The following is a 57,671-nucleotide window of genomic DNA, read 5'->3' as shown; positions in this document are numbered from 1 at the left end:
GGTGCGCCGCCCGCGCTGTGCGCGACGAGCACGACGTTGCGGTGCCGTCGTACCGCCCGCAAGGTGGACAGGATCGTCTCGGCGCACTCGTTCAGGGACAGCCCGGCCAGCGCGGAGGGCTCGGTGTCGAGGCGGGGTTGGTCGCCATCGAGGTAGCCGGAGGGCAGCGGGGCGGCGAGGCCGTGGCCCGGCAGGTCGACAGCGACGCTGCTCGCGCCGAGCTCGGCGAGGGCACGTTGGGTGCGGGCCCACTGCGCGGAGGAGTGCCAGGCGCCGTGCACCAGCACGAACACCGTGTCCGTCGTGCTGATCGGGGAGGGAGTCGAAGTGCTCATGGCTTCAGAGCAGCAGGCGGACGACATGGCTCGCACTCGCGATATCCCACACATCGGGTTCTTATACCCCTCCGGCATGAAAATCGACGACGCGAGCGTTGCGATGGGTATGGAGAAACGTCACCTGCGTTACGCCCTCGCGCTGGCCGAGCACCGGCACTTCGGTCGTGCCGCGGCGGCCCTCGCCATCGCGCAGCCACCACTGTCCAAGCAGATCGCGGCGCTGGAACGGGAACTCGAGGTCCGGTTGTTCGACCGCACCGCGCACGGGGTGTGGCCGACGGCCGCGGGCGAGGTGTTTCTGACCAGGGCGCGTCGCGCGTTGTGCGAGATGTCGACCGCCGCCACCGAAGCGGGTCGAGCAGCCCGGGGCGAGACCGGCCAGTTGCGGATGGGGTTCATCGGCTCCGCGCTGCTGGAGCTGTTGCCCTCGGTGCTGGGTCGGTTCCGTCGAGATCGCCCGGACGTGCGGCTGGAACTGCACGAGATGTCCACGGCCAGCAGTGCCGCCGCGCTGATCGACGGGGAACTGGATGTGACGATCACTCGCGGCGTGCCCAGAGGGGTCGGTGCGGAGGGGCTGGTGTCGGTTGCGGTCGACCGCGATCACCTGGTCGCCGTGGTCGGTTCCGCGCATCCCTACGCCGGCCAGGCGAAAGTCAGCGTGGAGCAGCTCAAGCACCAGCAGCTGATCGTGGCGCCGGAGGCCGAGGAGCCGGCGACCATCGCGCGGTTGCGGGAGTTGCTGGGCGACGCGGCCCCGGGGGCGGGTGCGGTGACCGAAGCACGGGACCTCCACACCATCATCGGGCTGGCCGCTTGCGGAGTGGGCGTCGGTCTCGGCCCGGCCCGCATGCGTGCGGCCGCGCGAGCGGGCACCTGGATCTGCGACGTCGAACCGCGCGTGGAGCTGCCCGAGCTGGTGCTTTCGTTTCGCGCGGACGACAGGTCACCTGCTCTGGCTGCGTTCCTGGACACGACGCGGAAACTCTGCCCCGGAGTACGTCGTTCGCTCCACGAGCGCTCGCGCCAGTGATGGCTTGGCCGGTTTCGCACCGGTCTCGACCACGTGGGCCTCCACCTCGGCGAGCTCTCCGCAGCCACTGCGTCCACTGCGGAGCTTGCACGGCCAACGCGATGAGGCGAACTGGTGGACTCGGGTTGGTGCGCTCGCGGAACGGTTCCGGCGACCTCGGGGGAACCGTGGGCGGGGTCCGCGCCGAGGCAGGCAGGTGCGTGCGCTCCACCGCGCGCACCGGACCGTGCGCGAACACCTGCCCCACGGGGGCGTAGCGCCCTTCCTGGAGTTCGCCCGGCAAGCCCGGGCGCTCGGGAGGCCGTCCCGGTGCCGTCCGCGCCGACGGCTGAGCCGGTCCGCTCCTCCCGAGCGGTGCCCGCCCCCCGTGTCCGGCTCAGCCCCCCGAGCCGAAGGCGGAGTCGAAAGCCGTCGAGGGCGGGGTGAAGTTCAGCCTGCGCACGAACTCCAGCGCCTCCGGAGCCCCCTCCAGCCGGTCCATGCCCGCGTCCTCCCACTCGATGGAGATCGGGCCGTCGTAGCCGATCGCGTTGAGCGCGCGGAAGCAGTCCTCCCAGGGGACGTGTCCGTGTCCGGTGGAGACGAAGTCCCACCCGCGCCGCGGATCGCCCCACGGCAGGTGCGAGCCGAGCACTCCGCTGCGCCCGTCGCTCGTGCCCATGCGGGCCTCCTTGCAGTCCACGTGCAGGATGCGGTCGCGGAAGTCCCACAGGAAGGTGACCGGGTCGAAGCCCTGCCAGACGTAGTGCGAGGGGTCGAAGTTCAACCCCAGCGCGGAGCGGTGCCCCACCGCTTCCAAGGTGCGGACCGTCGTCCAGTAGTCGTAGGCGATCTCGCTGGGGTGCACTTCGAGCGCGAAGCGGACCCCGCACTCGTCGAAGACGTCGAGAATGGGGTTCCAGCGGTCGGCGAACTCGCGGTAGCCGCGCTGGATCATCTCGTCCGGGGTGGGCGGGAACATCGCTACCGTGTACCAGATGGGCGAACCGGTGAACCCGACCACCGTGTCCACCCCGAACTCGGCCGCGGCTCGTGCCGTGTCGCGCATCCGTTCGGCGGCCCGCTCGCGCACCCCCTCGGGATCCCCGTCTCCCCAGATCTCGGCGGGCAGGATGTTGCGGTGGCGTTCGTCGATCGGGTAGTCGCAGGTGGCCTGCCCCAGGAGGTGGTTGGACAGCGTCCAGGCCCTCAGGTTGTGCTTGTCGAGCACGTCCTGCTTGCGCCGCACGTAGCTGTCGTCCTCCAGGGCCCTGTCCACTTCGAAGTGGTCTCCCCAGCAGGCGATCTCCAGGCCGTCGTAGCCCCACTCCGAGGCCAGCCGAGCGACCTCCTCGAAGGGCAGATCGGCCCACTGACCGGTGAACAGCGTGATCGGTCGTGCCATGTTCCGTTCCTTCCTGGATCGAGTTGGTGGTCAGTTCGCCGCGACGGCCCGGTCGAGACCGGACAGCCGCAGCAACAGGTCCTTGACCTCCGTGGCGTGGTAGCGCTGCCGCGCCAACGCCGGGTCGGAGCACAACAGCACCGGACCGTCCCGGGGGCGGTCCGGCAGCCTGCCGTGGCTTCCCCGCACCGGTGTCGGGTCCAGCGGCACGACGTTCATCCGGTAGCGCAGGCCGATCTTCTTGCGGGCGACCGCCGCCGCGGCCCGCAGCCGGACCCAGCGGTCCCGCGGGTCCATGAACAGTTCGGCCGGGTCGTAGCCCGGTTTGCGGTGGATCTCCACGTGGGTGGCGAAGTCGGGCGCTCGCTCGTCGTCGAGCCAGTAGTAGTAGGTGAACCAGGCGTTCGGTTCCGCTATCGCGACGAGGTCGCCCGCGCGCTGGTGGGCGATCCCGTACCGCGCCTTGCCCTCGGAGTCGAGCACCTCGTCCACTCCGGGCAGGGCCGAGACGACTTCCCGCGTCCGCCGCAGATCACCGGGGTCGTTGACGTAGACGTGCGCGACCTGGTGGTCGGCCACGGCGAAGGCCCGCGAACTCCACGGATCCAGGTACTCCATCCCGGCCTGGGTGTGCACGTTCAACAGCCCCTCGCCGCGCAGGGCGCGGTTGACGTCGACGGGGCGGTCGACCGGGGTGATCCCGTACTCGGACAGGGCCACCACGGAAACCCCCTGCTCGCGGGCGTGTCGCAGCAGCGGCTCCAGGACACCGTCCACTTCCCGCGCGGCGCGCGCCGCCTGCGGACTGTCCGGGCCGTGGCGCTGCAGGTCGTAGTCCAGGTGCGGGACGTAGGCCATGGTCAGATCGGAGTTCCGGGTGCTCATCACGTGCCGGGTGGCGTCCGCGATCCAGCGGGACGAGGCCAGCGACGCGGTCGGACCCCAGTAGTTGAACAGCGGGAACGTCCCGAACTCGGCGGTGAGCTCGTCGCGCAGTTCGGCGGGTCGGGTGTAGCAGTCGGGGGACTTGCGCCCGTCCGCGTGGTAGATCGGGCGGGGAGTGACCGTCTCGTCGGTGTCCATGCCCATCGCGTACCACCAGCAGATGTTGCTGGTGCGGTGGTCCGGAGCCAGCTCCCGCGCCGCCTGCCAGACCTTCTCCCCCTGGACCAGCCCGTTGTGCTGGCGCCAGAAGAACACCTCGCCGATGTCCCGGAAGTACCACCCGTTTCCCACGATGCCGTGCTCACCGGGGTGGCGCCCGGTGAGCAGGCTGGACTGGACGGGGCAGGTGACGGCGGGGAACACGGTTCCCAGCTCGGCTCGGAACCCCTCGGTCGCGATCGCGCGCAGGTTGGGCATGTGCTCCAGCAGCGCCGGGGTCATGCCCACCACGTCGAGCAGCAGGACCGGTTTGCGCGGTCGTGCGGAATCCTTCATCGTTCGATCTCCGTGAGTCCGAGTTCGAGCAGTCGTGCGCGGGTCCAGGCGAGCTCAGCGGCCGTTCCCGGCACCACCCCTCCGGCCTGGCGGTCCCGCTCCGGCAGCACGTCCCAGGTGTAGGTCTCCACCTCGACGTGGTTGGTGCGGGCGTGCCCGCCCGCCAGCAGTTCGGCCAGGGCGTCGGTGAGCACCTCGCGGGTGCTCGTCAGCGGGTGCCGGGGAGCGGTGTGCAGCGGGGTGTGGAAGTGCACGCGCCACGGCCCTCCGTCCGCGAGCTCTCCGGCGAGCGCGCGGTCCAGGTCGTCCACACCGCGGAGGGCGCCGCCCGCTGCCGCGCGGGTCTGGTGCAGGAACCGCGGTTCGGTGAAGCCCTCCAGCGCCCTCCGCGTCGCGGGCGAGCACGGCTCCTGGGCGTGCAGGGCGCAGGAGGCCTGCGTCTTGACCACGGGAATCCCGGCCGCGCTCAGCTCGGCCAGCGCCCGGCTCGGCCGCTCGAACGCCACGGCCAGGTGGCAGGTGTCCAGGCACACCCCGATGCGGGCCGGGTCGATGCCGCGCAGGAGGCTCACCGCGTCGTCGGTCGTTTCCAGCACGCAGCCGGGTTCCGGTTCGAACCCGACCCGGACCGACCGCCCCGTTCGCCGCGCGAGCTCCGCCAGCCCCGCCGACAGCTCCGCCAGGTGCCCGGAAGCGGCCGAGCGCGCGTGCTCGGACCACGTCTCCCGCAGCCCCAGCGGCAGCGTGGAGACGCTGCCCTCGGTCACGTCCGCGGGCAGCAGCTCGACGAGGACGCGGGCGAGCTCGAGGGTGTATTCCAGCCTGGAGCGCTCGGACCAGTCCGGCCGGTACACCGCGTGCTTGACCACCGGGTCGTGGAACCCGCCGTACGGGAATCCGTTGAGCGTGACCACCTCCAGGTGCCGCCGCGTCAGCGCGCGGCGCAGCTCTTCCAGCGCAGCGGTGCTCTCGGTGAGCAGCCGCGCCACCTCGCGGGGCAGCCACAGACCGAGCCCGAGCCGGTCCGCGCCGAGCCGGTCCCGGATCGGAACGGCGTACCGGTCGAGCTGCGCGATGATTCCGCCGAGGTCCTCGGCGGGGTGGACGTTGGTGCAGTAGGCCAGGTGCACGACCGAGCCGTCACGGTGCAGGAATCGCATGGCGTCACCGGCTTCCGCGCTCGATGGTGTTTCCCGCGAAAGTCGCCCCCTGCCGGGAGGGGGCCTCGACGTCGAGCTCCAGCCGCCCGCTCCGCCCGTAGAAGCGCACCGGGTTGTCCCAGAAGACCGAGTCCACAGCGGACTGGTCGAACCCCGCCGCCAGCATCGCGCTGGCCGTCTTGATCGTCTTCAGCGGGTCGCTCCTGCCCCAGTCCGCGGCGGAGTTGATCAGCATCCCTTCGGTGCCGTATTCCCGGAGCAGCCGGACCATCCGGTCCTCGTCCATCTTGGTGTCCGGGTAGATCGAGAACCCCATCCAGCACCCGGAGTCGGCGACCAGGGACACCGTCACCTCGTTGAGGTGGTCGACGACGACGCGCTCGGGCGGGATGCCGGACTCGCGGACCACGTCGAGGCTGCGGCGCGTGCCCGCCACCTTGTCGCGGTGCGGCGTGTGCACCAGCACCGGCAGCTCCTCCTGCCGGGCCAGCGCGAGCTGGGCGGCGAAGACCTCGTCCTCCGCCTCGGTCATGGAGTCGTAGCCGAGTTCGCCGACGGCCACGACCCCGTCCTTGGCGAGGTACCGCGGCAGGACCTCCAGCACCTCCCGGCAGCGCGGATCGTTGGCCTCCTTCGGGTTGAGGCCGATGGCGCAGTGATGTGCGATCCCGTACTGCGCGGCGCGGAACGGCTCCCAGCCCACGAGCCCGTCGAAGTAGTCCACGAACGTCGCCGCCGAGGTGCGGGGCTGGCCGACCCAGAAAGCGGGTTCCACCAGGGCGCGGACCCCGGCCCGGTGCATCGCGTCGTAGTCGTCGGTGGTGCGGGACGTCATGTGGATGTGCGGATCGAAGACGCGCATCATGCCTCCCTGAGGGGATTCGACTCGTTCGGGTTCACGACCCGCCACACGTCGGGAGGGACCTCGCGGCCCGCGGCCGCGCGTTCCCGGGCGTGGTCGGTCAGCATGCGGGCGAGCTCGGCGTCGGCGCGTTCCTCCAGCCCGTGCACGGACCCCAGGGGGATCCCGAGGAAGACGCACTTGAGCACGCCGTGCCGGTAGGTGTGCGCATCGAGGTTGCGCGCTCCGAACCGCCCCATCGCGGCGGCGATGAGCCGGGTGTCGTTGCTGCGCAGCGCATCCCGAACCAGCGGAAGCGCCGCGCGGACCAGCTCCGGCTCCTCGGGCAGCGCGCTCAGCCCGCGCAGCACGCCGCGCTTCTCCGCCGCGTCGCCGTGCCGGTATAGCCCCGCGACCTCGTCGCCCAGCTCACGGCCGCGCAACGGCAGTCGCGCCAGCAGCAGCGCTCGAGCACCGTCGTCGACCGTCCAGTCGTCCAGACCGCCCTCCGGTGCGGCCGCGGTCCCGTGGACCAGCGCCCCGCGGCCGCAGTTGCGCCCCGCGGCGGGGAACAGGGCCCTGATGGCGTCCTGCCGAACAGCTGTGCGCTGGAGGGCCTCCTCCAGCCAGGCCGCTCCGTTCACGGAGAGCCTGCTTCGGAGAGCCCCGCGTATCTCGTCGGTGCCGGACAGCTCGGTCATGTGTTCACCTCCGCCGCCGCGCGCAGAGCAGCTGCGCGCAGGAAGTCGATCGAACGCAGGGAGACCCGGGGAGCGGCGTGGCCGTGTCGCGGGAGTTCCACCGAGACGAGCCCCCGGTAGTCGACCTCGTCCAGCGCGGCCAGCACCGGGGGGAAGTCGATCTCGCCGTCCCCGAACTCGAGGTGCTCGTGGGTTCCCCGGCACATGTCGTCGATCTGGACGTGGACCAGCCGGTCGCCCGCGCGGCGCACGCACTGCGGCACCGGGTCCGGTTCCAGGCAGCGGCAGTGCCCGATGTCGAGAGTGAGCCCGAACAGCTCCGGACGTCCGAGTTCGGCCCGCAACCACTCGAAACCGTCCAGATCGGAGATGAACATCCCGGGTTCCGGCTCGAACCCGAGCGGGACGCCGTGCTGCTCGGCGGTGTCCAGCACCGCCGAGCAGCCTTCCAGCAGCCGCAGCCCCGCGGTCTCGTCGTCCAGCTCGGCCGGTTTGGTGCCGCTCCAGAACGAGACCGCCTCGGCGGACAGCTGCGCGGCGATGCGCACCGCGCGTCGCAGCAGGTCCACGCGTGCGGACCGCCCCGGTTCGGACAGCAGCGTCGGGTGGTGCTTGTGCCGGGGGTCGAGCAGGTAGCGCGCACCGGTCTCCACCACGACCGCCAGGCCCAGCCGGCGCAGCTGCGCGCGCACCTGCTCGACCCGCTCGGAGAGCTCCGGGGCGAACGGGTCCAGGTGATCATGGTCGAGCGTCAGGGCCACCCCCGCGTAGCCCTGCTCGGCCAGGACCTCCAGCGCGTCGGCCAGGCGGTGGTTGGTGAATCCGTTCGTCCCGTACCCGAAGCGCGGTGACCGGATCCCACCGGGGCACTCACCCGGTGAGGGGACACCGTTCGCGGGCGTCGCCCCGGTCATGTCGGCGACACCCGCCCGGAGAGCGCCCGCGCCACCGGGAGGAGTCCGAGCAGCACGGCCGCGCGTCCGCCGCTGCCGCGGGCCGCGGTCAACGCCGACTGCAGCGGGATCATCCCGAGGATCCCCCCGCTGGTGGCCCGTTGCAGCTCCGCCGGACCGGGGGTGCGGACCGCCGCGAGCTGGCCGCGGCCGACCGTGGTGGTGTAGACGGCCAGCGCGCAGGCTCCCAGCACCTCGTCGGGACCGCCTCGCCCCCGGCTCGCGGCGCTTGTGACGAGCCACGCCGCCACCGCCGTGCCGAGGCCGAGCGTGGTGGCGAGGGCGCCTGCGGGGAGGCGCTTCGCGGAACCGGTCACCTCCGCCGCGGCCACGGTGCTGAGGGCGAGGGTGTGCGCTCCTACGGCCGTGGCGGCGGGGACGGCCCGGTGCAGCCGCCCCGGCTCAGCCCCGTGCAGCACGTCGAGCGCTCGTGCGGTGGCCATCGCTGCCGGGCCCGCGGCCGTGCCCTTCAGTCCCAGGTTGTACGACCACACCGTCGTGGCGAGCGGGAGCGCCACAGCCAGGGAGCGTCTACCACCGGAACCCGCGGAACCGGCGAGGCCCGCTGCGGTCAACACCACGGACAGTCCGAGCGCGAGCGGTGCGGGAACCCTGCCCGAGGGGACGGGCCGCCGCGGCCTCTCGGCCGCGTCGACATCGCGGTCGACGTAGTCGTTGAGCGCCATCCCGGCCCAGTACAGGCAGCAGGACCCGAACGTCCGCAGCGCGCGATCTCTCGCGGGGGAGCGGTCGGTGCCCGCACCCGCGAGCACGTCCCCCGGTACGGAGAGCGCGGCGGGAGCGCGCAACAGTTCCACCAGTGCTCGGACACGCATCATTCGTCCTTTCCGAGTTCCCGCGCGAAGGAGCGCAGCATCTCGAACTGGGCCGGCAGGCGGTGCTCGTCCAGCCCGACGGGGTCCTTGAAGAAGAAGCCGAGTTCGCGCAGCGCGCCCCTGTGGCCGCGTTCGTGGGCGCGGGACAGCAGCCGCGCCAGGTCCAGGACGAGCGGGGCCGCCAGTGCCGAGTCACGTCCCTGCCAGGTGAACTGCATGGTCATCCCGTTGCCGAGGAACCCGGCGAAGGAGATGTGGTCCCACGCGGTTTTGCTCTCGCCCAGGTCGGGGACGTAGTCGATGTGCACCCGCCCGTCGACGGGGTAGCCGAGGGACTCGTCCACGACGCGGTGCTTCGAGCTCGTCTTGCTGGTCACGTTGGTCGGATCGGAGAGGTTGCGGCCGTCCCCGCCGCCGAGCAGGTTGGTTCCCGACCAGGACCTGATGTGCAGCGCGCGGCTGGAGAACATCGGAAGCAGCGCGGACTTCACCAGCGTCTCCCCGGTTTTCCCGTCGCTTCCCGCGTACGGGACCCCGTTGCGTCGGGCCAGCTCGTCCAGCGCGGGCAGGCGTGCCCCCGTCGACGGAGTGAAGTCCGCATAGGAGCAGTTGGCTAGCAGCGCGGCGCAGGCGTACAGCGAGCTGGGCGCGAGCACCTCCTCCTGCCGCTGCTCGCGCAGCGCACGCCGCAGGGAACGCAGGTCGGAGTGCTCGGCGCGCTCGGGGTGCGGTGCTTCGGTGTCGGAGAGGTTGACCACGACCACCCGGTCCAGGCCGTGCGTCCGCCGGAACGAGCGCAGGTCCCGCACCAGCTCCGCGACGAGCTCCTGCCGGTCGTGGTGCTGTTCGGAGTCGGCGATTCCGGGCAGTATCCGGCTGTCCGCCGCCGACAGGTCGGCGCTGACCAGTTCGGGCAGCCCGCGTGGCAGCAGTCCCGCGTGCTCGAGCTGCTCGGCGCGCTTCCGCAGGGGCGTCTCGGCGACGTCGTGGCCGCCGAACACGAGCTGTGCGAACTCCGGTAGGCCGCTGTCGGGGAACTCCGGGGATTCGGTGACGCATCCCGCGGGGGCCACGATCCTGTCGCGCAGGGCCGCGGCACCGGTGATCGCCGTGGTGGCCACCGAGCCTCGTGCGCCGATGAGCCAGACGCCGACGAGTCCGCCGTTGTCGGGATCGGTCATGGACGAACCTCCTTCACGTCTCTGGCAGTCGGAGGTGCTCCGGCGGGGATGTGGAACGGCCACCGCGGTACCGGCGGTGGCGGGTCGGCCGTCCCGGGCTCGGCGCGCGGCCGAGCCCGGGACGGATCTCGTTACCTGCCGACGTCCGAGCGCCCGGCGGCGCTCATGATCCGACCCTTCTCACGGCCGGAGATGACACCGGCGGACAGCAGCTCGTTCGTCACCCGGTCCACGTGCCGGACGAAGGCTCCGTGGTCGGGATGACCGGCTTCCTCCTCGATCAGGTCGTTGATCGTGCAGCCGTTGCCCGAGTCACCGTTGGTCACGCCGGTCTCCTCGGAGCCGACGACCACCGTCTCGCGCAGGTCCGACCCCGGGCAGGCATCGGGCTTGATCTCGAAGGCGAACTCGCCGGTCTCCGAGACGTTGCCCGCGGCGTCGGTGGCCCGGAAGCGCACCGCGTGCGTGCCCGGGGCTTCCACGGTCACCGGTTCGGAGTAGGCCTTCCAGGCACCGCCGTCGAGGCGGTACTCCACGGTGTCCACCCCGGACCCCGAATCGGTGGCCTCGAGGGCGAGCCGCACCGGTGTGTTGTAGGTGCCCGCGTACTCGCCGCGCGGGTCTCCGTTGGGCTCGGCCGGGTCCGGCGCGGCGGAGACCCGCGGGGCGGTCACGTCGATGTTCTCGGCGACGCGGATGTCGCGGAAGGACACCGTGTCACCGTCCCCGTGGTTCTGCAGCCCGATGTGTCCGCTGGTCAGGTCCACCTCGGGGTCGTCGTCGACCCAGTGGGTGATCTCCGTGCCGTTGAGGTGGACGGTCAAGGAGTTCCCGGTGACCACGATCTCGTAGGTGTTCCACTCGCCGGCGGGATTCAGCGCGGCGTCCCGCTTCTGCTGGTCGGGTGCTTGCTCGTCGTAGATCGCCCCGGTCTGGTTCGCGGGGGCGTCGGTGGGATCGATCTGGATCTCCTCGCCCTTCTCCACCGCGGACCAGGGGTCGTCGCCCGGATCGGGGAAGCCGACGAACACCCCGGAGTTGTCCTGGTCGGTGAGCTTCCAGTCCAGCTTCAGCGAGTAGGGGGCGGTGAGCTCCCCGCTGCTCAGCCAGTACAGCCCCATGCCGCCCGCGGAGCGCAGGGTGCACTCGGCGGTGTGCTCGAACCGTCCCGGGCCTGCCTGCTCCCAGCCGTCGAGGCTGCTCGCCGTGCCGTCGAACAGGGAGGTGTAGCCCTGCTCGGGCTCGGTGGGCTCGCAGGTTCGCGACGGTCCGCGCTGCAGGTGCATCGAGTCCACGTCGAACAGACCACCCGTCCCGTTGCCGGTGAACACCAGGAACAGCTTCCCGCTTCCGCCGGGGTCGGTCAGCCGGACCGGCTCGGTTCGGGTGTAGTTGCCCCAACCGCCGGTGTTGCCGACCTCGACCTCACCCACGAGCGGCCCGTCCGGTGCGCCGGAACGCATCTCGATCGTGCCGCCGGGACCGCCGGAGGAGACGCGGAACGTGGCCGCACCCACCCCGGAGAGCTCGTACGGGTCGAAGGAGAGCCAGTCCCCGGAGTGGATGTCACCGACCCGGGCCCCCGCCTCGGCGCCCGCGCTGTCCTCCACGACCCGCACACCGCTGCTGTCGTCGAAGAACTCGGCCTGCTTGCCCGCGGGTTGCATGACGATCTCCGCTTCGCCGGTGAGCGAGGGAGCTCGTTCGGTGGGGGAGGTGTCGGTGTAGCTGGCGTTCAGCACCCCGTAGATGTCGGCACCCTGGTGCCCGTCGGTGTTGGACGTCTCGATGCTTCCCGAGCACCCCGTGGCCTCGCTGAGCGGATGACCGTGCGAGTCGTTGCCCGTGGAGTGCCCGAGTATGTACTCCACGTGCACCTTCGAGCAGTCCACCGGAGTGCCGTCCGGATCGGTGACCGAGACCTCGTAGTCGATGGTGTCGCCGAACTCGAACACCCGGCCCGCCGCGGGTTCGGTGAACGAGACTTCGGGTGCGGTGTTGCCGACCACCACCTGCTCGCTCGCGGTTCCGGTCTTTCCGGCCTCGTCGGTGACCGTCAGCGTGGCGGTGTGCTCGCCGGTGCTGGTGTAGGTGTGCGTGGGGTCGGCAGCGGTGCTGTCGGTCCGCCCGTCGCCGTCGAAGTCCCACGCGTAGGTGAGCGAGTCGCCCTGGTCCGGGTCCGAGGAGCCCTCCGCGGAGAAGTTCACCTCGAGCGGCGCCCGGCCGTCGGTGGGCTCCGCGGACACCTGCGCGGTCGGGGCTCGTCCGCCCTCCACGTAGTCGATCCGGTAGAGCGCCGAGTCCTCCGCCCCGCCGAAGTAGCCGCTTCCGTAGTCGAGGACGTAGAGCGAACCGTCGTCACCGAACTCGACGTCCATCGGTCGGGTGAGGGTCATCGAGGGGAAGAAGTCCTCGATCTGCCCGGGCTGGCCGTTCTCCCCGGGTGTGATCGTCTTGATCCAGCCGCGGCCCCACTCGTAGGCGAAGAACTTGCCGTCGTAGGAGGCGGGCAGCTTCGTCTCCGAGGGGTTGTTCGGGTCGTGGTGGTAGACCGGACCGCCCATGGGCGATTCGCTGCCCGAACCGAGTTCGGGGACGGAGCCGTCGTTGTAGGGCAGCCAGGCGGGCTCGGCCGCCGGGAGCTGTGTCAGACCGTCGTTGTTGGGCGAGTCGTTGACGGGGTTGGAGCAGTCGTACTCACCACTGGACTCGCCGCTGGCGAAGTCGTAGTCGTGATAGGCCTTGTTGTCGCCGACGCAGTACGGCCACCCGTGGAAGCCCGGTTCGGTGATCCGCTCGTACTCCACGATTCCCGCCGGGCCGCGCTGCGGATCCGCCGTTCCCGCGTCCGGGCCGTAGTTCCCGACGTAGACGTCACCGCTGCGCTGGTCCACCGAGATCCGGTACGGATTGCGGAAGCCCATCGCGTAGATCTCGCCGCGCGTGCGGTCGTCGCCGTCCCCGGCGAAGAGGTTGTCCTCCGGAACGGTGTAGGAGCCGTCCGCGGCGACGTCGATCCGCAGCACCTTGCCGCGCAGGTCATTGGTGTTGCCCGAGGTGCGCTGCGCGTCGAAGACGGGGTTGCGATTGGCCCGCTCGTCGATCGGGGTGTAGCCGCTCGACTGGAACGGGTTCGTGTCGTCGCCTGTGGACAGGTGCAGCAGGCCGTCCGGGCCGAAGGCGATGTCCCCACCGACGTGGCAGCACATGCCCCTGGTGGCGTCGACTCGCAGGATCTGCTGCTCGCTGGAGGTGTCCAGCGTGCCGTCCTGTGCGAGCTTGAACCGGGAGAGCTGGTTGTGGCCCTGCCACTTCTCGAACTCGGACGGGTCCTCCGCCGAGGCGGGCGCGTCACCGGACGGGGTGTTCAACGGGGGTGCGTAGTAGAGGTACACCCACCGGTTCCGCTCGAAGTTCGGGTCGATCGCCAGGGACTGCAGCCCCTCCTCGTCGTGGGTGTAGACCGGGATCTCGGCGGCGACGCTGGTGGTTCCGTCCGCGGTGGTGCGGTAGAGCGTGCCGTGGCGTTCGCTGTGCAGCACGTCGCCGTTGGGCAGTACCGCCATGCCCATGGGCTCGCCGACCTCGTCGGCCGTTTTCGCCAGTGTCACCTGGTTGAGAGCCCCCTCCGCTGCGGCCTCGCCGCAGTCAGCCGAGACGGCGCCCGCCGCGGTGCGGATGCCGCCGAGGAGGTGATCCAGGAACGCGGGGTCCGCGTACGAGGCCGCGGTGTGGCCCATGCCCGTGTACCAGGACCGGCCGCCCGCGTGGGGCTGGCACCAGCTGATCGGGTGGTCCTCGCCCATGTTCCCGCCGCCGTAGCTGGATTCGTCCAGCGTGCTGAGCACGTGCACGTCTTCGCGCGGATTGGGTGAGTAGTTGTACCACTCGTCGGTGCGATTCCACTCCGCCGGTAGATGGGAGGTGGAGGGGTGCTGCAGGTCGGTGACGTTGACGGTGGCTTCTTGCACGGTCGGGTGGGAGTCGAAGTAGGCCCCGACGAGGTCACCGTAGAACGACCAGTCGTACTCGGTGTCGGCAGCGGCGTGGATGCCCGCGTAACCGCCGCCGTCGTTGATGTACTTCTCGAACGCGGCCTGCTGCTCGGAGTTGAGCACGTCGCCGGTGGTGGAGAGCCACACGACCGCGTCGTACTGCTTCAGGTTCTCGTAGGTGAAGGCGCTCGCGTCCTCGGTGGTGGTGACGCCGAAGTGGTTCTCGCTGCCCAGCTGCTCGATCGCCGCCTTTCCGTCGGGGATCGAGCCGTGCCGGTATCCCGCCGTCTTCGAGAAGACCAGAACGCTGAATTCCTGGTGCTCGGTCTCGGCCCCGCCGTCCGGGGCGGAGCGTTGTTCGTCGGTGGAGTCGCTCGACTGCGCTCCGGCGGAGGCGCCGAGAGCGATCATGGTTCCGGTGAGCAGTACGAAGCTGAGAATTGCCGCGAGAGTTCTGCGTAAAAACGGTGGCACGGTAACTCCTTTGTGGACGGCATGTGATTTCGCCGCTGGAAGAACGTGGTGCCCGGCGCCGGGGCGGCCGCGGTGCGAACCCCTCCTCTCGGAGCTGTCCTCTCCGTTTTTCGGAGCGGCCGGAGCGGCGGTGCTCCGGCCGGGTGGTCAGAATCTGAGCCGGCGCAGGTAGTGGTATCCCCGCTCAGCGGTTTCCCTCGGGTGGGGCTGGTCGTCCCGCTCCACGACGAAGTGGCGCAGCCCCGAGCGGCCGTTCGCGTCGAAGACGCGTCCGAAGTCGATGACGCCCTCGCCCGGGTCGGCGAACGAACCGTCCGCGCTCATGTCCTTGACGTGGCCGAGCGGAAATCGGCGCGGGGCGCGCTCGAACAGGTCGAGCGGATCGACTCCGGCCTTGACGACCCAGTACAGGTCGAGTTCGAAGTCGACAAGCCGGCGATCCGTCTCGTCGAGCAGGACGTCGTAGGGACGTCTTCCGTCGATGGTGTCGAATTCGTGCGCGTGGTTGTGGTAACCGACCCGGATTCCGTGCTCACGTGCGATTTCGCCCGCCCGGTTCAACCGCTCGGCCAACCGGTGGTACGCGGGCAGGTCGGAGGCCGCGAAGTAGGGCAGCACGACCCAGCGCTGCCCGAGGGTCCGTGCGCGTCCGAAGAGCTGCTCCAGCCGGTCCTTCTCCGCGGGGAGGTCGTCGTGGCTCGACGGTGCTCTGAGGCCGAGCTCGCGCAGCAGGTCGCTCGCCCGCTCCGGAGAGCAGCCGTGGAGTCCGGCGAACTCGACCTCGGAGTAACCGGTCCGCGCCAGGAACGCGAGGGTGCGCTCCACCGACTCGCTCATGGCTTCGCGCAGCGAGTAGAGCTGCATTCCGATCTTGCTGGGTGGCAGGTGGCGCCCGCCGTGGCCCCCTGCTGCGTTCGCCGCGGCCGTTCCCGCGCCGAGTGCGGTGGCTCCCACGGCCAGGGCCGCGGTTCCCGCGCGGCGGAGGAAGGTGCGTCTGCTGCCGGTCACGGCTTCGTTCATGATCAACTCCTCGGGAGTGGTGGACTGGCGGAGTGGCGGGCCGGTTCACGGGATGGCCGGGTGAGCGGGTACCTCCGTCCAGGTGCTGCTGTTCGCGGCGCTGTGCTCGACCGCGTCCAGCACGCGCTGCACCGCGAGCCCGTCCGCGAACGAGGGAGCCGGGGGCTGGTCGTTGCCGATGGCCTCGAGCACGTCCCGCGCCTGGTGCGTGAAGGTGTGCTCGTACCCCAGGCCGTGCCCCGGAGGCCACCAGGCGTGCAGATAGGGGTGCTCGGGTTCGGTCACCAGGATCCGGCGGAATCCCGCGGTGCTCGCGTCCTCGCCGTGATCGTGGAACGAGAGCTCGTTCATGGACTCGAAGTCGAACGCCAGGCTGCCCGCCGAACCGTTGATCTCCAGGCGCATCGCGTTCTTGCGGCCGGTGGCGAACCTGCTCGCCTCGAAGGTGGCCAGCGCGCCACCGCTGAACCGGGCGAGGAACGCCGCCGCGTCGTCCACGGTCACCGTGCCGTAGCGCCCGCTGCCGTCCCCCAGGGGGCGTTCGGGGACGAAAGTGCTGGTCAAACCGGACACGCCCGTGATGTGCTCGGCCGTGACGAACTGGGCGAGGTCCACGATGTGCGTGCCGATGTCGCCGAGCGCCCCGGATCCGGCGCGTTCGCGGTCCAAGCGCCACATCATCGGTGACTCGGGGTCGACGATGAAGTCCTGCAGGTACTGGGCGCGCACGTGCCGGATCTTTCCGATGCGCCCCGCCAGCACCAGCCGCCTCGCCAAGGCGAGCGCGGGGACACGGCGGTAGTTGAAGCCGACCATGCTGCGGACTCCGCGTTCGTTCGCGCGCAGCGCCACCTCGGCCATCGCCTCGGCAGAGCTCACCGAGTTGGCCAGGGGCTTCTCGCAGAGCACGTGCTTGCCTGCCTCGAGGGCGGCGATGGCGATCTCGGGGTGGGTGTCCCCGGGAGTGCAGATGTCGACGAGATCGACGTCCTCGCTGGCGATCAGTTTCCGCCAGTCCGTCTCCGCTCTCGCCCAACCGAGTCTCCGGGCGGCCGCCGCGGTGCCGTCGGCGTCGCGTCCGCAGAGCACGGACATCCTGGGGGACAGCGGCGGGGCGAAGACCCGCCCGACCGTGCGCCAGGCCTGGGAGTGGGCGGCGCCCATGAAAGCGTGCCCCACCAGCCCGATGCCCAACGGCTCAGTGTCGCTCATGTGTTCTGGATACCTTTCTGGCGGTGCGTTCCACCGTTGCTGGATTCTTCTCCGGAACGGATGATTCGTGTTCGCTGGTCAGCTTTTCCGGAACGCGCCGTGCCCTGCTTCCGGAAAGGACTTGCCGGTCGCTGTCACGAGAATCGATTGCGGGGAGGGATTACGGGAATGTTCTGCGGGAAGCGACCGCGGGAAGCTGTTGCGGGAAATTCTTCCGAACTGTCGGGGCAGGAATTCGGTCGATTCCTTCAGAAGGAGGTCGGCAGGTGCTGGTCTACGTTGTCCTTGGTCACGGTTTCCGAGTGCAGCGTCACGTTGCTCGGCACCGCGCGTTCGACGAGATCGGCGAGATCGCGTCCCTGGGCGAGCAACCTGGCCATGTTGATCGCGGTGGCGGACATGGTCGGCGGGTAGAGCACCGTCGCGGCCACGGGGCCGTCACCTGCCTTGATGTGCTGCATCATCTCCTTCGAGCCCGCTCCGCCGACCATGAACAGCTCGTCGGACCTGCCCGCCTGCTCGATGGCGGCCAGCACGCCCACGCCCTGGTTGTCGTCGTGGTTCCAAACGGCGTCGATGTGGTCGCGCGCCTGCAGCACGTTGCCCATGACACTGCGTCCGGACTGCGGTGTGAACTCCGCGCTCTGGCTCATGGACACCGCGTATCCCCGCGCTTCGAGCGCCTCGGAGAAACCGCTGCTCCGGTCGCGCGTGAGCTGCAAGTTGTCGATTCCGGTCACCTCGACGATCGTCGGGTCCTGCTTGCCCTGCTCGTCGAGCCGGTCCGCGATGAAGTTCGCGGCGCCTGCCCCCATTCCGTAGTTGTCCCCGCCGACCCAGGTGCGGTAGGCCAGTTTGGAGGCGAAGACGCGGTCGATGTTGACCACGGGGATTCCGGCCCGCATGGCCTGGGTGGCCACCGAGGTCAGGGACTCGCCGTTGAACGGCAGGATCGCCAGCACGTCGACCTTCTTGTTGATCAGTGTTTTGACCTGCGATATCTGCCTGTTCACGTCGTTGGTGCCCTCGGTGGCCTCCAGGGTGACGTCGTCGAAGCTGTCGGCCTGGGCCACGGCGTTCTCCCCGATGGCGCCCATCCAGCCGTGGTCGTCGGAGGGGATGGACAGCCCTATCGTCACGTTCTTGCCGGGTTGGGAGTTGTCCCCCTCCTGCCGGCCGACGAGTTGACTGGAACCGCCCCCCGAGTCGTTGCCGCTGCCGGTGCAGGCGGTCAGCAGCGCGCCCGCCCCGGCGACCGCGCCGCCGAGCAGGAAACGTCTGCGCTGGGTTCCCACGATGTCGGACTGCGCCATGACGGATGCTCCTTCGCGAGTACGGGGTTCGTGCTCATCCGGCTGCTTCCTTGTTCGCGCGCCGTTGCAGCAGCACGGCGATGACGATGATCACTCCCTTGGCGATCTGCTGGATCGGCGTGGAGAGATTGTTCAGGACGAATATGTTGTTCACGGTGGTGAACACGACGACTCCCAGAATCGAGCCGATCAGCGTCCCGCGCCCACCGGACAGGAGAGTGCCGCCGAGGATGACCGCGGCTATGGCGTCGAGCTCGTAGAGGTCGCCGTGCGTGCTGGCGCCGGTGGCGGTCCGCGCGGTCAGCATGATCGCGGCGATCGCGCAGCACAACCCGGACAGCACGAACACGGTGGCGCGAACTCTGCGCACGTCGATCCCGGCCAGCCGCGCGGCCTCCGCGTTGCCGCCGACGGCGAACACGTGCCTGCCGAAGGTCGTCCGGTTCAGCAGCAGCCAGCCGAGGACCACGGTGGCGGCGAAGATGACCACGAGCAGGGGGACGCCGAGCACGTCGGTCGTGGCGATGGCGCCGAACCCGTCGACCTCGACGATCTGCGGGCTGCCTCCGGAGATCAGCGTCGCCATGCCCCGGTAGGTGGCCAGGCCCGCGATCGTCACGATCAGGGAAACTAGGCCGCCGTAGGCGATCAGCACACCGTTGATCAGGCCGCAGACGCAGGCGACGGTGACGGCGGTGAACAGCATCCCCAACAAGCCGAACTGCTGGGTGGCTCCGGTCGTCGCCCAGACCGAGGCGAGAGCGATGATCGCTCCGACGGACAGGTCGATGCCCCCGCTGATGATCACGAAGGTCATCCCCACTGACAGCACGCCGATGATCGAGGCCTGGCTGAGCAGCAGCACGAGGTTGGAGGGTTCCAAGAAGTTCTCGGTGGTCAGACTGCCGACCACCACCAGGATCGCGAGCACGCCGACCAGCCCGAGAATCTGACGCCGGTTGGCGCCCCCGAGGCGGGCGAGCCGGGAGGAGACGCTCGTGGGACCCGCTTCGGTGGCAGGACCGGACTCCGCGGGGTCGACGGTTTCGAGGCTCGTCCGTTCGGTCACGCGGCGCTCCCTTCGATGAACAGGTCGAGCACTTCGTGCTCGTCGATGGCTTCGCTCGCGGCCTCGCGGACCACCCGGCCCTCGCGCAGCACGAGCACGCGATCGGAGAGCCCGAGGACCTCGGGGAGCTCGCTGGAAACCAGAACCACGCCCACACCGGAATCGGCGAGCTCCCGCACCAGCGCGTGGATCTCGGACTTGGCCCCCACGTCGACGCCCCTGGTCGGTTCGTCCAGCAGCAGCACCCCGCAGTCGGCGAGCAGCCACCGGGCCACGATGGCCTTCTGCTGGTTTCCCCCGGACAGCACTCGTATCGGCTGCTCCGTGTCGGACGGTCGCAACCGCAGGGAGCGGGTGACCTCCTCCGCCGCGGCTCGTTCGGATCCGCGGTCGACCCAGCCCAGCCGGGCGTACCGGCCCAACGCCGCCAGCGAGACGTTGCGCGCGATCGACTCGTGGGGAACCAGCGCCTGGCTCTTGCGCTCCTCCGGGGCGAAGCCCATCCCCGCGCGGACGGCCGAGCGCACGCTTCCGGGGCGCAGTCGCCGACCGTCGAGCAGCACGCGGCCGGAGTCGGGCTTGCGCGCGCCGTAGACGGTCTGCAGTATCTCGGACCTTCCCGCGCCCACGAGCCCGGCCATTCCGAGGATCTCGCCCGCGTGGACGGTGAACGACACGTCGGCGAACTCCCCGCGCCGGCTCAGCCGCTCCACGCGCAGCAGCTCCCGGCTCCCGGAGCGGGCCTCCGCGCCGCGGCGCTCCGGAAACGCCGACTGAACATCGCGGCCGGTCATCAGCGACACGACCCGCTCCGTCGACGTCCGCGCGGCGGGCAGCCCCCGGTCCACGGTGCGGCCGTCCTTGAGGACGGTTATCCGGTCGCCGACCTCGCGGATCTCCTCCAACCTGTGGGATATGTAGATCACCGCTATTCCCGCTGCGGTGAGTCCCTCGATCACCCGGAAGAGGCCGGAGATCTCGTCGTGCGCCAGGACGGCGGACGGTTCGTCCATGACGATCAGCCGCGCGTCGTGGGAAAGGGCCCGTGCCATGCTGACCAGCTGCTTGCTCGCGACCGGGAGCTCGCCCACGGTCCGCGCCGGGTCGATGTCGCCGTGCCCGAGCCGTTCGAGCAGCTCGCGGGTGGCCCGGATCATCTCGGCGCGGCGGGAGAAGCCCGCTGTGGAGCGCTCGTGCCCGAGGAACACGTTCTCCGCCACGGACAGCCCGTCCACGAGGTCGAGCTCCTGGTAGATCGTCGCGATTCCCAGCTTCATGGCGGTGGCGGGGGTGCGCAGCGCCACTTCGGAGTCGTTCCACTCGATGGTCCCCCCGTCCGGCTGCTGAGCACCGGAGAGCACCTTGATCAGCGTCGACTTGCCCGCTCCGTTCTGCCCGAGCAGGCAGTGCACCTCACCGGGGCGGACCTCCAGGTCGACGCCGTCCAGTGCGCGAACGCCCGGGAACGTTTTGACGATGTCGCTCATGCGCAGCAGCGCGTCACTCATCCTCCGACCCTCCTAGCGTTCTTCCGCGCCGCGCGGGACGGAGAAGACCTGGTCGCTGATCAGCCGGGCTCCGCCGACGGCACCCGCTGCGGTGGCGAGTTCGGAGAGCACGATCGGCAGGTTGCCCGTGGCCAGCGGCAGCGAGCGGCGGTACACGACACTGCGGATCTCGGCCAGCAGCGAGTGCCCCGCGCCGGCCACGCCACCGGCCACCACGACGAGGCCGGGGTTGAAGAAGCTGACCAGGCTGGCCAGCACCTGGCCGACGCGGTGACCTCCGGAGCGCAACAGCTGCACGGCGACCGGGTCTCCGGCCGCGACCGCCTCGGTGACGTCGGCGGCCGTGAGCGCCTCCGCGTGCTCGAGCAGCTCGGCGAGATGTGTGGACCGTCCCGCCCGCGCCGCGGCCATCGCATCGCGGGCGAGGGCGGTGCCGCTGGCGTAGGCCTCCAGGCAGCCGCTGTTGCCGCACGCGCACGGCGGGCCGTTCTCGTCGATCTGGATGTGGCCGATGTCGCCCGCGCTGCCGGACACCCCGCGGTGCACGTTGCCGCCGACGACGATTCCGCAGCCGATTCCGGTGCCTATCTTGACCAGCAGGAAGTCATCGACGGAGCGGGCGACCCCCGCCTGGTGCTCGCCCAGCGCCATCAGGTTCACGTCGTTGTCCACCTGGACGGGCACCCCGAGCTCGTGGCTCATCGCCTCCCGAACGGGGTACTGGTCCCAGCCGGGCATGATGGGCGGCATGACGGGCACGCCGTCCCGGAAGCTCACCGGGCCGGGGATGCCGATCCCGGCACCGTGGACGTCCGGGGCCGTGCCCTCCGCGCGGAGTTTGCCGAGCAGGTCCAGCGCCACGTCCAGCACTGCCGACGGTCCCCGGTGCACGCCGACCTCGGCGCTGCGGTGTCCGACCACTTCGAGCTCGCCGTTCGTGACCGCCACGTCCACCGACGTGGCCCCGATGTCGATTCCCGCGAAGCGAATGCTGTCCGACAGCCGCACGATCGAGGAACGACGGCCACCGCGGGAGGCCGCGAATCCTCCGCTCTCGACGAAGCCCTGCTCGATGAGGCGGTCCAGCTCGTTCGCCAGTTTCGAGCGGGACAGGCGGACGGCCTCGCCCAGCTCGGCTCGTGAGTGCGGTCCGTTCCCGCGCAGCAGCCTCAGCAGCTGAGCCTGCTGCGCGTTCTCCGGACGTAACGCGATTCGCGGCACTGCCCGTCTCCCATCGCCGTGCGGATCGAGTGGGATGAGACGTTAATCACGTTTTTCGGGGTGCGCAATACCTAGTGCCGCGAATGAACAAACTTTTGTCGTGTTGAGGACAAAGTGTTCCGTCCGAAAGAACCAGTGCGTTGCTCCGGCGGACCCATCGGGAGGAACCGAGTTCGGGATTTTCGACTTCGCCCGTTCGTCCGGGAATCGCGTGTGGCCGGGGCGCGTCGGAAAAGTCGCGCGGTGGGGCCGGTTCCGGTCTGCTGTGGCTCCCCGAACCGGAACTGGCGGTGGACGCGCTGGACGAGTGGGTGTCGCTGTGCTCGTCGCCGCGACCGGTCGAGGTCGATCCGGCGGCGGATCGGCTGCCGGGCAGCGGCAGCGCGGTGCACCTGCGCGCCACCGATGCGAACGCGGAGCTCGCCGCGGACCATTCGGGGCGGACGAAGCCCTTCGTCAGAGGTTCTTGGTGGCGGATCGGAGGTGTCGCTCTTCCCGGCAGGAGGGCTGCAGTCACATCCGCAACTGCTGGTCGACGAGATGCAGGACCACACCCGTCCAGCACGCCGCGCTGCGCGAGCTCTTCTCCCACGACATGAGGATCATCGGTGACCCCGACCAGTCGGCAGCTCCTGGTCGCGCCCGAGGCTTCACAGCACCTTCCCGGGGGGCTGACCCGCTGGAGCTGTGCAAGAGCTGCTGCTCATCGTCTACCGATCGATGTACAAGCTCAGGAAGCCTCGGCGAGTTCTTTGAACGTCCTCAGCTGACGTCGCATCATCAACAGGTCCCCCCAAGCGAGTGCCTTGCGGCGCGGTTCTCCCAGCAACCCAGGCGGATTGGTCACCCGCATTTTGACGCACAGGCGGGTCTGGTGGTCGGCGACCTCGCGGACCACATAGCTGATCGCCAGTTCTCCGAAGATGCGTATGGCGACCGGCGTGTGCAGTTTGAGCGTTAAATGGTCGTCTCGCGCGAATTCAACCAGCCGGAAGATAGTCATGACCGTGTCCCCCGTAGCGAGGGAATCGACGCCGGGTGTCAGCCGGCGAGGGCTGCGGCGGCCGAAATTGTCCAGCATGTCGTAGCTGTACGGTGCCACTTTCAACTGGCATAGCCAGCGATATACGGTCGGAGCTGCCGCGTGCACGGTGGTCGCGCGGAACCACACGTCTGCTGGGCGGTCCAGTAACTTGTCGCACGGGTAGGTTCCACTGATTTCCTGGGAAGTGGCGCCCCAATTCTCCGGAATTCTCATGATGTCCTTCGATGCAAACCTCGCCCGGCGAGTGCACGGCACTCCGGGCGAGGTGAAACGGCACGGGAAAGCGCGGGTGCGCGTCAGTTTGTCGGGGTGGTCTCCTTCGCCGGTTCCTGTTGTGGTCCCGGCTGGCCCGGTTCTCCCTCGGAGAGACCGAATTTGTTGTACAGTTTTCTCAGCGCACGAGGTGACCACCAACTCCGGTCGCCCATCAACCGCAGGATTGCGGGCACCATGATCCCCCGCACGACGGGCGCGTCGATCACGATGGCCAGCCCCGTGCCGATCCCGAACCGCTTGATGAACGAGATCTTAGCCGTGGCGAGGGCGAACAGTGCCACGACCGCGTCCCAGTTGCTCATTCCCTGTTCTCGGTACTCCTCGATGCGGGCGAGGCGGAACGAGTGCGCTCACCCGCGCGCCGCTCTGATCCGCGTGCGCAGGTCGGATATCCGCTCGGTGGCCTCATCGGTGCTTCCCCTGGACAGGGCGGATCCCATCCCGACCGCGACGGCTCCGGCGGCTATCCAGTCGGGGGCGTTGTCCAGCGACACGCCCCCGGTCGGCACCAGCGGCGCCTGCGGCAGCGCGGCCAGCACGTCGCGCATGCTCTCGGGAGTCCACCTGCTCGCGGGGAACAGCTTGATCGCGTCCGCTCCCGCCGACAGCGCTTGCACGATCTCGCCGGGAGTGTCGGTCCCCGGGATCACCGCAGCTCCGTACCGGTGACCCGTGCTGACCACCTCCTCGTGCAGCGACGGCGAGACGAGGAACCCGGCGCCTGCTTCCACGGCCGTCCACGCCGCGGCGGCGTCGAGCACGGTGCCCGCTCCGAGCAGCGCCGAGGGGTACTCCCGGCGGAGCTCCTTGATCAGCTCGGGAGCGTTCGGGGTGGTCAGCGAGATCTCCAGCACGGACAGTCCGGCGTCCAGGCAAGTTCTGGCCCGCAGGCCGGCCTGCTGCGCCGTTTCCGCGCGAATGATGCCCACCACGCCGTGCTCCGCGATGACGTTCATCGCTTGCCAGCGATACATTTGCCTACCTCCCGGTAATCTCCGCTTCCGCGCTGTTGTTCTCGAGTCTTCGCCCGCCTCGGTCTCCGGCGCGGGCAGCGCCGAGCTCCCCGGCAGGAGCTCCCGAGCGAGGAGTCCCTCCGATGTGGACACTTGCGGGCCCGAGCAGCAGGCACCGCCGCGGTTCCACCACGCACGACCCGCGCCAAGCCAGTCCCCGGACAACCTTCCACCCCAACGCGAGCGCTTACGAGCCTGCGCAGCCCGAGTCCCCGAGAAGCCTCCGCGCCAACGCGAGTGCTCTGAGCCTGAGCCACTCGCACCGCCGCGGGTTCTCAGTCTCGGGTCTCGCGAGGACAGCCTCGACGTTGTGTAGGTCGCTACCCGATGTCGAGGATCCCGCAGCGAGACCCCGACTGAGGTTCCGCCACGCAACCACCTACGACAGGGGACAGGTGGAACCTCGTTGCTCCCCTACCGAGTGGTGATCTGTTCGGACTTACTGCTCAACTCCACCACCCTGGAGTTCGGCAACCCGTCCATGTCCCCGGCCACCTGGACCACGTTGCCCGCGACGACCACCCCCTCGGCCAGTGCCTCCGGAACGGACAGACCCCGCAGTCGCGCGGACAGGAAGCCCGCGTTGAAGGCGTCCCCCGCCCCGACAGGGTCCACGACCGGAACCCGGGCGGCGCGCTGGAACCACTCCTCGGTGCCGTCGGTGGCCCAGGCTCCCTCGGAGCCCAGCTTGAGCACCACCAGCTCGGCTCCCCGCTCGAGGAACCACGCGGCCGCGTCCCGCTCGCCGGAGCGGCCGCTGATCTCCTCGGCCTCGTCCAGCCCGGTCAGCACCAGGTCGGCGTACCCGGTCAGCGGCCGCAGCAGTTCCCGCCACCGCGGCCCGTCGGCCAGCTTCCGGCGGATGTTCGGGTCCACGCTCACTCGGACTCCCGCCTCGCGGGCCACGTGCGCGGCTTTTTCGGCGGCGGCGCGGGCGTCCTCGGAGAGCGCGGCCGTGATGCCGGTGAAGTGCAGTGAGCGGGCCGAGGCGATCCACTGCTCGTCCACGTCCGCGGGGCGCAGTGAGCTGCCCGCGGATCCGGAGCGGTAGTAGCAGACCTCGATCGGGCGCTGCGCGTGCGCGTCCCGGACCAGCAGGCCGGTGGGCAGGGTCTCGTCGACCACGGCCCTGGACACGTCCACGCCTTCGCCGCGCAGCGCGCGCAGCGCCGCGTGCCCGAAGGGGTCGTCGCCGACCCGGCCGAACCACCCGACGGAGTGGCCGAGCCGGGCCAGGCCGACGACGGTGTTCGACTCGGCTCCGGCGACGGAACGTCGGAAGCTGTCCGCGTGCTCCAGCGGGAGGCCGGGCTGCGCCAGCAACAACCCCATCGTCTCGCCGAAGGTGATCAGATCCGGGGTCACTCGCTTTCCTCCAGACGGAACGGGTGCACGGGCGTCCCGCGAACACCGGGTGTCACTCGGAAGAGGGCCCCGGACGAGCCGTCGTCACGATCGTCCCGCCCCTGGCGGGAGGTGGTGATGTAGAGGGTCTCCATCCGGGGACCGCCGAACGCGCAGGCTGTGACCTGCGGGGTCGGCACGCGCACCCGCGCGAGCAGCTGCCCGTCGGGCGAGTAGCGGTGCACGGCCCCGCCCTGCCACAGCGCGACCCACAGGCAGCCCTCGGCGTCCAGCGCCAAGCCGTCCGGACTGCCGAGCTCGTTCGGCACGCGCACGGCGGGGCGCCTGTTGTGCGGCTCCCCGGTGTGCTCGTCGACGTCGAACCGGTCGACGCGGCCGGTCGGGGTGTCCACGTAGAACGCGGTGCCGCCGTCCTCGGTCCAGACCAGACCGTTGGAGATGGTCACTCCGTCGAGGACCCGCGTGGCGCGCAGCGCCCCGTCCAGCCGCCAGAGAGTGCCCTTGCCCGGGCTCTCGTCGTAGGCCATGGAGCCCGCGTAGAACCGCCCGAGCGCGTCACAGCCGCCGTCGTTCATCCGGATCGACGGGTCGCTCCACAGCTGGGGCAGCGATTCCGGGGTCTGCCTGCCGGGGCGCAGCAGCGCGAATCCCCGTTCCAGCGCCAGCACGAGACCACCGCCGACCACCGGGCGGGCCACCGCGGCCACGGTGCCGAGCTTGGTGCGGCCGATGATGCCGCCGGGGACCATAGTGAGCAGCTCGCCCGCGAGCATGTCCACCCAGTGCAGCTGCCCCGTGGTCGGGTCCCAGACGGGGCCTTCGCCGTGCTCGGCGCAGACTTCGGTCGCCCGTTCCGCTTCCAGCTGCAGCACTGCGGATTCACCGGTCATTCTCTGCTCCTTGGTTGCCGAGTCCAGCCGGTCGGTCGCGTGGGTGGTCACGAGCGGCCGCGCCGCCCACCGTCCACGCTTGCCACCCGCACCGTCGTGCGGACCGAGCCACCGATGCTGTCATGAGTCCTCACCGGGTGGGGTGGCGAATGTTGCGCGCAGATCGCGCTCGGTCGTGCGGAGGTGCTTGCGCATGGCGGCCGCGGCCGCGGCCGGATCGTTCTGCCGGACGCGTTCGAGCACCTCGCGGTGTTGTTGCGCGGCGTCCTCGGGGGAGCCGCCGAGGACGCGGTGGCCCCGATAGCTCGCGATCATGCTGTTGCGCAGGCTGCCCGCCAGGGCCTCTATCAGCAGGGCCAGTATCCGGTTGCCGGAGGCGCGCGCGAGCAGCTCGTGAAAGCGCAGGTCGGCGTCGTGGTACTCCTCCGAAGTGGTGGCCCGGCTCATCGCCTGTATCGAGTACTCCAGGGCCGAGATGTCTCCCGAGCCCGCGTTGCTCGCGGCGAGGGTGCTGGTCTGCACCTCGAGGCCGTGGCGCACTTCGAGCAGTTCGAAGACCGAGCTCGGCCGGAAGCGCAGCAGCGTGCTGAAGAAGTCCCCCACCTGGTCACCGCCCGGCGCGGTCACTCGCGGGCGGCGCCCCTTGCGGATCTCCACGATGCCGCGCGCCTGCAACGAGCGGATCGCCTCGCGAACGGTGAGCCTGCTTACCTCCAGGCGCGCCGCGAGCGCGGACTCGGACGGGAGCAGGGCGCCGACCTCGAACTCCGCGAAGATCAGCTCCTCGAGTGCGGTCGCGGCGTCGGCGGGTTCGGCGCCCTCCGCGTCTCCGGTGTAGGTCATCCGGCGCCCTCGTCTGCTCGTCGTCACTCGGTCCCGGTCGGGTGGTGTCCCCGGCTGTCGCCGAGAAAACCTATCAGATAGGTTCCTGCTCGGGTAGTCGGTGATTGCGATTGCTCTCGAGACGAAAAACCAGTTCAAAGTGCATATGCTGGTCCTCCTGCAGTCGGGTGGATGCCTCGGATGGCGTGTTGACCGACTGGAACCTGTCATACAGAATTTCTCGCTCGTACGCGTGTCGAGCAGGTGCTGCCCCGCGACGGGCGAGGACGACCGGTGCGCGGGCGGCACCGCGCCGAACCGGGGTGCCGCGCGGTCGGGAGTCGCCTCGGCCACCGGTGGGCGAGGCGAGGGCTTCGGCGAAATGGAAGGAACGACGATGCGAATCACGGCGCTCGAGACCTTTCCGGTCCCCCCGCGTTGGCTGTTTCTGAAGGTCACCACCGACGAGGGGATAGTCGGGTGGGGTGAACCCGTGGTCGAGGGGCGCGCGCACACGGTGGCCACGGCGGTGGAGGAGCTGTCCGAACTGCTGGTCGGGCGCGATCCGCTCGCCATCGAGGACCACTGGCAGGTGATGACCAAGGGCGGTTTCTACCGCGGGGGTCCGGTGCTGTCCAGCGCGGTGGCCGGGATCGACCAGGCGCTGTGGGACATCGCGGGCAAGGCCTACGGGGTGCCCGTCCACCGGCTGCTCGGCGGTCCGGTGCGCGACCGCGTGCGGGTGTACCAGTGGATCGGCGGTGACGAGCCGTCGGAGGTCGCGGAAGCAGCGGCCGAACAGGCCGAGGCGGGCTTCACGGCCGTGAAGATGAACGCCAGCGGCAGGATGCGCCACATCGACACACCGGCCGAGGTGGAGGGCGTGGTGCGCCGCGTCGAGGCCGTGCGCGAAGTGCTCGGCGACCAGCGCGACGTGGCCGTGGACTTCCACGGCCGCTTCTCCACGGCCATGGCCCGCAGGGTGGTGCCGCGGCTGGAACCGCTGCTGCCCCTGTTCGTCGAGGAGCCGGTCGTGCCGGAGAACACCTCCAAGGTGCGCGAGGTGACCGCTGCGACCTCCGTTCCCGTCGCGCTGGGGGAACGCCTGTTCTCCCGGTGGGACTTCCGCGACGTGCTCGGAGCGGGGATCGCGGTGGCCCAGCCGGACCTCTCCCACGCGGGAGGGATCTCCGAGGTGCGGCGCATCGCGGCGATGGCGGAGGCCCACGACGTGACGATGGCCCCGCACTGTCCGCTCGGGCCCATCGCGCTGGCCGCGAGCCTGCAGATCGCGTTCTCCACCCCGAACTTCCTCATCCAGGAGCAGAGCAGGGGGATCCACTACAACGTGGGCTCCGACCTGCTGGACTACCTCGTGGATCCGAGCCCGTTCCGCTTCGAGGAGGGCCGCGCCCGCGTCCCGGAGGCCCCCGGGCTGGGAATCGAGATCGACGAGGAGGCCGTGCGCAGGGCAGCCGAGCTCGGGCACCGGTGGCGTTCACCGATCTGGCGCGACGACGACGGTTCCTTCGCCGAGTGGTGAGACCAAGCCCCGACGTCCCGCGCGGCCCTGCGCGCCACCGGGCCACCGGTGACGCGAACCGGGCGGTGGCGCGCCGCCGTCAGCGGGCCCTGGGCCCCGTCCTGGCGGCGGCGCGCAGCAGTCCCGGGGCGAACCGGGCCAGCAGCAGCCCGATCCGCGCCTCGGCGGACACGGCCACGACCGGGGTGGGCCGCTCCGCCGCGCGCAGCACGGCGGCGGCGACCTTCTCCGGGGCGAAACCGCGCAGCCGGTACAGCCGGGTCGCGGTGTCCCTGTGCCGCTGCTGCCGCGCGGCGTCCACCCCCACGAAGCGGGTCGTTCCGGTGATGCCGGTGTGCACCGCCCCGGGGCAGACGGCGGTGACCGAGATGCCGTGCTCGGCCAGTTCGGCGTCGAGGCGTTCCGAGAGGGTCAGCACGGCGGACTTGCTCGTCGAGTAGACGGACAGTCCCTTGACGGGGAGGTAGGCGGCGGCCGAGGCGATGTTGATGATCCGGCCTCCCCGCCCGCGCTCGATCTGCTGCTCGGTGAAGGCCAGGCAGCCGTGGACGACGCCCAGCAGGTTCACGTCGAGCACCTCGCGCCAGTCGGACCCCGTCGTGTCGGCGAACTTGCCCGCCAGACCGACACCGGCGTTGTTCACGACGACGTCGGCCACGCCGTGCTCGGCCCGGACGCGCTCGGCCAGCCGGCACGTCGCCGCCTCGTCGGAGACGTCCAGGGCGTGTGCCGTGGCCGTCCCACCCGCGGCGCGGGCCTGCTGCGCCGTGCGGGAGGCCGCCTGCTCGTCCACATCGGTGACCACGACCTCGGCGCCCTCCGCTGCGAAGGCGAGCGCGGTCGCCCTGCCGATCCCGTTGCCCGCCCCGGTCACCACGACGAGTTGGTGCTCGAACCCGCTCTCGTCGTCCGAGACCCGCGCCCGGAGCAGCTCGCGTTTCCGCGCCCCGCTCTCGAGGTGCTCGACGAGCTCGGCGGTGCAGTGCGCCACTTGCTCGGGCCGCTGCCGCGGGAGCCAGTGTCCACCATGGAGTTCGCGCACGAAGAGCTCGGAGACCCGCTCCCGGACCTCGGTCTGCAGGGGCGCGGTGACGAAGGCGTCCCCCTTCGGTGCCAGCACCTGGACCGGAACTTCCGTCCGCGGGGGCCGGGGACCGCGCGGCCGGGGCGGCATGTTCTCCCGGTACAGCTCGAGCCCGGCCACGGCGTCGGAGGTCCGCGGGCAGCAGTGGCGGGCGCTGCCGTCCAGCCGACGGATGACCTTCCGGAGCGCTCCGCTGCGCCACGCCAGCTCCGGCAGGACGGGGAGCTGGAAGAATCCGATGTAGCCGGAACGGGCCAGCTGGCGGAGGAGCTTGCCCAGCCGTTTCGGGGTGGGCTTGCGCAGCTGCTCGCGCATCCAGGAGGAGGCGTGGTCCAGGTGCGGGCCGGAGATGCTGGTCAAGGACCGGATCCTGCCGCGAAGGCGCTGGTCGGTGAGCGCGTGCCAGGACTGGATCGAGCCCCAGTCGTGCGCCAGCAGGTGCACGGCCTCGCCCGGGGCGACCGCGTCCACCACCTCGGCGAGGTCGTCCACCAGGCGGTCCATCCGGTAGCGGGCCCGCTCGGCGGGCCGCTCGGATTCCCCGGCACCGCGCACGTCGTAGGTGACCACGTGGTGGTTCGCGGCCAGCGGGGCGACGACCTCGTCCCACACCGAACGGTCGTCGGGGTAGCCGTGGACGCAGACCACGCACGGCTCGGAGGGGTCACCGTGCTGCTCGACCGCGAGGGCGAGACCGTCCGCGGTGGTCACCGTTCTGGTGGTGCTCATGTTCGCCGTCCCTGGGGTGCGCTTGCGCGGTGCGCCCTGTCGTGGAGTCCGTGCGGGTTCGCTTCTGGGAGGTGTCCGTCGTTCGGCCCGGAGGCGTGCTGTCTGTTACCAGCGGTAACAGGGATCTTGGCACCGGCCTGTGGCGCTGCGCAACAGTGCTGTGGAGCTGGGCAGCAGTACTGTGGCGCTGCGCAGCAGGGCAACCGGGAGCCGAGCGCGCGGGAAGGCGGGCGCGGACGCTCCGGCCTCAGCCCACCCGGAAGCTCGCCGAAGTCCCCGAGAACCGCCTGATCCGTCCTCCCGGCTCCTTGGCGTCGCCCCGGTGCACGATCCGGTACTCGCCGCTTGCCGCCCGGGAGGGAACGGTCCAGTGGATCGCGGCCGTCGAAGCGGCCACCCCCTTCCTGGCCCAGTGGTACTCGGTCGACCAGTCCCCGTCGTCGGCCACCGTGCTCCAGCCCGCGGGCGTGCGGCGCTGAACCAGCAGGAAGGTGTCACCCCCGCGCCGGTTGTTGTTGGGGTGCGCCGAGGCGAAGACCACCCGGACCCGCTCGCCGCGGCCGTAGCTCTCGCCGGGCTGCTCCAGCACGTCCCCGAACTCCTTGCCCGGGGGAGGAGCGTCGACGACCACTCCGGGCTGCAGTCGCACCCGGCCTCCTTCGGGGTTCAGCTCCGCGGACGGGCCGGCAGCGCTCTCCGCTCCCGCGGCGAGGTCGGAGGCGATGCGGGCGAACTCCTGCTGGTAGGCGGGCAGCGACCAGCGGCCGAACATGGTGTGCCCGCCCTCGTAGGCCTGCTGGTCGTACTCCTCCGGGGTGGTCAGGTAACCCGCGTAGTCGTTGGAGTAGCCGACCACGACCACGTTCTCCGGTGTCGTGCCGAGTCGTTCGGCCACTGTCCGACGCAACCGCAGCCCGCCCACGACGCTGACTTCCTGCGGCAGGGCCACCAGGTGCAGTTCGCCGATGCGCACCAGCTGGATCGGCAGCACCCGCGGCACCCAGCCCAGCGCGCCGACCGGCAGCAGGATCTCCTTCGGCGCCTGCCGCTCGCGCAGCTCCGGCGATGCCCGGTACAGCGCTTCGCTGATGGTTCCGAAGAAGGGGTTGTTGCCCGCTCCCTCGTCGAAGAAGGAGGGGCCGGGGCCGTCCTCGGCCCCGGCCGCGAAGGAGGCCCCCAGCGCGGCCGCGCAGGTAGTGCGCTGTCGGCCGTCCCCGGTGAACTCGGGGGCCACCGTCACCCCGGACATGTCCACCCGGCTCACCCGGTGGTCGATTCCCCCGCTCACGGGCCGCGCGCTGTTCACGAGCCGGGCCGCGGCCGCGTACTGCCGCCCGCCGATGATCCTGGTGTTGGCGAACTCGTCGTCGGTGGGCCCCGTGCCGGGGCGCAGTTCCAGGTTCGGGGACATGTCCGCCGCGTTGGACTGCGCGAAGGCGGCCACGAAGCCCGGTTCGGCGCCGCGGTAGTCCACACCGGACACCTCGCGCTCCCAGTGGTACGCCGCGTACCCCTTGTTGTCCCCGCTGATGAGGGTGTTGTCCGGGCTGAGGCTGGTGGCGTGCGTGGGGAACCAGTTGATCGCCCCCACCGGACGGCCGTCCCGCTCGAAGGTCAGCAGCACCGTGCTCGGGTCGACTGCCTCGGGGAAGTGCCGCTTCTCCTCAGCGGGGTTGCGCTCGAACGCCGCGCGCGAGCGGTTGACGCTGGCTCCGGACAGCTCGCCGCGGGCGAGTCCGAGCCGTCCGGGGGCCAGGTCCGCGTCGGCGCGTTCGATGGCTGCGGTGATCCCGGTGACCAGCGCTTCGAAGGTTCCGGGCTGGAAGCCGACCGTGGTGACGTTGTAGAGGGTGTGGCAGGAGAAACCACCGGGTGCCGCGTGGGTGTGCGTGGCCGTCAGCAGCAGGTTCCGGTGGGTGTAGCGGTTCCCGAGGCGTTCGGCCAGTCTCTTGAGGACGGCCTCGCGCACGCAGCCGAACACCATCCCCGCGTCGACGACGACCACCGCCACCCGGCGGTCCGGCCGGTCGTGCTCGGCGACGACGAAGGCGCGCGCCCGCTGTCGCTGGTGGATTCCGGTGGTGCGCTGTCCGATGCGGGCGTAGCCCATCATGCCGTTCTCCGCGGCCTGCCCGGTCACGTCGCCGATGCCGCGCCCCAGCAGGTACGGCTCGGCCCGCTGCCGCGCGCTCGCGGGCGCCGTCGACGTGCTGGTCAGCAGCGCGGCCAGGCCCGCTTTCAGCAGCGGACGTCTTCCGAGTGCTTCTGCGCCGCCCATGCTCTCTCCACTCCTCGAGTGTTGTTGATCACTTTAGCGTGACCGCGCAGCAAGGTGAGGTTTTTTCACTTAATCGGGTGAGTGCGGACCTACGCTGGGGACAACCGGGAGTTCTTGGGAAATTTTCCTCCTTAAAGCTGAAAAAGCAGTAAAATATTGCTTGTTTGCGGCCTTGAGAGGTACGAATTCCTTTAGATGAGGAAGTTGCGGCCCACAGGAGGCTGAAGATGACCGCACAGCGCCAGGCATCGGTCGACGGTTTCCACACCCCGAGCGCGGACGTGGTCGACGAACTGCGTTCCCGCGTGACGGGAGACCTGCTCGACGTGGTGGTCGATCTCGACTCCGGGAGGGGGTGTCGAGTGCGGGACCTGCGGGACGGAACGGAGTACCTCGACATGACGATGTACTTCAGCTCCGCGCCGCTCGGGCACGGTCACCCCGGGCTGCACACCTCCGAGTTCGAAGCCGAACTGGTGCGCGCCGCGCGGACCAAGCCGGCGAACCCGGACTTCGCCACCGTGCAGCAGGCGCGCTTCGTCGAAACGCTGCGCCGCGTGTTCGGCGATCCGCAGCTGTCCCGGCTGTTCCTCATCGAAGGAGGTGGTCCCGCCGTCGAGAACGCGCTCAAGGTGGCCTTCGACTGGAAGACCAAGCACAACGCCCGGCGCGGTGTCGCGGTGCGCGGTTCGCGGGCCCTGCACCTGGAATGGGCCTTCCACGGACGCACCGGCTACACCATGTCCCTGACCAACACGGACCCGCGCAAGGTCCGCGACTACCCGAAGTTCGACTGGCCGCGCGTGCCCAGCCCCGCCGTTGTTCCGGGAGAGGACTGGGAGGATCCCGAGCTGCTTCCCGCCGAGCGCGCGGCGGTGCGCGCGGCCGAGGCCGCGCTGGACCGCTACGGGGACGAGATCGCCTGCTTCGTCTACGAACCCGTCCAGGGCGAGGGCGGGGACAGGCATCTGCGCCCGGCCTTCCTGCGCGAGATGCAGCGCCTCTGCCGCGAGCACGACGTGCTGACGGTCGCCGACGAGGTGCAGAGCGGGGGAGGGATCACCGGCCGTCCCTGGGCGCACCAGGCGCTGGGGCTGGAGCCGGACCTGCTCGCCTTCGGGAAACGACTCCAGGTGTGCGGTGTCCTGGGCGGACGGAAGGTCGAGGAGATCCCGGACAACGCCTTCCGCGAGCCGAGCAGGATCAGTTCCACCTGGGGCGGTTCACTGGTGGACATGGTGCGCGCCACGCGGATCCTCGAAGTCGTCGAGTCGGAGGGGCTGCTGGACAACGCCGCGCGGATGGGCGAGCTGCTGCTGTCCGAGCTGCGCGGGCTGCAGGCGGAGTACCCGGGGCTGATCGGCTCGGCTCGGGGACGCGGGCTGATGGCCGCCGTGGACTTCCCGGACGGGCGGCTGCGCGACCGGGTCGTCGAACTGGCCCGCGAGCACCACCGCACGATCTTCCTGCCCTCGGGACCGCGTTCCCTGCGCTGGCGCCCGGCGCTCTCGGTGCGACCCGACGAGCTCACCGACGCCGTGACGGCCCTGCGCAAGACGCTGGCCGAGCTGAGCTGAGCCACCTCGACGCGTCCTGGTCGAACGTTTCGCGCGAAACGTGCTTTCCGGAGTGGTTCCGGAGTGACGGTTTCGCGCGAAACGTTCCCCGCTGGGAGAGCCCCGCTGGGAGAGCCCCGTCAGGAGAGCCCGCCGGGAGATCACCGCCAGGAGGGCAGCCAGAGCTCGGCCTGCCAGTGCGCCTCGGTGATCGGAAAGCCGTTGAGTATCGGCCACAACCACACGAAGTTCGCCACCACCAGCCCCACGTACAGCGCGACGACCAGCAGTCCGGTCTTCCTGCGCTCGGGGGAGGCGTTCGCCCGCCCGAGGACCTCGCCGAGCACGAGCACGATCCCCAGCACGAGGAACGGTGCGAGCGGGGTCGCGTAGAAGTAGTACATCTGCCTGGCGAGGTTGGTGAACCACGGCAGGAAACCGGCGCAGTACCCGACCAGCACCGCGGCGTAGCGCCAGTCCATGCGGGCGGTGGCCCGCCACACCGCCCATCCGGCCACCGGCAGCGCCAACCACCACATCGCCGGGGTGCCCAGCAGCATCGTGGCCTGGACGCAGTCGCCCTGCCCGCACCCGGGCATGCCGGACTCGTAGTAGTACAGCATCGGGCGCATGCCCATCGGCCACGCCCAGGGCTTGGACTCCCACGGGTGCGGATCGTTGCCGGTGACCAGGTGAGTGTGGAACTCCAGCACGTTGAAGTGGTAGTACAGCAGCGAGCGCAGCATGTCCGGCAGGAAGCCGAAGCCGACGTCGTCGGCGATGTCCGCCGCGTGGCGGTCGGTGGCGGTCTCGCTGGCGTACCAGCCCGCCCAGGTGGCGAAGTAGACGCCGAGCGCGAGCGCCAGCAGCGAGCCCAGGCCGGGAACGGCGTCGCGCACCAGGGCCCCCACCCAGGGGCGGCGCACGCCTGCGCCGCGCCGCGCCAGCGCGTCCCAGACGACGCTCAGCAGCAGGAACGCCACGATGTAGTAGATGCCGCTCCACTTCACCCCGCAGGCGAGACCGAGCAGCACACCCGCGCCGAAGCGCCACCACCGGAAACCGAGCCGGGGGCCGAACCTCGAGTCCTCGACGCGGCTCTCGGTGACCACCAGCGCCAGCCTGGCGCGCACCCGGTCGCGATCGACCAGCAGGCAGGAGAACGCCGCGAGCACGAACAGCGCGTGGAAGACGTCGAGCATCCCCACCCGCGCCTGCACGTGGCTGACCCCGTCGCAGATCAGCAGCATCCCGGCCAGCGCCCCGAGCAGGGTGGAACGGGTCATGCGGCGCGCGATCCGGATGATCAGCAGCACCATCAGGGTGCCCGCCAGCGCGGCACTCACCCGCCAGCCCCAGGGGGTGTACCCGAACAGCCACTCCCCGACGGCGATGAGCTGCTTGCCCACCGGGGGGTGGGCGACCAGCTCGTAGCCGGGGTTGTCCTCGAACCCGCCGTTGCGCAGCATCTGCCACGCCTGGGGGACGTAGTGCTTCTCGTCGAAGACCGGGGTTCCCTCGTCGGTGGCGTGCCCCAGGCGCCAGAAGCGGACCAGACCCGCGACGAGGGTCAGCACGAGGGTGACGATCCAGCCGCGGAGCCGGTCGGTGGGCTCCCGCGGGGTGAGCAGTGCCGCCCGGTCGTGCTCGCCCGGGTAGCGAACCGGTGGGACCTGGCCGTCGCGAACCGTTTCGGCGCGGACGGAGTTGCCACCTGAGCTCGGCACGAGGACGTTCACACCCAAATCGTATGGTGGTCGTCGTGACTGACGAATCCGGACCGGGCACGTTGCTGCTCGCGGCCACGCCACTGGGTGACGCGCGGGACGCGTCCCCCCGACTGACCGAGGCTCTCGCCACGGCGGACGTGGTGGCCGCCGAGGACACCAGGAGAGTTCGTGCCCTGGCCACCGCCCTCGAGGTCGACCCCGCGGGCAGGGTGCTCAGTTACTACGACGCGGTGGAAGCGGCACGCGAGCCCGTGCTGCTGGAGGCGCTGCGCGGCGGTTCCACCGTGCTGCTGGTCACCGACGCGGGGATGCCCAGCGTCTCGGACCCCGGGTACCGGCTGGTCTCGGCCTGCGCTGCCGAGGGGCTGCACGTGACCTGCCTGCCCGGCCCGAGCGCGGTGACCACCGCGCTGGCCCTGTCCGGGATGCCCTCCGACAGGTTCTGCTTCGAGGGATTCCCCCCGCGCAAGCAGGGACCCCGCAAGCGCTGGCTGGCCGAGCTGGCCTCCGAGCGGCGCACGTGCGTGTTCTTCGAGGCCCCGCACCGGGTGGCGGCCACGCTCGCCGACGCGGCCGAGGTGCTCGGCACGGACCGGCGCGCGGCGGTTTGCCGTGAGCTGACCAAGACCTACGAGCAGGTTCGGCGCGGTGAGCTCGGCGAGCTGGCCGAGTGGGCCGCCGAGGGGGTTCGGGGCGAGATCACCGTGGTGCTGGCCGGGGCCGAGGTCGTCCAGGCCGATCCGTCCGAGTTCGTCGAGCAGGTGGAGCGCCGTGCGGCCTCCGGGGTGCGGCTCAAGGACGCCGTGGCCGAGATAGCCGAGCTCGGCGGCGTCCGGAAGAAGGAGCTCTACGACGCGGTGCTGGCCGCCCGCGGATGAGCTTGCCGATACCGTGGACGACCATGGATGTCCGGGTCATCGAACACCCCCTCACGCAGGCTCGACTGTCGACCATGCGCGACGCGCGCACCGACAACGCGACTTTTCGCGCCGCACTGCAGGAACTGACTCTGATGCTGCTCTACGAGGCCATCCGGGACGCCGAGGTGGCCGAGGAGTTCATTCACACGCCGGTTGCGCGCACCAAGGGGTATCGACTGGCGAACCCGCCGCTGCTGGTCCCCGTGCTGCGTGCCGGGCTGGGGATGGCGGACCAGGCGCACCGCCTGATCCCGGAGGCCCAGATGGGCTTCATCGGGCTGGCCAGGGACGAGGAGACCCTGCGCCCCACCCCGTACCTGGAGTCGCTGCCCGACGACCTGTCCGGACGTCCCGTGATCGTGCTCGATCCGATGCTGGCCACCGGTGGTTCGATGCTCCACACGATCAAGCTGCTGCACGACCGGGGTGCCGCCGACATCACCGCGATCTGCACGCTGGCAGCTCCGGAGGGCATCGACCGGCTGTCGGAATCGGGGCGGCCGGTGCGGCTGGTCACGGCCAGCGTGGACGAGCGGCTCAACGAGTCCGGCTTCATCGTCCCCGGACTGGGTGATGCGGGGGACCGGGAGTACGGACCGCGCTGAGGTCGAGGCCCGACGTGGGGGACGTGTCCGCCCTCGGTGCTGCCCGCAGCACCGGGGGCTTCTCCGCCTCGGAGATCGGGACTCACCCGGCGTACGCGAGTTGTTGACGGGCGGTTCGTGTTGCCGGTGACGCCCGTTTCGCCTGGGTCATGTCAAGCTGTGCGTGTGCTATCACGACATAAGGTTGTCCGAGGAGCGGCCCTCGCCGCGATCACCACGGGAATCGTGTATCGCAGCGTGCGCACGCTCCGGAAAGCGCGCTCCATACTGCCGCTCGGTCAGGAACCGTCGAGCACCGTTCTTCCGCCCACCGTCACCGTGGTGGTGCCCGCGCGCAACGAGGAAGCGGTGCTGGACAACTGCCTGCGCGGCATACGCGAGCAGACCTACGGCTCGGAGCGCGGGACGAGCAGCGACGCACCCGCCCTGCGGGTGGTGGTGGTCGACGACGGGTCCACCGACCGAACCGGTGAGATCGCCGACGAGCACGCCGCGCAGGACTCCAGAGTGCACGTCGTGCACAGCGACGGGCCTCCGCCCGGCTGGAGTGGCAAGGTGCACGCGATGCACATCGGTGTGGAAGCCGCCGGTCAGCCCGAGGCGGGCGAGTGGCTGCTGTTCGTCGACGCCGACACGGTGCTCGCCCCGGAACTGCTCTCCAAGCTGCTCGGCACGGCCGAGCGGGCCGATGCGGATCTGGTCTCGACACCGGGTGGACCTCCCGAGAACAGCTCGGTCAGCTGGCCGGTGCTGATGCCCGCCGGTCTGCAGATGATCGGGGAGAACGCCGATCCCCTCGGCAAGGGCAGCAAGGCCTTCGCCATCGGGCACTGCATCCTGATGCGACGCTCGCACTACGACAAGATCGGCGGTTGGGCCTCGCTGTCCGGCAGACGCAACGAGGACATCGCCATCGCCACGGCCGTGCGGGACCACGGTGGGGTGACGAGGGTCGTCGAGGGGCTCTCGTACGTGACCACCAGCGGCATGGATCCGTTCAAGCAGGGCTGGGGCTCGTTCCGCAAGAGCTTCGTGGCGGGCACGAACGGTTCGGTGCCCGTGCTGCTGGGGGTGGGTGTCGGCCAGATCGCGCTGTCGCTGGCCTCGCCCGCGATGTTCGCCAGGGGAGTGCGCACCCGGAAACCGGGACTGATCGCGCTCGGAGCGATCGGTTGGGTCGCGCAGAGCGTCTCGCACGACCGCACGGCTCGGGTGATGCACGCCAATCCTGGATTGGCTCCGGTCGCGCCGTTCACCAACGCGGTCTTCGGGGGGATCACGCTGCACGGAGCCGCCGAGGTGGTGCGCGGCTCGACCAGTTGGAAGGGACGCGCGTCGACCTTCTGAGCGAGGTTTTCCGTTCGGGCCGGCACGGGTTCGCCGGAGCGGAACTCCTCACCGGTTCGTGAGTCGGTGCCCGATCCGGGCAGTCGCCCGCGCGACCCCGGGGCAGTGCTCGTGAACCGGGTCCGCACGGAACTCACCGGAAATTTCAAGATCAATGTTTCGTGCGCGAGAAGCGTGTGGAACTCACTCCACGCTGATTACGCAGTGCACTTGTTTATGAACGTTTCGTGCTGATCCGCGCGGGGAGCGGATCAGCGAGTACGCAGTGAGAAGCAGCCGTCTCGGACGCGGAACTGGTCGGGTTGTCCACGACTTTCCAGCAGAACACCGCCTCGCTCGCACCGTCCCGCGGGCGCGGGAGGAGACGTCACGAACCGCCGGTGGTCTTCGGTGGGGCCGACTCGACGGTGAGCGGGGAGCGGACGTGGCACCGCGGCTTCGGATTCGTCGGCCGCGTGGTGCGCGAGGGGGCTCCGCCTTTCCGCTGTTGAGCGAAGAACCGGACCGCGGTGAGGACCTCTCCACCGTCCCCGTGCCGGTGCGTCCGGCGTGAGGGACCAGGCGGTGCCGGCCGGGGTGATCGCCCTGTTCAGCGCCCCGGCGCTGCGCGCGCTGAGTCCGCTCGGCGCGGAGTGACCGGGACGCGAGGACGGCGGCGCTGCTGGTGCTGTGCTGCACCGGGCGCGCTCCCGGCCCCGGCGTCGACGTGGCCGACCACTTCGGAGTGCCTCCCGGAGCGTCGCTCGCGGCTACGGCATCAGCCCGGCCGCCACGGTCGCGCCCAGCTCCCAGCAGGCGTCCAGCCCTTCCGAGTCGGGCTGTCCGGTGAGGTCGACCGGTTCGGCGACCTGCTTCCAGCCGAGCCCGGTGGTGATCGACCGGGCGGCCCGGATCGCGCCCTCGGTACCCTCGTTGCCGTGCACGTACAGCCCGAAGGGCCTGCCGCTGGTGGAGTCCAGGCACGGGTAGTAGATCTGGTCGAAGAAGTGCTTGAGCGCCCCGGACATGTAGCCGAGGTTGGCAGGCGTCCCCAGCAGGTATCCGTCGGCGGCGAGCACGTCGCTGGCCGTCGCGGCCAGCGCGGGCCTGCGCACGACCTCCACGTCCTCGATCTCGTCGGTGGTGGCACCTTCGACGACCTTCTCGAACATGGCCTGCATACCCGGTGAGGGCGTGTGGTGGACGATCAGCAAACGCGGCACGCCCCGAGGATGCCCCGCGCGATCTCGCGGTCGCAACGTCACCGGTGAGACCTCCCGCACCGCAGGCCGCGCGCGAGCGGCTGCCCGCCGCCTCGGGAAGGTCCGCCTGAAGTGTCCCGATCCGCCGGCCCGGAAGAGCTCCGCTCAGGACTCGACCAGCCCACGCACCTCCGCGGTCAGCGCCGCCATCATCTCCCGCGCCCTGCCGCGAGCCGCCGCGAGCTCCGACCCGGCTGCGGGATCCCGCACCGGTTCCACGACCTGCAGGTAGCACTTGAGCTTGGGCTCCGTGCCGGAGGGGCGGATCACCACGCGCAGACCCCCGGAGGGATCGGTTTCCTCCGCCCGGCTCCCGCCGCGCAGGACGAGCACGTCGGCATCGGGCAGCAGGTCCGTCGTGGACACGGCCAGCCCGGCCAGCTCGCCCGGTGGGTGCTCGCGCAGTCCCCGCATCGTCTCGTCGATGGTGGACAGATCCCGCACCCGCACGGAGAGCTGAGCGGTCTCGTGCACCCCGTGCCGGGCCTCCAGCTCGTCCAGCCGGTCCAGCAGCGAGCTCGAGCGCTCCTTCAGGGTGGCGGCGAGGTCGCAGGTGACCACGGCGGTGGACAGACCGTCCTTGTCCCGCACGTGCTCCGGATCCACGCAGTGCCCCAACGCCTCCTCGTAGGCGTAGACGAGCCCGGTGGCCGCGCCGTCGCCCGCGCGCATCAGCCACTTGAAGCCGGTGAGCGTCTCGTCGTGGCGAACACCGTGGTCCGCGGCGATCGAGCGGAGCATCGCCGAGGACACGATCGTGGTGGCCACCAGCGGATCCCGCTCGGAGAGGTCCGTCGTGCCGAGCACGTGGTCGCCGAGCAGCACCCCGGTCTCGTCCCCGCGCAGCATCCGCCAACCGCCCTCGCGCTCCGGAACGCCGATGGCGCAGCGGTCCGCGTCCGGGTCGAGCGCCACGGCCAGGTCGGCGCCGACCTGGGCTGCCAGCTCCAGCACGGCGTCGGTGGCCCCCGGTTCCTCGGGATTGGGGAACTCGACGGTGGGGAAGTCCGGGTCGGGCTCCTCCTGGTCGGCGACGAGGTGCACATCGGTGAACCCGGCCAGGTGCAGCGCGTACCGCAGCGGCCGGGCGCCCACCCCGTGCAGGGCGGTCGCGGCCACCCGCAGGTCGCGCGTCCGCCCGCGCGGGAGCGTCTCCACGCGGGCCAGGTAGTCGTCGAGCACCCGCTCGTACTGCTCCCAGCCCTGCTCGGCGCGCTCGACCTCGCGCGCGGGTCCGACACGCGCGATCTCGCGCTCGATCTCCTCGTCGAACGGGGCCACCAGGGGGTCCCCACCGGAGAGGTAGACCTTGTAGCCGTTGTCGGCCGGAGGGTTGTGCGAGGCGGTGATCTGCACGCCCGCGACCGCTCCGAGCGCCCGGGTGGCGTACACGAGCAACGGCGTGGGCAGTGCCTCCGGCAGGACGCGCACCCGGAAACCCGCCGCGTGCAGCACCCCGGCGGTGTCCGCGGCGAACCGCGTCGAGCCGTGCCGCGCGTCGTGCCCGACCACGACGGTGCCGAGCCCCTCCCGGCTCCGCAGCCAGTTCGCCAGCCCGGCCGTGGTGCGCACCACCACGGCCCGGTTCATCCCGTTGGGACCCGCCCGCACCGGCCCCCGCATCCCGGCGGTGCCGAAACCGAGCGGCTGCGCCACCCGCCCGCGGATCTCGGCGACCGCCTCCTCGTCACCGCTCTCGGCCGAGGTCAGCAGCTCCCGCAGCTTCGCCCGGTCGTCCTCGTCGACGTCCCCGTCCAGCCAGCGCCGGGCGGCTTCGCTCAGTTCGCTCTCCAGCGGCATATCGACCTCGCGCGCTCCAGTCGTCTCCACCGTGGGCAGTGGAATCGCAGGCGGGAAGCAACGTCCCTCTCGGACAGGTGCTACCCGGCGTGGAAGCACTCGTCCCGACTCCACGGCAGGTGCCGCCGAGCGAGTGCCTGACTGACGTTTTCCGTTGACTGCTGGAGTGGCGCTTTCGGCGCGATGGCGTCGAAAGATCCGCCCGAGCGGGCCACCCCGCGCACTCTCTAGGCCCGCTCGACGAGCGAGCGCAGCAGCTTGCCCATGCGGGAAGCCGAGGCCCTGCCCGCGTCGAGCACCTCCTGGTGGTTCAACGGTTCCCCCGTCGTCCCCGCCGCCGGATTGGTGACCAGCGAGAGCCCGAACACCTCGGCTCCGGCCGCCCGCGCGGCTATGGCCTCCTGCACTGTGGACATGCCGACGAGATCCGCCCCGAGCGTGCGCAGCATCCCGATCTCGGCGGGAGTCTCGAAGTGCGGTCCCGGCATGCCCGCGTAGATCCCCTCGGTGAGGGACGGGTCGATCTCCCTGGCGAGGTCGCGCAGCCGCCGCGCGTACAGGTCGGTCAGGTCCACGAACCGCGCGCCGACGAGCGGAGACCGCCCCGTCATGTTCAGGTGGTCCGCGATGAGCACCGGCTGGCCCACGCTCATGTCCGAGCGCAGCCCGCCAGCCGCGTTGGTGAGCACCACGCTCCGGCAGCCCGCGGCCGCCGCCACGCGCACGCCGTGCACCACCTTGTCGACCCCGAGCCCCTCGTAGAGGTGCGTGCGCCCGAGCATCACCAGCACGCGCTTGTCCCCGACGCTCAGGGACCACAGCTTGCCGGAGTGCCCCACGGCGCCGGGGGAGTCGAACCCGGGCAGCTCGGACATGCTCAGTTCCGCTTCGGGGCTGCCGATCTCCTCGGCCGCCGGTTGCCACCCGGATCCGAGCACCACGGCCATGTCGTGCCGTGCGGCTCCGGTGAACTCGGCCAGCGCTCCGGCCGCTCCGCTCGCCGCCGCTTCCGGATCGGCGGCCTCCGATGTTGTGGAAGACGTCACGACGAGCAGCCTAACGAACGGTCCCGCGTGCGGCCCGCCGCTCCGCGCGCCCCGGGCGTGTGGCGCGGGCCGCTGCTCGCGGCGCCCTCCAACGTTGGCGAGGAGTCCTCCATGACGGCCAGCGGATCAGCCGCGCGGAGTCCTGCCACGAGTCAGCGCCCCGCGCTGAACTGCGGAGCGGTGCGCTGGTAGAGATCCCGGGCCTCGGACCTGTCCGGAGCGGTCACCCGGACGACCCAGAGGTCCCCGTCGCGGGCCATGACGCGGGCCGCGGTGAACCGCCGCGCGCTCTCCGCCGCGGTCCCGCTGATCCCCGGTGTGGTGGTCCGGTAGGTCAACACCCTGTCGCGGTGCCCTCCCGAGCGGGGCGGTCCGTCCGTGCGCTGGGCGAGCATCGTCATGCTTCCCGGATCCCGGTGCTCGTTCCCCAGGGCGAGCAGATAGCCGCGTGTCGTGTAGCCCCGTTCGTAGTAGTCGCCGAAGCGCTGGACGGCCAGCTCCGTCCGCCCGTCCGGGGACAGGAAGTGCACGGTCAAGCTCCTGGTCGGCGGTCCCTGGCTGTACTCCTGGAAGCGCGACCACCCCGTCGGGGCGGAGATGCTGTAATCGCCGGCCCCGCCGTCGCCGCGGTGGGTGATCCTGCCGTGGTACTGGCGCAGGTTCACCGGCTCGGGAAGCACGGTGCCCTGCGTTCCGTCCCCGACGGGCAGCAGCGGCCGGTCGGCGAGGAACCGCGTTCCGAGGAAGGCCCCGGCGGAGGAGAGGGCGAAGAGCACGATCGCGGCCAGCGCGAGCGCGACGATCCCGATCCGGGAGCGCTTGCGCGGTGGCGGAGCGCTCGGCGTGAACGGGAGCGGTCCCGGATCCGCCGCGAGCGGGGCGGGCTGGTCCGCGCCCTGCGCCCCGGCGTCGGCGGCCGCCTTCGAGGGACCTCGTCCGGTCGTTCCGGAAGGTGCCGGTTCGGCGGATTCGCGCGAACCGGTCTCGGGAGGTTGCTCCTGCGCGTCCGCGTGGGACGGGTGGGAGGAGTGGGACGAGGCGGAAGTCCCGGGCAGCGGGGTGCGCTCGGTCTCGGCCTCGGTGGAGAGCAGGTGGGCGAAGGGGTCCACCCCCGGTTCGGGCAGCAGGGGCTGCACGAGCCTGCGCACCTCGCGCAGCGAGATCCGGTGCTGCGGGTCCTTGACCATCAGCCCGGTGATGACCTCGCCCAGCGGCCCCTGCTTGTCCGGTTCGGGGACGGGGTCGTTGACCACCGAGGTGATGGTTTCCACCGGGTTGTCGCCGCTGTCGTAGGGCGGCCTGCCCACGGCGGCCGCGAACAGGCTGGCCCCGAGACCCCACAGATCGGCGGCGGAGGTGATCGGCTCGCCCGCGGCGACCTCGGGGGCGATGAACGCCGGGGTCCCCAGCATGATTCCGGTGCGGGTGAGGGTCGGCTCGGCCACGTTCCGGGATATGCCGAAGTCGCTCAGCTTGATCTGGCCGTCCGAGGCGAGCAGCACGTTGCCCGGTTTGACGTCGCGGTGGACCACGCCGGAGCGGTGCGCGGTTTCCAGCGCCGCGGCGACCGCGTTGGTGAGCGCGGCCAGCTGCCGGTCGTCGAGCGGACCGTGCTCCCGGACGATGGTGGCCAGGCTCTGCGAGGGGACCAGTTCCATGACCACGAACGGGTCCTCGCCCTCCCGGGCCACGTCGTAGAGGGTGACCACGTTCGGGTGCGAGACCACGGCTATCGCCCTGGCCTCCCGGAGCGTGCGTTCCCGGATCTCGGCGGCCTCCTCGGCCGGGATCCCCCTGGGGAGCTGCACCACCTTGATGGCGACCGGCCTGCGCAGCAGCTCGTCCGTACCGGACCACACGGATCCCATGGCACCGCCACCGATTTTGGCGTGCATCCGGTACCGGTCGGCTATCAGCCGGCCGGGCACGGGCTCGTCGGATTCGGGTTCCGCGTCTGGCACACCTTCATTGTCCACCAAGGTGCTCTTCCTTCCGGGCAAGTGGTGAGTCCGCGAGGAGCGCTCGACGTCGGGGCGTCCACTCCCGGGAGTCGGCGGGGGACTCCGCAGAGTTATCCGTGGATCGCTCCGGGACCTCCCGCAAGGGCGGCGGTCGTGCTTCTGGCTCGATTCCCCGGTGTTAACAGTGGTGAACTTTCTTACCCGCGGCCGGATCCCGCTGGAAGGGAGATTCGCGGAACACGAGGTGTTGACCTGCGCAGAAGATCGGGGCGCTGCGGGAGGCTCCGCGTCCGCTCCGCGGGACCGGCGAGTGGAAGCGCTGCTGATCGGCTACGTTGGACGTGATCGGGCATCGTGACCTCGCACGGTGGGGTGGGGTCGGCGCCACGTGGGGAACCGCTCGATCGAGGGCCGAATGAGCGGGCCGGGTGCTCACCCGATCGTGAAGCCCGTGCCGTCACGGCAAGCGCAACAGCACGACACGCCGGAGCGGAGTCGTGGTGGTAACCGTGCCGCGGGTGACGAACAATCCCGGATGCCCATGTCACCGGGAACGGGAAGGCCCGCAGCGACCGGGAGGTGTTCGTGCTCGCACTGGTGGTTGCACACCTGCTCGTGTCGCTCGTGCTGCCCGGCCTGGCCGGTCGGCACACCCGGATCGCTTTCGGTGTGGCCGCGCTTCCGCCCGCGGCGGCCCTGGCGTGGGTGCTCGCCCACTCCGGCGCCGTGCTGTCCGGTGCGGGCCCGGTGGAGGTGGTGAACTGGGCGGGAACGCTCGGACTGGGGTTCGCCTTCCGCCTGGACTCCCTGGCACTGGTCATGACCCTGCTGGTCTCGGGGATCGGCGCGCTCGTGCTGCTCTACGCGGGGTGGTACTTCGAGCGGGGGAGTGACGAGGCGAGACGCTCGGCCCCGCTGCTGCTGGCCTTCGCCGGGGTGATGCTCGGGCTGGTGCTGGCCGACGACCTGCTCACCCTCTACGTGTTCTGGGAACTGACCACGATCTGCTCGTTCCTGCTCGTCGGGCAGTCCGGTCTGACCAGGGAGTCCCGCAGGTCCTCCCTGCAGGCCCTGCTGGTGACCGCCCTGGGCGGGCTCGTGATGCTGCTCGGCTTCATCGTGCTGGGGGAGGCCGGCGGCAGCTACCGCATCTCCGAGCTGGCCGCGAACCCGCCCACGGGGGCGCCGCTGTCCGTGGCGGCCGGGCTGATCCTGATCGGGGCCCTGACGAAGTCGGCCCAGCTCCCCTTCCACAACTGGCTGCCCGCCGCGATGGTCGCGCCGACGCCGATCAGCACCTACCTGCACGCGGCCTCCATGGTCAAGGCGGGCGTCTTCCTGATCGCCAGGCTGACACCGGTGCTGACCGGGGTGGCCTTCCTGCCCGCGGTGACGGCCGTGTTCGGGATCGCCACCATGATCGTGGCCGGGTGGCGCGCCCTGCGGGAGAACGACCTGAAGCTGCTGCTGGCCTACGGCACGGTCAGCCAGCTCGGATTCATGACCGTGCTGGCCGGGTCCGACAGCTACACCGGAGCGCTGGCCGTTGCCACGATGCTGCTCGCGCACGGCACTTTCAAGGCGACCCTCTTCCTGGCCACCGGCATGGTGGACCACCAGGCGGGAACCAGGGACATCCGTGAGCTGTCCGGACTGGCGGGAAGGCTGCCGTGGGTGACGACCGTGTCCGTGGTGGCCGCGATGTCCATGGCCGGGCTGCCACCGATGGTCGGATTCGTGGCCAAGGAGACGGCCTTCGAGGCCTTCCTCGGCGGCGGCGCCGACGCGGCCGTCGAGATCGGACTGATCCTCGGGTCGATGCTGACCGTGGCCTACAGCGCGCGGATGTTGTGGGGAGCGTTCGCGGTCAAACCGGGAGTGCGGCGCAACGAGGTCGAGCCCACCCCGGCCGCGCTGTGGACACCGGCAGCCGTGACTGCGCTCGGTTCCCTGGCCCTCGGCGTCGGCTACCCGCTGACCGACGCGCTCACCTCCGGCTACGCCGAGCGGATCGCGGGGCACGGGGAATACCACCTCGGGCTGTGGCACGGCTTCAACCCACCGCTGGCCTTCTCCGCGCTCACCCTGCTCGGTGGACTCGTCCTGTTCGCGTTCAACACGAGGCTGAACAGCAAGCGCGAGTTGCTGCCCGTGGGGCTGAGCGCGCAGCGCGGCTACGAACGGGTCATGGGCACGCTGGAACGGGTGGCCGTCGGCGTGACGGGACGCATCCAGGTCGGCTCGCTGCCCACCTACCTGGCGGTCATCCTGCTCACCGTGCTGGTCGTTCCCGGTGCGGTGCTGCTGCTCCGGGACACTCCGGTGGAGAACCTCCGCTGGTGGGACAGGGCGCTGCAGCTGCCGCTGGCGCTGGTGATCCTGATAGCGGCGGCCGGAGTGACCAGGACGCGGAAGCGGATGACGGCGGTGATGCTGGTCGGCGTGGTCGGCTACGGCATCGGTGGCATGTTCGTCCTGGGGGGCGGACCGGACCTCGCGCTGACCCAGTTCCTGGTGGAGACGTTGACCCTGGTCGCGTTCGTGCTGGTGCTGCGCAGGCTGCCCGCCCGCTTCACCGAGACCGAGTCCTCCCGCGGAGTCCGGGTGCCGAAGGTGCTGCTGTCCGTGGGAGGCGGGGCGTTCGTCGGCTTCGCGTCGCTGATCTTCAGCTCGGCGCGGGACAACGCCTCCGAGGTCAGCGTGCAGTACCTGGAGAACGCGGAGGAGGGCACCTCGGCCACCAACGTGGTGAACGCGATCATCGTCGACTTCCGGGCCTTCGACACCGTCGGCGAGATATCCGTCCTGGCGGTCACGGCGACCGGAGTGGCCAGCCTGGTACTCACCGCGCGCTCCTCCCGCAGGAGGAGGCACGCCAGGTCCAGACGCGACATCGCCGCGACCGCCCCCGGCACGAGCTCCGGCGAGCGGGGATCGGAGGGGAGCTGATGACCGAGCACGAGGACCGGAGGCAGTCCGGCGGGCCGAGTTCCACGGAATCGTGGTTCCGCTCGGACGCCCCCGCCGAGCGGTGGCTGCTCTCCGGGTACAGCCGCGACTCCAGGGAGCGGACCATACTGCTCGAGCTGTTGGTGCGGGTGGTCTTCCCCACCGTGCTCGTCTTCTCGCTGTACCTGCTGTTCGCGGGGCACTCCCGCTCGGGGGGCGGTTTCAGCGGTGGTCTGGTCGCCGGGCAGGCCTTCGTGCTCCGCTACCTGGCCGGGGGACGGCTGGACGACAGCTCCACCTTCTCGATGCGTCCTCCCGTGCTGATCGGAGTGGGGCTGACCATAGCGGTGCTGATGGGCTTCCTGCCGGTGGTGTTCGGCGGTCTGGTGCTGGAGAGCGGCACCTTCGCCTTCACCGTCCCGCTGCTGGGCAAGATCAAGCTCGCCAGCAATCTCCTGCTGGACGTCGGCGTCTACCTGCTGATCATCGGTGTGGTGCTGGACCTGCTGCGGACCCTCGGGTCCGGGGTCGAGGCAGACATGGCCGCGAGCGGAGAGGAACGTCGATGAGCAGCGTGAACCTGACGATGGCCATCGTTCTCGGAGGGCTGTACGCCACGGGGTTCTACCTGCTGCTGCAGCGCTCCCTGATGCGCGTCCTGCTCGGGATCGTGATCCTCGGGCACGGGGCGAACCTGCTGCTCCAGCAGGCGGGAGGGGCGCCGGCCGGACGCCCCCCGATGCTGGGCGAGGCCCCCGTCGAGGCGATGTCCGATCCGCTTCCGCAGGCCATGGCCCTGACCGCGATCGTGATCACCTTCGCCCTGACCACCTTTCTGCTCGCCCTGGCGTACCGGGCCTGGCAGCTGCTCGGCCACGACGAGGTGCAGGACGACGTGGAGGACCGGCGCATCAGGAGGCTGGACAGCGAGCTGTCCGAGGAAGAGGGCGCGGACAACGAGCAGGAGCTGGATACGGAGGCAACCCGGTGAGTGTGCTGGTCGCGATACCGGTGCTGCTTCCGCTGGGAGCGGCCGGACTCTCGATGGCCTTCGGGCGTTTCGCGGACGTGCAGCGTTGGCTCGGTCTGCTGGTGCTCGGCGCGATCGTGGTGGACGCGACGGTGCTGCTCTACATCGCCGATGCGCACGCCCCGCTGGTGCTGCACCTCGGCGGCTGGGCCGCCCCTGTGGGCATCGCGCTCGTGGCCGACAGGCTGGCAGCGCTGCTGCTGCTGGTCAGCGTGATCGTGATGTTCGCCGTGCTGCTCTACTCGATCGGCCAGCGCATCACCGACTACGGGCGCGGGACCTCCAGCACGACCTTCCACCCGATCTACCTGGTGCTGTGCGCCGGAGTTTCGCTGGCGTACCTCACCGGGGACCTGTTCAACCTGTTCGTGGCCTTCGAGATCATGCTCTCGGCCTCCTACGTGCTGATCACGCGCAGGACCACGGCCAACCGGGTGCGGGCCGGGATGACCTACACGATCGTGAGCCTGTCCTCCTCGGTGCTGTTCCTCACGCTGATCGGGCTGGTCTACTCGGCCACCGGAACGGTCAACCTGGCCGACCTCGCCGCGGAGACCGAGCAGTTGCCCCCGGCGCTGTCGACCGCCCTCGCGCTGCTCATGGTCATCGTGTTCGGGGTCAAGTCGGCCATGGTCCCGCTGCACTTCTGGCTGCCAGACAGCTACCCCAACGCGCCCGCCCCGATCACGGCGATCTTCGCCGCGCTGCTGACCAAGGTCGGCATCTACGCGATGATCCGCACCCAGATCCTGGTCTTCGACCGCGGCCCGAGCTGGCGGCTGATGCTCGTGCTCGCCCTGGCGACGATGCTGGTCGGGGCGCTGGGAGCGCTGGCCCAGAACGACCTGAACCGGCTGCTGTCCTTCCTGCTGGTCAGCCACATCGGCTTCATGCTGTTCGGGCTCGGCGTGTACGACGTCGCCGGCCTGACGGGAGTGATCCTGTACATAGTGCACCACATCACGGTCCAGGCGGCGCTCTTCCTGGTCAGCGGTCTGGTCACGCGGTACACGGGCACCGTGGCGCTGAGCCGGATGGGCGGGCTGGTGCGGATATCGCCGCTGGTGGCGGTCCTGTTCGCCCTGCCCGCGCTCAGCCTGGCGGGCGTTCCCCCGTTCTCCGGCTTCGTCGCCAAGCTGGCGCTGCTGCAGTCCGGTGTCGGGGTCGGCACGGGCTGGGCCTACGTGGCCGCGGCGGGGGCGGTGCTGACCAGCCTGCTCACGCTCTACGCGGTGGCCCGCGTGTGGACCAGGGCCTTCTGGGGCCGGACCCGCCCGCCGGAGGGCGATCCGGATCCGACCGACGAGCTCGTCGTCGGCACGGGGGACACCTCGCGGGCGATGGTTCACGCCACGGGGGTGCTGGTGTGCGCGACGGTGCTGGTCGCCGTGCTGGGTGGCCCGCTCGCGGCGGTGAGCGAGCGGGCTGCCCAGGACCTGATCAGCGGCGAGGCCTACAGGACCGCGGTGCTGGAAGGTGGTGGGATCGGTGGCTGACCACGCGCGGAAGCGCCGCTCCCCGCGGCGGCGCGGTGAGCACGTCGTCAGCAGGAAGCACCCGTTCGGGCGGCTGGTGCGCAGGATCCCGCTGCTGGTGTGGTTGGTGCTGGTCTGGCTGCTGCTGTGGGGGACCTACGACCCCGGCACCGCTTTCTTCGGCGTGCTGGTGGGGGTGCTGGTCATAGCTTCCTTCCCCGCACCACCGATCGCCACCGACATCAGGATGCGGCCGCTGCGCCTCGTGCAGCTGCTGGGCGCGCTCGCCTGGGACCTGGTCGCCTCCACCGTCCGCGTCTCCTGGCACGCGGTGGTTCAGGGGCCGCGTGCGCGGGCGGCCATCGTGGCGGTGACCCTGATCACCGACTCCGATCACCTGATGGCGATGGTGGCCAACGCGGTGTCGCTGGCTCCGGGGAACTTCGTGCTGCAGCTCGACCGCGGGAACAGGATCTGCTACGTCTACGCGCTCGGTTGCCACGCGGATCCTTCCGCCCGCGTTCGCGGTGAGGTGCTCGCCTGGGAGCGCAGGGTGGTTCGGGCGGTGGGCACCGCAGAACAAGTGCGCATGGTCGAGCGCGGTTATCGGGGTGAGGTCGATTGATGGGCGTGGTGTTCTCGGTCACTTTCGGGATGCTGTGCGTGGCCGGACTGCTGAGCCTGGTGCGGCTGCTGCGCGGGCGCGGGACCCTGGACCGCATCGTGGCCCTGGACGTGTTCATAACTCTGATCGTCGCGGCCACCTGCGTCGACATGGGGCTGAACCGGGACGGTTCGAACATCGCCCTGGCCGCGGCGTTCGCGCTGCTGGCGTTCATCGGTTCCGTGAGCGCGGCTCGTCTCGTGGAGCGGAGGGAGTCGCACCGGTGAACTGGTTGAATCTGATCTCCGCGGTGTGTTTGTTGGGCGGCGCGGCGTCCTGTTTGTTCGGCGCCATAGGCTTGCTCACATTTCCCGACGTGGCCGCGCGACTACAGGCAGCCACGAAACCGCAAACACTCGGGCTGATCCTCGTGCTGATCGGCAGTGCGGTCAGGTTGGACGTTCGGGACGCTTCCGGACTCATTCTCGTGGGATTGTTCCAGGCGCTGACGGCTCCGGTTCTCGCCCAGCTCGTGGGACGCGCCGCTTATCGGGCCGGCAGTGTGCGGGAGGAAACACTGGACGCCGACGACCTGGCGAAGCGGATCGAGCGTGAGCGCGGTCGCACTTTGTGAGCGACGACATTTTCGGGTCTCAACTGAGTATCATTTGCCTCTGGCGTTTCACATACGCAGGGTTGGTGTTTACCGTGGTTCGCTGTGACATGCGGTTCGCGCTGGGGTAGCCACACCTGTGGCCGAACGCGTCCGTTGCGATCTTTGGTTGCTTACGGCGCGGTCGGCAATTGTGCCGACACTGTGCGCTGGAAAGGTGACATACGGTAATGAAACAGTACTTGAAAGAACACACGAATCCGCCGGTCTTCCTGACCTCGGCGATCGTTGTGGTGGCTTTCGTGCTTTGGGGCGTGTTCGCTCCGGCCAATCTCAACGAGATAGCCAGCAACGTGAATAGCTTCATCACCACGAACTTCGAGTGGCTCTACATCCTCTCGGCGACCTTCTTCGTGGTCTTCGTGCTGGCTGTCATGTTCAGCCGTTTCGGCACGATACGGCTGGGTCCACCGGAATCCCGGCCCGAATACAGCAACCTCGCCTGGTTCGCGATGTTGTTCACCGCAGGCATGGGCATCGGCCTGGTGTTCTACGCGGTGAGCGAGCCCATCACGCACTTCACCGGCCCTCCGATCGGTGAGGCGGGAACCCAGGGCGCCGCCCAGCGTGCGATGAACTTCACGTTCTTCCACTGGGGCCTTCACCCGTGGGCGATCTACATCGTGCTCGGACTCGCGCTGGGCTACTTCGCCTTCCGCAAGGGTCTGCCGCTGCGCCCCTCGGCCGCCTTCTACCCGCTGATCGGCGAGTGGGTCCACCGCTGGCCCGGCTACATCGTCGACGTGCTCGCGGTGTTCGGCACGCTGTTCGGGTTGGCCACCTCGCTCGGCCTCGGCGGCAGCCAGGTCGGCGCCGGGTTGAACGCGGTCTTCGGTGTCGAGAACACCCCGATGCTGCAGATCATCGTGATCCTGGCGATCACGGCCGTGGCCGTCGTCTCGGTGATGCTCGGCATCGACAAGGGCATCCGGAACCTGTCGCTGATCAACCTGTGGTTGGCGTTCGTCCTGATGCTGTTCGTGTTCTTCTTCGGGAACTCCCTGAACCTGTTGAACATGCTCGCCAGCAACGTCGGCTACTACCTGCAGCACCTGCCGGAGCTGAGCTTCCAGACCTTCCCGAACAACGGCAACGGAACCGCGCAGAGCTGGCAGTCGAGCTGGACGCTGTTCTACTGGGGCTGGTGGATCGCCTGGTCGCCGTTCGTGGGCATGTTCATCGCCCGCATCTCCTACGGCCGCACCATCCGCAACTTCATCGGCGGCGCGCTGTTCGCCCCGGTGGGCGCTTCCTTCGTGTGGCTGAGCATCTTCGGCAACACCGCGCTGAGCAGGCTGCTGGGCAGCAACGACACCACCAGCGGTCCGCTCGCGGAGGCGGGGTCGAACAAGGCCATGTTCGTGATGCTGGACGGACTCCCGGTGCACACGATCGTGTCCACCGCGGCCTCGGTGCTGGCCATCGTCGTCATCGTGCTGTTCTTCGCGACGTCCTCGGACTCCGGTTCGCTGGTGGTCGACATCCTCACCAACGGTGGCGACCCCAACCCGAAGTGGCAGCAGCGGCTGTTCTGGGCGGTCTCGGAGGGTGTGATCGCCTGCGTGCTGCTCGGTGCCGGCGCCGTCACGGGGGCCGACGCGCTGAGCGCGCTGCAGACCGCCTCCATCGTCACCGGACTGCCGTTCGCCGTGGTCCTGATACTGCTGTGCGTCAGCATCGTCAAGGCGCTCAACCAGGAGCGCCCCAACCTGGTGGCTCCGCGGGAGCCGAGCCCGATGCCGGGGATCCGCACGAGCGCTACGCGGGTCGTGGCGAGCACCGGTGCGCGCGAGGTCGAGAGTGGCGTGAGCAAGGACGACCAGTCCTGACCTGATCGAACCGTGCACTCGTTCGTGATCGAGTGAGTGGGGCCTTCGGCAGCCGCCGGAGGCCCCACTTTTTCGCTCATTTTGCTCACCCGAAAGAGTGAGAAGTGGCAGTCTTTCTGGTCCGATTCGGGCGTTTTCGTTCTCGACTGATCACGCGTGGTGCTTGCTGTGGTCCAATGGCCACACTTGGGAGTGAGTCCGCTTGGAGGATCGATTGCCGGCTGTGCGAGGTACCCGAAGGTCCGAGGTGGGCGGTGCGCTCCACCGCGGGAACGCGGCGCGGAGGAGGCGTTCCCCTTCGCTCGGAATCCTCTTCGGACTGCTGATGGTGTGCTGCGGCCCGCTCCTGACACCGGCGGCCGGCGTGGCCGCGGTTTCTGCCTCCGACAGCGGCTCCGGCCCGTCCGCGTCCGTCGTGCGGGTGAGCTCGGCGACGGTGCGGGAGAGCTGGTCCACTTCGGCCAACAGCGGCCCCGCGGAGGAGCCGGCCGGGGAATCCTCGCCCGGGCAGAACCGCAGATACGTCATCGGGGCCCTCGGCGTGGGGCTGATACTGCTCGTGCTGCTGGTCCGCCGCAGGAGGGGGAAGGCGTCCATCGTGCTGCGCTGGCGCAAGCGAAGCTGACCGGATCTGGAGTGCGCGGGACGGCCCGATCGGGGTCGCGCGGACTTCTTGCGGTCACTTAACGGAACTCGCGGTCTGTTTTACGTGAATTTTCCGTCACTTGGACTAGACCTGAGAAAAAACCTGTGGGAGCTTCACAGTCGACGGATTGCGTGGTGGCCCGCGGACGGCAAGGAGTCCGCCGGTCACTGTTCGCCTCCGGGCCGATGCCCGGAGCTGTGGGTCGGCACCGGGAAGCCCCCCGACCGGTGCCGATCCACCCGGTCTCCCCCTCAGCTTCCGCTCGACGGAACCGCCCGGCGTAGTCGCGGGGTTCGGTCGCTCTGAAATTCCCGGCCCGTTCGGCGCGCGAATCGCACCGGTGAGCTATCCGGACGTCTCGTGCGGCAGCTGCGCACGCTCTCGTGTTGCAGGATGGACGGCAAATGAGTACCGATTCCTCGCGACCCCGTGAATCCTCCCGTGAATCCGGTGGCGGCGACCACCGCAACGTCGCGGGATCCGCGGAACCGGCCGGGGCGGAGTCCCGTCCGGTCCGCGCGCAGGACTGGCGCGCCGCCGTGGAACACCGTCGGGAAGAACTGATCGAGCTCTCCCACGACCTCCACGCGAATCCGGAGATCAGCCTCCGGGAGCACCGCAGCGCTGCCCGGCTCGCCGAACTGCTCGCCGAACGCGGTTTCACGGTCGAGCGGCCGGTGGCCGGGCTGGCGACGGCCTTCACGGCCGAGTACGGCTCGGGGGAGTTCGTCGTGGGGCTGTGCGCCGAGTACGACGCGCTGCCCGAGGTCGGACACGCCTGCGGGCACAACATCATCGCCGCGGCGGCGGTCGGAGCGGCGCTGGCGCTGGCCGGGCAGGCCGCTGAACTGGGGATCACGGTGCGCGTGCTCGGTACTCCGGCGGAGGAGACGGGCGGTGGCAAGATCACCATGCTCGAGGCCGGGCTGTTCGATCGGGTGGCCGCCGCCCTGATGGTCCACCCCGGTCCGGCGGAGGCCTGCGCCCCGCGTTCGCTGGCGATCACGGATCTGCGGGTGTGCTACACCGGCCGTGCTGCTCACGCGGCGGCGGCCCCGGAGCTCGGCGTCAACGCGGCCGACGCCGTCACGGTGGCCCAGGTGGCCATCGGGTTGCGGCGGCAGCACCTCGAGCCGGAGCAGATGGTGCACGGGATCGTGACCTCCGGGGGAGCGGCTCCGAACATCGTCCCCGAGCGGGCCGTGGCCGAGTACAACCTGCGGGCGGCGGACCCGGCTGCCCTCGAACGACTGGAACAGGGGATCAGGGCCTGCTTCGAGGCGGGGGCCACCGCCACGGGGTGCTCCGTGGAAGTCGTCCGGCTCTCCCCGGTCTACACCGAGCTGAACCCCGACGAGTGGCTGGCGGAGACCTACCGCTCCGCGGTGACCGAGCTCGGTCGTGCTCCGCTGACGCGGGCCGCGGAGCGCCGTGACGTCATCGGAAGCACGGACATGGGCAACGTCAGCAGGTGGATCCCCTCCGCGCATCCGATGATCGCACTGGAGTGCGGGGAAGCGGTCAATCATCAGGCGGAGTTCGCGGCGGCCTGCATCACCGACTCGGCGGACCGGGCCGTGCTCGACGGAGCCGCCGCGCTGGCGTGCACCGCGGCCGAGGCCGCGCTCGACCCCGAGCAGCGCGAACGCCTGCTCTCCGCCGTCGAAGAACGAAATCCCTCCGAGGTTCGACAGACGTCGAACAGACTCTCCGATTCGGGAGGCGTGGTGTGACCGCGTTGGATTCTCGTGGACCGAACACCCATGGTGGCAACTCCGTGATCGACACGGCCGGTCCGGCGGCCGACCCGCTCGAGGAACGGGCCGAGGACCAGGAGCCACCCACGGGCGTGACCGGGGAGGACGAGCCCGGTGATCCCCCGCGGCCGGGGAGGAACTCGTCCACCGGGCCGGAATCGGCTCGGCAGGAGACCATGGGCAATGTGCGCTCCGGGGTGACCGATCTCGGTGAGGGACGGGGGCCGGGCTGGCTGGACGAGTGGCTGGCGGCCAACTCCGAACGCGTCGTGGCCTGGCGCAGGCAGCTGCACGCCGAGCCCGAGCTCTCGCGCGACGAGCACCGCACGACCAGCTGGTTGGCCGAGCGGCTCACCGAGCTCGGGCTGCGACCGCGGATCCTGCCCGTGGGGACGGGGCTGATCTGCGACCTGGTCGGCGAGTCGTCCAGCGCCCGCACGATCGCGCTGCGGGCCGACATCGACGCGCTGCCGCTGACCGAGGCGACCGGGGCGCCGTTCGCCTCGAACGCGCAGGGGGTGGCGCACTGCTGCGGGCACGACGCCCACACCGCCGTGCTGCTGGGGACGGCCACGGCTCTGGCCTCGGCACCCCGGTTGCCCGGCCGGGTGCGGTTGATCTTCCAGCCAGCCGAGGAGGTCATGCCCGGCGGAGCTCTCGACGTGCTCGCGGCGGGAGGACTGGACGGTGTCGACCGGATCTTCGGCCTGCACTGCGACCCGCGGCTGCCCGTCGGCACGGTCGGCACCAGGATAGGTGCGCTGACCTCGGCCAGTGACCTGCTCGAGGTCCGGTTGAACTCCCAGGGCGGGCACACCTCCCGGCCGCACCTGACCGGGGATCTCGTGTACGCGCTCGGGGCGCTGATCACCGGGCTGCCCGCGCTGCTCTCCCGGCGCGTGGACCCGCGTACCGGGACGGTGCTGGCCTGGGGCGCCGTCCGATCGGGCGAGGCTGCCAACGCCATCCCCCAGGAGGGGACCCTGCGGGGGACGCTGCGCACCGGGGACCGGGACACCTGGGCCGAGCTGGGTCCGCTGGTTCGCGAACTGGTCCAGGGGCTGCTGGACCCGCTGGGGGTCGGGTTCGACCTGCAGCACCGCCGCGGTGTCCCTCCGGTGGTCAACGACTCCGAGAGCACGCGGCTGATGCGGGCCGCCGTGGGCGAGGCCCTCGGGGAGCAGGCTCAGAGCGGGACTCCGCAGTCCTCGGGCGGCGAGGACTTCGGCTGGTACCTGGAACACGCGCCGGGCTCGTTCGCGCGGCTCGGGGTGGCGGGTCCGGACACGCCGAGCACGGATCTGCACCAGCCGAACTTCGAGCTGGACGAGCGCGCGTTGCTCGTCGGGGTGCGCACCATGGTGCACACGGCGCTGGCCGCGCTGCGAGAGTAGCCCTGCGGGAGTAGCCCTGCGGGAATGGTGCGGCTGCACTCGTCTCACCCGTTCGGGATGTATCAACGCGGGCTCCGCGCCCCTCTTACGGGTATGAGCGAACGAATCGGACGAGTCCGCCAGCTGTCCCGCGGTCCCGGCGATCCCGGTGAAGCGGTTCCGACCGCGTCGACGGTCCGGCAGGCCCGCGACCGGCTGGGTGGCCGGGACCGGCTGCTGGCCGCCTTGGAATCGGGCTCCCTGGTCCAGCTGTGGTCGGGTGTGGTCGTTCCGGCCGAGCTGGCGCACGATCCGGTCACCAGGGCGGAGGCGGCGCTGCTGCGGGCCGGTTCGGGGGCGGTGCTTTCGGGGACGACGGCGCTGGCCATGCACGGCTGCCGGGCC

General features: G+C 70.3%; 47 protein-coding genes (2 of these 47 running past the window's edge). 18 read left to right on the top strand and 29 right to left on the bottom strand.

All coding sequences use genetic code 11. The features are described from left to right. A protein-coding gene (locus G9Q41_RS18915; protein ID WP_165633586.1) for an alpha/beta fold hydrolase crosses the window boundary here: on the bottom strand, positions 1-335 show its 5' end (the start). Its footprint begins 529 nt before the window's first position; only the first 335 of its 864 coding nucleotides appear in the window; the start codon lies at positions 333-335; its stop codon lies beyond the left edge, outside the window. A gap of 109 nt (positions 336-444) precedes the next feature. Here G9Q41_RS18915 and G9Q41_RS18910 point away from each other — a divergent pair, with 109 nt between their 5' ends. Beyond that, positions 445-1,371, top strand: a complete 927-nt coding sequence (locus G9Q41_RS18910; protein ID WP_165633668.1) for a LysR family transcriptional regulator — start codon at positions 445-447, stop codon at positions 1,369-1,371. Positions 1,372-1,747: 376 nt separating this feature from the next. Here the strand turns inward: G9Q41_RS18910 and G9Q41_RS18905 are convergent, their stop codons facing one another. The 21 genes from G9Q41_RS18905 to G9Q41_RS18805 form a co-directional block, all read right to left on the bottom strand. After that, the gene (locus G9Q41_RS18905; RefSeq protein ID WP_165633587.1) at positions 1,748-2,755 is read right to left on the bottom strand and encodes a sugar phosphate isomerase/epimerase family protein; all 1,008 of its coding nucleotides are present in this window, start codon (positions 2,753-2,755) and stop codon (positions 1,748-1,750) included. A gap of 30 nt (positions 2,756-2,785) precedes the next feature. Further along, complete coding sequence (locus G9Q41_RS18900) at positions 2,786-4,195, bottom strand: nucleotide pyrophosphatase/phosphodiesterase family protein (RefSeq protein ID WP_092524136.1); 1,410 nt, start codon at positions 4,193-4,195, stop codon at positions 2,786-2,788. After that, positions 4,192-5,355, bottom strand: coding sequence for a metabolite traffic protein EboE (eboE, locus tag G9Q41_RS18895; RefSeq protein WP_165633588.1), 1,164 nt, complete (start codon positions 5,353-5,355; stop codon positions 4,192-4,194). Before eboE ends, G9Q41_RS18900 begins: the two co-directional genes overlap by 4 nt. A gap of 4 nt (positions 5,356-5,359) precedes the next feature. Continuing rightward, complete coding sequence (locus G9Q41_RS18890) at positions 5,360-6,217, bottom strand: TatD family hydrolase (protein WP_165633589.1); 858 nt, start codon at positions 6,215-6,217, stop codon at positions 5,360-5,362. Then, positions 6,217-6,897: an EboA domain-containing protein gene (locus G9Q41_RS18885; RefSeq protein WP_165633590.1), complete on the bottom strand. Its 681-nt coding sequence runs from the start codon at positions 6,895-6,897 to the stop codon at positions 6,217-6,219. The genes G9Q41_RS18890 and G9Q41_RS18885 overlap by 1 nt, the downstream gene beginning before the upstream one ends. Next, entirely contained in the window at positions 6,894-7,811 is a 918-nt protein-coding gene (locus tag G9Q41_RS18880; RefSeq protein WP_165633591.1) for a sugar phosphate isomerase/epimerase family protein, read from the bottom strand. Before G9Q41_RS18880 ends, G9Q41_RS18885 begins: the two co-directional genes overlap by 4 nt. Beyond that, entirely contained in the window at positions 7,808-8,686 is an 879-nt protein-coding gene (locus tag G9Q41_RS18875; RefSeq protein WP_165633592.1) for an SCO3242 family prenyltransferase, read from the bottom strand. Before G9Q41_RS18875 ends, G9Q41_RS18880 begins: the two co-directional genes overlap by 4 nt. Further along, positions 8,686-9,867: an inositol-3-phosphate synthase gene (locus G9Q41_RS18870; protein WP_165633593.1), complete on the bottom strand. Its 1,182-nt coding sequence runs from the start codon at positions 9,865-9,867 to the stop codon at positions 8,686-8,688. Before G9Q41_RS18870 ends, G9Q41_RS18875 begins: the two co-directional genes overlap by 1 nt. 131 nt (positions 9,868-9,998) lie before the next feature. Continuing rightward, positions 9,999-14,336, bottom strand: coding sequence for a ThuA domain-containing protein (locus G9Q41_RS18865; RefSeq protein ID WP_165633594.1), 4,338 nt, complete (start codon positions 14,334-14,336; stop codon positions 9,999-10,001). Positions 14,337-14,483: 147 nt separating this feature from the next. Beyond that, a complete protein-coding gene (locus G9Q41_RS18860; protein ID WP_092524121.1) occupies positions 14,484-15,356 on the bottom strand; it encodes a sugar phosphate isomerase/epimerase in 873 nt (290 codons plus the stop codon). 45 nt (positions 15,357-15,401) lie between these two features. Next, positions 15,402-16,568: a Gfo/Idh/MocA family oxidoreductase gene (locus G9Q41_RS18855; protein ID WP_165633595.1), complete on the bottom strand. Its 1,167-nt coding sequence runs from the start codon at positions 16,566-16,568 to the stop codon at positions 15,402-15,404. Between the two features lie 248 nt (positions 16,569-16,816). Beyond that, entirely contained in the window at positions 16,817-17,881 is a 1,065-nt protein-coding gene (locus G9Q41_RS18850) for a substrate-binding domain-containing protein (protein ID WP_165633596.1), read from the bottom strand. 34 nt (positions 17,882-17,915) lie between these two features. Beyond that, positions 17,916-18,950, bottom strand: a complete 1,035-nt coding sequence (locus G9Q41_RS18845) for an ABC transporter permease (protein WP_165633597.1) — start codon at positions 18,948-18,950, stop codon at positions 17,916-17,918. Beyond that, positions 18,947-20,458, bottom strand: a complete 1,512-nt coding sequence (locus G9Q41_RS18840; protein WP_165633598.1) for a sugar ABC transporter ATP-binding protein — start codon at positions 20,456-20,458, stop codon at positions 18,947-18,949. The genes G9Q41_RS18845 and G9Q41_RS18840 overlap by 4 nt, the downstream gene beginning before the upstream one ends. A 12-nt stretch (positions 20,459-20,470) precedes the next feature. After that, positions 20,471-21,670 (bottom strand): ROK family transcriptional regulator, encoded by a 1,200-nt coding sequence (locus G9Q41_RS18835; RefSeq protein WP_165633669.1) that lies wholly within the window; start codon positions 21,668-21,670, stop codon positions 20,471-20,473. 739 nt (positions 21,671-22,409) lie between these two features. Continuing rightward, positions 22,410-22,937, bottom strand: a complete 528-nt coding sequence (locus G9Q41_RS18830; protein WP_165633599.1) for a hypothetical protein — start codon at positions 22,935-22,937, stop codon at positions 22,410-22,412. An 83-nt stretch (positions 22,938-23,020) separates the two neighbouring features. Further along, the gene (locus tag G9Q41_RS18825; RefSeq protein WP_165633600.1) at positions 23,021-23,302 is read right to left on the bottom strand and encodes an MMPL family transporter; all 282 of its coding nucleotides are present in this window, start codon (positions 23,300-23,302) and stop codon (positions 23,021-23,023) included. 48 nt (positions 23,303-23,350) lie between these two features. Beyond that, positions 23,351-23,974 carry a bifunctional 4-hydroxy-2-oxoglutarate aldolase/2-dehydro-3-deoxy-phosphogluconate aldolase gene (locus G9Q41_RS18820; RefSeq protein WP_165633601.1) on the bottom strand — a complete coding sequence of 208 codons (624 nt, stop codon included), beginning with the start codon at positions 23,972-23,974 and terminating at the stop codon, positions 23,351-23,353. A gap of 453 nt (positions 23,975-24,427) precedes the next feature. Further along, on the bottom strand, positions 24,428-25,378 hold the full coding sequence (locus G9Q41_RS18815; protein ID WP_092524103.1) for a sugar kinase: 951 nt from the start codon (positions 25,376-25,378) through the stop codon (positions 24,428-24,430). After that, positions 25,375-26,268 carry an SMP-30/gluconolactonase/LRE family protein gene (locus G9Q41_RS18810; RefSeq protein ID WP_165633602.1) on the bottom strand — a complete coding sequence of 298 codons (894 nt, stop codon included), beginning with the start codon at positions 26,266-26,268 and terminating at the stop codon, positions 25,375-25,377. Before G9Q41_RS18810 ends, G9Q41_RS18815 begins: the two co-directional genes overlap by 4 nt. Positions 26,269-26,388: 120 nt before the next feature. Continuing rightward, positions 26,389-27,111 (bottom strand): FadR/GntR family transcriptional regulator, encoded by a 723-nt coding sequence (locus G9Q41_RS18805; protein WP_165633603.1) that lies wholly within the window; start codon positions 27,109-27,111, stop codon positions 26,389-26,391. 376 nt (positions 27,112-27,487) lie between these two features. On the opposite strand from G9Q41_RS18805, the gene dgoD reads away from it, so the two are divergent. Next, complete coding sequence (gene dgoD, locus G9Q41_RS18800) at positions 27,488-28,633, top strand: galactonate dehydratase (protein WP_165633604.1); 1,146 nt, start codon at positions 27,488-27,490, stop codon at positions 28,631-28,633. Between the two features lie 79 nt (positions 28,634-28,712). On the opposite strand, the gene G9Q41_RS18795 is transcribed toward dgoD, so the two are convergent. Both G9Q41_RS18795 and G9Q41_RS18790 read right to left on the bottom strand, forming a co-directional pair. Further along, on the bottom strand, positions 28,713-30,446 hold the full coding sequence (locus tag G9Q41_RS18795; protein ID WP_165633605.1) for an SDR family oxidoreductase: 1,734 nt from the start codon (positions 30,444-30,446) through the stop codon (positions 28,713-28,715). A gap of 247 nt (positions 30,447-30,693) precedes the next feature. Continuing rightward, a complete protein-coding gene (locus G9Q41_RS18790; RefSeq protein ID WP_165633606.1) occupies positions 30,694-32,724 on the bottom strand; it encodes a neutral/alkaline ceramidase in 2,031 nt (676 codons plus the stop codon). 227 nt (positions 32,725-32,951) lie between these two features. On the opposite strand from G9Q41_RS18790, the gene lat reads away from it, so the two are divergent. Then, a complete protein-coding gene (lat, locus tag G9Q41_RS18785) occupies positions 32,952-34,301 on the top strand; it encodes an L-lysine 6-transaminase (RefSeq protein ID WP_165633607.1) in 1,350 nt (449 codons plus the stop codon). A gap of 140 nt (positions 34,302-34,441) precedes the next feature. On the opposite strand, the gene G9Q41_RS18780 is transcribed toward lat, so the two are convergent. Further along, on the bottom strand, positions 34,442-36,019 hold the full coding sequence (locus tag G9Q41_RS18780) for a phospholipid carrier-dependent glycosyltransferase (protein ID WP_165633608.1): 1,578 nt from the start codon (positions 36,017-36,019) through the stop codon (positions 34,442-34,444). 11 nt (positions 36,020-36,030) lie between these two features. On the opposite strand from G9Q41_RS18780, the gene rsmI reads away from it, so the two are divergent. From rsmI to G9Q41_RS18765, 3 genes are all read left to right on the top strand, one after another. After that, positions 36,031-36,888, top strand: coding sequence for a 16S rRNA (cytidine(1402)-2'-O)-methyltransferase (gene rsmI / locus G9Q41_RS18775; protein ID WP_165633609.1), 858 nt, complete (start codon positions 36,031-36,033; stop codon positions 36,886-36,888). Positions 36,889-36,911: 23 nt separating this feature from the next. Continuing rightward, positions 36,912-37,535 (top strand): uracil phosphoribosyltransferase, encoded by a 624-nt coding sequence (gene upp / locus G9Q41_RS18770; RefSeq protein WP_092527495.1) that lies wholly within the window; start codon positions 36,912-36,914, stop codon positions 37,533-37,535. Positions 37,536-37,700: 165 nt separating this feature from the next. Further along, a complete protein-coding gene (locus G9Q41_RS18765; RefSeq protein WP_347567601.1) occupies positions 37,701-38,882 on the top strand; it encodes a glycosyltransferase family 2 protein in 1,182 nt (393 codons plus the stop codon). 749 nt (positions 38,883-39,631) lie between these two features. On the opposite strand, the gene G9Q41_RS18760 is transcribed toward G9Q41_RS18765, so the two are convergent. From G9Q41_RS18760 to G9Q41_RS18745, 4 genes are all read right to left on the bottom strand, one after another. Continuing rightward, entirely contained in the window at positions 39,632-40,084 is a 453-nt protein-coding gene (locus G9Q41_RS18760) for an NAD(P)H-dependent oxidoreductase (RefSeq protein WP_165633610.1), read from the bottom strand. A 144-nt stretch (positions 40,085-40,228) separates the two neighbouring features. Next, positions 40,229-41,923: a phospho-sugar mutase gene (locus G9Q41_RS18755; protein WP_165633672.1), complete on the bottom strand. Its 1,695-nt coding sequence runs from the start codon at positions 41,921-41,923 to the stop codon at positions 40,229-40,231. Between the two features lie 227 nt (positions 41,924-42,150). Continuing rightward, positions 42,151-42,969: a purine-nucleoside phosphorylase gene (locus G9Q41_RS18750; protein ID WP_092524084.1), complete on the bottom strand. Its 819-nt coding sequence runs from the start codon at positions 42,967-42,969 to the stop codon at positions 42,151-42,153. Positions 42,970-43,121: 152 nt separating this feature from the next. Then, positions 43,122-44,930: a serine/threonine-protein kinase gene (locus G9Q41_RS18745; RefSeq protein ID WP_347567602.1), complete on the bottom strand. Its 1,809-nt coding sequence runs from the start codon at positions 44,928-44,930 to the stop codon at positions 43,122-43,124. 585 nt (positions 44,931-45,515) lie between these two features. Here G9Q41_RS18745 and mbhE point away from each other — a divergent pair. The 12 genes from mbhE to G9Q41_RS18685 form a co-directional block, all read left to right on the top strand. After that, positions 45,516-47,879, top strand: coding sequence for a hydrogen gas-evolving membrane-bound hydrogenase subunit E (gene mbhE / locus G9Q41_RS18740; protein ID WP_347567603.1), 2,364 nt, complete (start codon positions 45,516-45,518; stop codon positions 47,877-47,879). Next, entirely contained in the window at positions 47,879-48,448 is a 570-nt protein-coding gene (locus G9Q41_RS18735; RefSeq protein WP_175455086.1) for an MnhB domain-containing protein, read from the top strand. The genes mbhE and G9Q41_RS18735 overlap by 1 nt, the downstream gene beginning before the upstream one ends. Next, entirely contained in the window at positions 48,445-48,870 is a 426-nt protein-coding gene (locus G9Q41_RS18730) for a Na(+)/H(+) antiporter subunit C (protein ID WP_092524078.1), read from the top strand. Before G9Q41_RS18735 ends, G9Q41_RS18730 begins: the two co-directional genes overlap by 4 nt. Further along, complete coding sequence (locus G9Q41_RS18725) at positions 48,867-50,405, top strand: Na+/H+ antiporter subunit D (RefSeq protein WP_092524076.1); 1,539 nt, start codon at positions 48,867-48,869, stop codon at positions 50,403-50,405. Before G9Q41_RS18730 ends, G9Q41_RS18725 begins: the two co-directional genes overlap by 4 nt. Next, on the top strand, positions 50,398-51,009 hold the full coding sequence (locus G9Q41_RS18720; RefSeq protein ID WP_245695785.1) for a Na+/H+ antiporter subunit E: 612 nt from the start codon (positions 50,398-50,400) through the stop codon (positions 51,007-51,009). The genes G9Q41_RS18725 and G9Q41_RS18720 overlap by 8 nt, the downstream gene beginning before the upstream one ends. Then, positions 51,009-51,275, top strand: a complete 267-nt coding sequence (locus tag G9Q41_RS18715) for a monovalent cation/H+ antiporter complex subunit F (RefSeq protein WP_017973359.1) — start codon at positions 51,009-51,011, stop codon at positions 51,273-51,275. The genes G9Q41_RS18720 and G9Q41_RS18715 overlap by 1 nt, the downstream gene beginning before the upstream one ends. Then, positions 51,272-51,622 (top strand): monovalent cation/H(+) antiporter subunit G, encoded by a 351-nt coding sequence (gene mnhG / locus G9Q41_RS18710; RefSeq protein ID WP_092524074.1) that lies wholly within the window; start codon positions 51,272-51,274, stop codon positions 51,620-51,622. The genes G9Q41_RS18715 and mnhG overlap by 4 nt, the downstream gene beginning before the upstream one ends. Positions 51,623-51,831: 209 nt before the next feature. Beyond that, positions 51,832-53,490 carry a BCCT family transporter gene (locus tag G9Q41_RS18705; RefSeq protein ID WP_092524072.1) on the top strand — a complete coding sequence of 553 codons (1,659 nt, stop codon included), beginning with the start codon at positions 51,832-51,834 and terminating at the stop codon, positions 53,488-53,490. A gap of 421 nt (positions 53,491-53,911) precedes the next feature. Next, on the top strand, positions 53,912-54,115 hold the full coding sequence (locus G9Q41_RS18700; RefSeq protein ID WP_139186551.1) for a hypothetical protein: 204 nt from the start codon (positions 53,912-53,914) through the stop codon (positions 54,113-54,115). Positions 54,116-54,540: 425 nt separating this feature from the next. Further along, positions 54,541-55,869, top strand: coding sequence for a M20 family metallopeptidase (locus tag G9Q41_RS18695; protein WP_242687643.1), 1,329 nt, complete (start codon positions 54,541-54,543; stop codon positions 55,867-55,869). Beyond that, positions 55,866-57,287, top strand: coding sequence for a M20 family metallopeptidase (locus tag G9Q41_RS18690; RefSeq protein ID WP_165633613.1), 1,422 nt, complete (start codon positions 55,866-55,868; stop codon positions 57,285-57,287). The genes G9Q41_RS18695 and G9Q41_RS18690 overlap by 4 nt, the downstream gene beginning before the upstream one ends. Before the next feature lie 93 nt (positions 57,288-57,380). After that, a protein-coding gene (locus tag G9Q41_RS18685; protein ID WP_092524066.1) for a hypothetical protein crosses the window boundary here: on the top strand, positions 57,381-57,671 show its 5' portion. 357 nt of this gene lie beyond the right edge of the window; only the first 291 of its 648 coding nucleotides appear in the window; its start codon is at positions 57,381-57,383; its stop codon lies off the right edge, out of view.

Origin of the sequence: Actinopolyspora sp. BKK2, assembly GCF_011291845.1 — a bacterium.
Classification (GTDB): Bacteria; Actinomycetota; Actinomycetes; order Mycobacteriales; family Pseudonocardiaceae; genus Actinopolyspora; species Actinopolyspora saharensis.
The sequence above is the reverse complement of the archived record's forward strand: the minus strand, read 5'-3'. Positions and strand labels throughout refer to the sequence as shown.

Bases quoted from the DNA above. Each gene is read 5' to 3' on its own strand.
- G9Q41_RS18890 (WP_165633589.1), bottom strand. From the start codon at position 6,217: ATGCGCGTCTTCGATCCGCACATCCACATGACGTCCCGCACCACCGAC.
- G9Q41_RS18730 (WP_092524078.1), top strand. From the start codon at position 48,445: ATGAGCAGCGTGAACCTGACGATGGCCATCGTTCTCGGAGGGCTGTAC.
- G9Q41_RS18830 (WP_165633599.1), bottom strand. From the start codon at position 22,937: ATGAGAATTCCGGAGAATTGGGGCGCCACTTCCCAGGAAATCAGTGGA.
- G9Q41_RS18855 (WP_165633595.1), bottom strand. From the start codon at position 16,568: ATGAGCGACACTGAGCCGTTGGGCATCGGGCTGGTGGGGCACGCTTTC.
- G9Q41_RS18695 (WP_242687643.1), top strand. From the start codon at position 54,541: ATGAGTACCGATTCCTCGCGACCCCGTGAATCCTCCCGTGAATCCGGT.
- G9Q41_RS18870 (WP_165633593.1), bottom strand. From the start codon at position 9,867: ATGACCGATCCCGACAACGGCGGACTCGTCGGCGTCTGGCTCATCGGC.
- G9Q41_RS18705 (WP_092524072.1), top strand. From the start codon at position 51,832: ATGAAACAGTACTTGAAAGAACACACGAATCCGCCGGTCTTCCTGACC.
- G9Q41_RS18790 (WP_165633606.1), bottom strand. From the start codon at position 32,724: ATGGGCGGCGCAGAAGCACTCGGAAGACGTCCGCTGCTGAAAGCGGGC.
- G9Q41_RS18910 (WP_165633668.1), top strand. From the start codon at position 445: ATGGAGAAACGTCACCTGCGTTACGCCCTCGCGCTGGCCGAGCACCGG.
- G9Q41_RS18820 (WP_165633601.1), bottom strand. From the start codon at position 23,974: ATGTATCGCTGGCAAGCGATGAACGTCATCGCGGAGCACGGCGTGGTG.
- upp (WP_092527495.1), top strand. From the start codon at position 36,912: ATGGATGTCCGGGTCATCGAACACCCCCTCACGCAGGCTCGACTGTCG.
- G9Q41_RS18810 (WP_165633602.1), bottom strand. From the start codon at position 26,268: ATGACCGGTGAATCCGCAGTGCTGCAGCTGGAAGCGGAACGGGCGACC.
- G9Q41_RS18825 (WP_165633600.1), bottom strand. From the start codon at position 23,302: ATGAGCAACTGGGACGCGGTCGTGGCACTGTTCGCCCTCGCCACGGCT.
- G9Q41_RS18735 (WP_175455086.1), top strand. From the start codon at position 47,879: ATGACCGAGCACGAGGACCGGAGGCAGTCCGGCGGGCCGAGTTCCACG.
- G9Q41_RS18900 (WP_092524136.1), bottom strand. From the start codon at position 4,195: ATGAAGGATTCCGCACGACCGCGCAAACCGGTCCTGCTGCTCGACGTG.
- G9Q41_RS18880 (WP_165633591.1), bottom strand. From the start codon at position 7,811: ATGACCGGGGCGACGCCCGCGAACGGTGTCCCCTCACCGGGTGAGTGC.
- G9Q41_RS18840 (WP_165633598.1), bottom strand. From the start codon at position 20,458: ATGAGTGACGCGCTGCTGCGCATGAGCGACATCGTCAAAACGTTCCCG.
- G9Q41_RS18715 (WP_017973359.1), top strand. From the start codon at position 51,009: ATGGGCGTGGTGTTCTCGGTCACTTTCGGGATGCTGTGCGTGGCCGGA.
- G9Q41_RS18875 (WP_165633592.1), bottom strand. From the start codon at position 8,686: ATGCGTGTCCGAGCACTGGTGGAACTGTTGCGCGCTCCCGCCGCGCTC.
- dgoD (WP_165633604.1), top strand. From the start codon at position 27,488: ATGCGAATCACGGCGCTCGAGACCTTTCCGGTCCCCCCGCGTTGGCTG.
- G9Q41_RS18885 (WP_165633590.1), bottom strand. From the start codon at position 6,897: ATGACCGAGCTGTCCGGCACCGACGAGATACGCGGGGCTCTCCGAAGC.
- G9Q41_RS18850 (WP_165633596.1), bottom strand. From the start codon at position 17,881: ATGGCGCAGTCCGACATCGTGGGAACCCAGCGCAGACGTTTCCTGCTC.
- eboE (WP_165633588.1), bottom strand. From the start codon at position 5,355: ATGCGATTCCTGCACCGTGACGGCTCGGTCGTGCACCTGGCCTACTGC.
- G9Q41_RS18860 (WP_092524121.1), bottom strand. From the start codon at position 15,356: ATGAACGAAGCCGTGACCGGCAGCAGACGCACCTTCCTCCGCCGCGCG.
- G9Q41_RS18755 (WP_165633672.1), bottom strand. From the start codon at position 41,923: ATGCCGCTGGAGAGCGAACTGAGCGAAGCCGCCCGGCGCTGGCTGGAC.
- rsmI (WP_165633609.1), top strand. From the start codon at position 36,031: ATGGTGGTCGTCGTGACTGACGAATCCGGACCGGGCACGTTGCTGCTC.
- G9Q41_RS18795 (WP_165633605.1), bottom strand. From the start codon at position 30,446: ATGAGCACCACCAGAACGGTGACCACCGCGGACGGTCTCGCCCTCGCG.
- G9Q41_RS18805 (WP_165633603.1), bottom strand. From the start codon at position 27,111: ATGACCTACACCGGAGACGCGGAGGGCGCCGAACCCGCCGACGCCGCG.
- lat (WP_165633607.1), top strand. From the start codon at position 32,952: ATGACCGCACAGCGCCAGGCATCGGTCGACGGTTTCCACACCCCGAGC.
- G9Q41_RS18905 (WP_165633587.1), bottom strand. From the start codon at position 2,755: ATGGCACGACCGATCACGCTGTTCACCGGTCAGTGGGCCGATCTGCCC.